Annotated in this window: 43 protein-coding genes, 1 tRNA gene and 2 pseudogenes (1 of these 46 running past the window's edge); 26 read left to right on the plus strand and 20 right to left on the minus strand. The window is 59.4% G+C overall.

What is annotated here, in order from left to right; genetic code table 11:
* Positions 1 to 111 precede the first annotated feature (111 nt).
* A pseudogene (locus tag KHO23_RS20580) lies at positions 112 to 582 on the plus strand (ATP-binding protein); the annotation flags it as partial.
* Positions 583 to 1,092: 510 nt separating this feature from the next.
* Here the strand turns inward: KHO23_RS20580 and KHO23_RS20585 are convergent.
* From KHO23_RS20585 to KHO23_RS20595, 3 genes are read right to left on the minus strand one after another with little or no spacing between them, the layout of a single operon-like run.
* The gene (locus tag KHO23_RS20585) at positions 1,093 to 2,127 is read right to left on the minus strand and encodes a T6SS immunity protein Tli4 family protein (RefSeq protein ID WP_211613090.1); all 1,035 of its coding nucleotides are present in this window, start codon (positions 2,125 to 2,127) and stop codon (positions 1,093 to 1,095) included.
* Positions 2,127 to 4,577 carry a phospholipase D-like domain-containing protein gene (locus tag KHO23_RS20590; RefSeq protein ID WP_211613091.1) on the minus strand — a complete coding sequence of 817 codons (2,451 nt, stop codon included), beginning with the start codon at positions 4,575 to 4,577 and terminating at the stop codon, positions 2,127 to 2,129. Before KHO23_RS20590 ends, KHO23_RS20585 begins: the two co-directional genes overlap by 1 nt.
* A complete protein-coding gene (locus tag KHO23_RS20595; RefSeq protein WP_211613092.1) occupies positions 4,577 to 7,528 on the minus strand; it encodes a type VI secretion system Vgr family protein in 2,952 nt (983 codons plus the stop codon). Before KHO23_RS20595 ends, KHO23_RS20590 begins: the two co-directional genes overlap by 1 nt.
* Positions 7,529 to 7,886: 358 nt before the next feature.
* On the opposite strand from KHO23_RS20595, the gene KHO23_RS20600 reads away from it, so the two are divergent.
* From KHO23_RS20600 to KHO23_RS20625, 6 genes are all read left to right on the plus strand, one after another.
* On the plus strand, positions 7,887 to 11,027 hold the full coding sequence (locus tag KHO23_RS20600; protein ID WP_211613093.1) for a type VI secretion system Vgr family protein: 3,141 nt from the start codon (positions 7,887 to 7,889) through the stop codon (positions 11,025 to 11,027).
* A gap of 42 nt (positions 11,028 to 11,069) precedes the next feature.
* A complete protein-coding gene (locus tag KHO23_RS20605) occupies positions 11,070 to 11,432 on the plus strand; it encodes a hypothetical protein (protein WP_211613094.1) in 363 nt (120 codons plus the stop codon).
* A gap of 7 nt (positions 11,433 to 11,439) precedes the next feature.
* Positions 11,440 to 11,976, plus strand: coding sequence for a hypothetical protein (locus KHO23_RS20610; protein ID WP_211613095.1), 537 nt, complete (start codon positions 11,440 to 11,442; stop codon positions 11,974 to 11,976).
* Positions 11,977 to 11,992: 16 nt separating this feature from the next.
* Positions 11,993 to 16,732 (plus strand): RHS repeat-associated core domain-containing protein, encoded by a 4,740-nt coding sequence (locus KHO23_RS20615; RefSeq protein WP_211613096.1) that lies wholly within the window; start codon positions 11,993 to 11,995, stop codon positions 16,730 to 16,732.
* Positions 16,733 to 16,773: 41 nt separating this feature from the next.
* Positions 16,774 to 17,184 (plus strand): hypothetical protein, encoded by a 411-nt coding sequence (locus KHO23_RS20620; protein WP_211613097.1) that lies wholly within the window; start codon positions 16,774 to 16,776, stop codon positions 17,182 to 17,184.
* An 81-nt stretch (positions 17,185 to 17,265) separates the two neighbouring features.
* Positions 17,266 to 17,553: a PAAR domain-containing protein gene (locus tag KHO23_RS20625; RefSeq protein WP_211613098.1), complete on the plus strand. Its 288-nt coding sequence runs from the start codon at positions 17,266 to 17,268 to the stop codon at positions 17,551 to 17,553.
* Between the two features lie 138 nt (positions 17,554 to 17,691).
* Here KHO23_RS20625 and KHO23_RS35445 read toward each other — a convergent pair whose 3' ends face one another.
* Positions 17,692 to 17,820: a hypothetical protein gene (locus KHO23_RS35445; RefSeq protein WP_268963901.1), complete on the minus strand. Its 129-nt coding sequence runs from the start codon at positions 17,818 to 17,820 to the stop codon at positions 17,692 to 17,694.
* 67 nt (positions 17,821 to 17,887) lie between these two features.
* Between KHO23_RS35445 and KHO23_RS20630 the strand changes: the two genes are divergently transcribed.
* The 5 genes from KHO23_RS20630 (at position 17,888) to KHO23_RS20650 (ending at position 23,831) form a co-directional block, all read left to right on the plus strand.
* Positions 17,888 to 18,118 carry a hypothetical protein gene (locus KHO23_RS20630; protein WP_211613099.1) on the plus strand — a complete coding sequence of 77 codons (231 nt, stop codon included), beginning with the start codon at positions 17,888 to 17,890 and terminating at the stop codon, positions 18,116 to 18,118.
* Positions 18,119 to 18,541 (plus strand): hypothetical protein, encoded by a 423-nt coding sequence (locus KHO23_RS20635; RefSeq protein WP_211613100.1) that lies wholly within the window; start codon positions 18,119 to 18,121, stop codon positions 18,539 to 18,541.
* A 385-nt stretch (positions 18,542 to 18,926) separates the two neighbouring features.
* Entirely contained in the window at positions 18,927 to 21,608 is a 2,682-nt protein-coding gene (locus KHO23_RS20640) for a type VI secretion system Vgr family protein (protein ID WP_211613101.1), read from the plus strand.
* A 2-nt stretch (positions 21,609 to 21,610) separates the two neighbouring features.
* Positions 21,611 to 23,023, plus strand: coding sequence for a hypothetical protein (locus KHO23_RS20645; RefSeq protein ID WP_211613102.1), 1,413 nt, complete (start codon positions 21,611 to 21,613; stop codon positions 23,021 to 23,023).
* A 46-nt stretch (positions 23,024 to 23,069) separates the two neighbouring features.
* Positions 23,070 to 23,831, plus strand: coding sequence for a hypothetical protein (locus tag KHO23_RS20650; RefSeq protein ID WP_236066933.1), 762 nt, complete (start codon positions 23,070 to 23,072; stop codon positions 23,829 to 23,831).
* 417 nt (positions 23,832 to 24,248) lie between these two features.
* On the opposite strand, the pseudogene KHO23_RS20655 reads toward KHO23_RS20650, so the two are convergent.
* The 3 genes and pseudogenes from KHO23_RS20655 to KHO23_RS20665 form a co-directional block, all read right to left on the minus strand.
* Positions 24,249 to 24,998, minus strand: a pseudogene (locus tag KHO23_RS20655) (DUF6396 domain-containing protein); the annotation flags it as partial.
* A 38-nt stretch (positions 24,999 to 25,036) separates the two neighbouring features.
* A complete protein-coding gene (locus tag KHO23_RS20660) occupies positions 25,037 to 26,716 on the minus strand; it encodes an ABC-F family ATP-binding cassette domain-containing protein (RefSeq protein ID WP_211613104.1) in 1,680 nt (559 codons plus the stop codon).
* 669 nt (positions 26,717 to 27,385) lie between these two features.
* Complete coding sequence (locus KHO23_RS20665; RefSeq protein ID WP_211613105.1) at positions 27,386 to 28,252, minus strand: AraC family transcriptional regulator; 867 nt, start codon at positions 28,250 to 28,252, stop codon at positions 27,386 to 27,388.
* A gap of 254 nt (positions 28,253 to 28,506) precedes the next feature.
* On the opposite strand from KHO23_RS20665, the gene eat reads away from it, so the two are divergent.
* Genes eat through eutC form a run of 3 tightly spaced genes read left to right on the plus strand, consistent with a single transcriptional unit; the run spans position 28,507 to position 32,135 of the window.
* Positions 28,507 to 29,910, plus strand: a complete 1,404-nt coding sequence (gene eat / locus KHO23_RS20670; RefSeq protein WP_211613106.1) for an ethanolamine permease — start codon at positions 28,507 to 28,509, stop codon at positions 29,908 to 29,910.
* A 48-nt stretch (positions 29,911 to 29,958) separates the two neighbouring features.
* Positions 29,959 to 31,353 carry an ethanolamine ammonia-lyase subunit EutB gene (locus tag KHO23_RS20675; protein ID WP_211613107.1) on the plus strand — a complete coding sequence of 465 codons (1,395 nt, stop codon included), beginning with the start codon at positions 29,959 to 29,961 and terminating at the stop codon, positions 31,351 to 31,353.
* Positions 31,350 to 32,135 (plus strand): ethanolamine ammonia-lyase subunit EutC, encoded by a 786-nt coding sequence (gene eutC / locus KHO23_RS20680; RefSeq protein ID WP_211613108.1) that lies wholly within the window; start codon positions 31,350 to 31,352, stop codon positions 32,133 to 32,135. Before KHO23_RS20675 ends, eutC begins: the two co-directional genes overlap by 4 nt.
* A 126-nt stretch (positions 32,136 to 32,261) precedes the next feature.
* On the opposite strand, the gene KHO23_RS20685 is transcribed toward eutC, so the two are convergent.
* Positions 32,262 to 32,657 (minus strand): DUF779 domain-containing protein, encoded by a 396-nt coding sequence (locus KHO23_RS20685; protein WP_211613109.1) that lies wholly within the window; start codon positions 32,655 to 32,657, stop codon positions 32,262 to 32,264.
* 64 nt (positions 32,658 to 32,721) lie between these two features.
* Positions 32,722 to 34,242, minus strand: coding sequence for an aldehyde dehydrogenase (gene adh, locus KHO23_RS20690; protein ID WP_211613110.1), 1,521 nt, complete (start codon positions 34,240 to 34,242; stop codon positions 32,722 to 32,724).
* 326 nt (positions 34,243 to 34,568) lie between these two features.
* Between adh and KHO23_RS20695 the strand changes: the two genes are divergently transcribed.
* Positions 34,569 to 35,612 carry a helix-turn-helix domain-containing protein gene (locus KHO23_RS20695; protein WP_211613111.1) on the plus strand — a complete coding sequence of 348 codons (1,044 nt, stop codon included), beginning with the start codon at positions 34,569 to 34,571 and terminating at the stop codon, positions 35,610 to 35,612.
* 2 nt (positions 35,613 to 35,614) lie between these two features.
* On the opposite strand, the gene KHO23_RS20700 is transcribed toward KHO23_RS20695, so the two are convergent.
* Positions 35,615 to 35,932 (minus strand): double zinc ribbon domain-containing protein, encoded by a 318-nt coding sequence (locus KHO23_RS20700; RefSeq protein WP_211613112.1) that lies wholly within the window; start codon positions 35,930 to 35,932, stop codon positions 35,615 to 35,617.
* 47 nt (positions 35,933 to 35,979) lie between these two features.
* Entirely contained in the window at positions 35,980 to 38,427 is a 2,448-nt protein-coding gene (locus KHO23_RS20705) for a heavy metal translocating P-type ATPase (protein WP_211613113.1), read from the minus strand.
* A gap of 80 nt (positions 38,428 to 38,507) precedes the next feature.
* On the opposite strand from KHO23_RS20705, the gene cadR reads away from it, so the two are divergent.
* From cadR to KHO23_RS20730, 5 genes are all read left to right on the plus strand, one after another.
* Positions 38,508 to 38,939 carry a Cd(II)/Pb(II)-responsive transcriptional regulator gene (gene cadR / locus KHO23_RS20710; RefSeq protein ID WP_211613114.1) on the plus strand — a complete coding sequence of 144 codons (432 nt, stop codon included), beginning with the start codon at positions 38,508 to 38,510 and terminating at the stop codon, positions 38,937 to 38,939.
* Positions 38,940 to 39,050: 111 nt separating this feature from the next.
* Positions 39,051 to 39,251: a hypothetical protein gene (locus KHO23_RS20715; protein ID WP_028197690.1), complete on the plus strand. Its 201-nt coding sequence runs from the start codon at positions 39,051 to 39,053 to the stop codon at positions 39,249 to 39,251.
* A gap of 44 nt (positions 39,252 to 39,295) precedes the next feature.
* Positions 39,296 to 40,699, plus strand: a complete 1,404-nt coding sequence (dbpA, locus tag KHO23_RS20720) for an ATP-dependent RNA helicase DbpA (protein WP_211613115.1) — start codon at positions 39,296 to 39,298, stop codon at positions 40,697 to 40,699.
* Positions 40,700 to 41,027: 328 nt separating this feature from the next.
* Complete coding sequence (locus KHO23_RS20725) at positions 41,028 to 42,182, plus strand: pyridoxal phosphate-dependent aminotransferase (RefSeq protein ID WP_211613116.1); 1,155 nt, start codon at positions 41,028 to 41,030, stop codon at positions 42,180 to 42,182.
* 25 nt (positions 42,183 to 42,207) lie between these two features.
* A complete protein-coding gene (locus tag KHO23_RS20730) occupies positions 42,208 to 43,002 on the plus strand; it encodes an ABC transporter substrate-binding protein (protein WP_211613117.1) in 795 nt (264 codons plus the stop codon).
* A 12-nt stretch (positions 43,003 to 43,014) separates the two neighbouring features.
* Here KHO23_RS20730 and KHO23_RS20735 read toward each other — a convergent pair whose 3' ends face one another.
* Both KHO23_RS20735 and KHO23_RS20740 read right to left on the minus strand, forming a co-directional pair.
* On the minus strand, positions 43,015 to 44,382 hold the full coding sequence (locus tag KHO23_RS20735; protein ID WP_211613118.1) for an FAD-dependent monooxygenase: 1,368 nt from the start codon (positions 44,380 to 44,382) through the stop codon (positions 43,015 to 43,017).
* Positions 44,379 to 45,038 (minus strand): PadR family transcriptional regulator, encoded by a 660-nt coding sequence (locus tag KHO23_RS20740; RefSeq protein WP_211613119.1) that lies wholly within the window; start codon positions 45,036 to 45,038, stop codon positions 44,379 to 44,381. Before KHO23_RS20740 ends, KHO23_RS20735 begins: the two co-directional genes overlap by 4 nt.
* Positions 45,039 to 45,250: 212 nt before the next feature.
* Between KHO23_RS20740 and KHO23_RS20745 the strand changes: the two genes are divergently transcribed.
* Positions 45,251 to 46,096: an AraC family transcriptional regulator gene (locus tag KHO23_RS20745; protein WP_236066935.1), complete on the plus strand. Its 846-nt coding sequence runs from the start codon at positions 45,251 to 45,253 to the stop codon at positions 46,094 to 46,096.
* Positions 46,097 to 46,124: 28 nt separating this feature from the next.
* Here the strand turns inward: KHO23_RS20745 and KHO23_RS20750 are convergent, their stop codons facing one another.
* From KHO23_RS20750 to KHO23_RS20760, 3 genes are all read right to left on the minus strand, one after another.
* Entirely contained in the window at positions 46,125 to 46,712 is a 588-nt protein-coding gene (locus tag KHO23_RS20750; RefSeq protein ID WP_211613121.1) for a LysE family translocator, read from the minus strand.
* Between the two features lie 86 nt (positions 46,713 to 46,798).
* Positions 46,799 to 47,545, minus strand: a complete 747-nt coding sequence (locus KHO23_RS20755; protein WP_211613122.1) for a UPF0149 family protein — start codon at positions 47,543 to 47,545, stop codon at positions 46,799 to 46,801.
* Between the two features lie 135 nt (positions 47,546 to 47,680).
* A tRNA-Lys gene (locus KHO23_RS20760) sits at positions 47,681 to 47,756 on the minus strand.
* Between the two features lie 201 nt (positions 47,757 to 47,957).
* Here KHO23_RS20760 and KHO23_RS20765 point away from each other — a divergent pair.
* Positions 47,958 to 48,362, plus strand: a complete 405-nt coding sequence (locus tag KHO23_RS20765) for a PaaI family thioesterase (RefSeq protein ID WP_211613123.1) — start codon at positions 47,958 to 47,960, stop codon at positions 48,360 to 48,362.
* Positions 48,363 to 48,408: 46 nt separating this feature from the next.
* Positions 48,409 to 49,284 carry a patatin-like phospholipase family protein gene (locus KHO23_RS20770; protein WP_211613124.1) on the plus strand — a complete coding sequence of 292 codons (876 nt, stop codon included), beginning with the start codon at positions 48,409 to 48,411 and terminating at the stop codon, positions 49,282 to 49,284.
* Positions 49,285 to 49,417: 133 nt separating this feature from the next.
* Here KHO23_RS20770 and KHO23_RS20775 read toward each other — a convergent pair whose 3' ends face one another.
* Complete coding sequence (locus KHO23_RS20775) at positions 49,418 to 50,431, minus strand: D-2-hydroxyacid dehydrogenase family protein (protein ID WP_211613125.1); 1,014 nt, start codon at positions 50,429 to 50,431, stop codon at positions 49,418 to 49,420.
* A 376-nt stretch (positions 50,432 to 50,807) separates the two neighbouring features.
* Here KHO23_RS20775 and KHO23_RS20780 point away from each other — a divergent pair, with 376 nt between their 5' ends.
* A complete protein-coding gene (locus KHO23_RS20780; protein ID WP_211613126.1) occupies positions 50,808 to 52,676 on the plus strand; it encodes a phosphoenolpyruvate carboxykinase (GTP) in 1,869 nt (622 codons plus the stop codon).
* A 342-nt stretch (positions 52,677 to 53,018) separates the two neighbouring features.
* A complete protein-coding gene (locus KHO23_RS20785; protein ID WP_211613127.1) occupies positions 53,019 to 54,119 on the plus strand; it encodes a LysR family transcriptional regulator in 1,101 nt (366 codons plus the stop codon).
* Between the two features lie 149 nt (positions 54,120 to 54,268).
* On the opposite strand, the gene KHO23_RS20790 is transcribed toward KHO23_RS20785, so the two are convergent.
* From KHO23_RS20790 to dprA, 3 genes are all read right to left on the minus strand, one after another.
* Positions 54,269 to 56,944, minus strand: coding sequence for a DNA topoisomerase III (locus KHO23_RS20790; protein ID WP_211613128.1), 2,676 nt, complete (start codon positions 56,942 to 56,944; stop codon positions 54,269 to 54,271).
* Positions 56,945 to 57,193: 249 nt separating this feature from the next.
* Entirely contained in the window at positions 57,194 to 57,571 is a 378-nt protein-coding gene (locus KHO23_RS20795) for a thioredoxin family protein (RefSeq protein WP_211613129.1), read from the minus strand.
* Positions 57,572 to 57,660: 89 nt separating this feature from the next.
* Positions 57,661 to 57,671, minus strand: the final stretch of a protein-coding gene (dprA, locus tag KHO23_RS20800; protein WP_211613130.1) for a DNA-processing protein DprA. It continues 1,246 nt past the right edge of the window; 11 of the gene's 1,257 nt are visible here — the last part of the coding sequence; its start codon lies beyond the right edge, outside the window; it ends in the stop codon at positions 57,661 to 57,663.

The following is a 57,671-nucleotide window of genomic DNA, read 5'->3' on the forward strand; positions in this document are numbered from 1 at the left end:
TTCAGTGACTCTGTCCATGATCTCCCTTTATGGACACAGTGACATTTGTGCCCAACGAAAGCATGGGGTGCGATGCGACCAGAATCTAGACGGTCAAGATCGGACGCTTACCATCTGGCGACCGCCATCGGCGTGTCCGGCATCATGCACCACGGCAAGAGGGTGCGCTTCTACTCGACCGTGGATCTGGCCAACGCACTGGAGCAGGAGAAGGCGCAGGGACGTGCCGGCAGGATCGCGGCGAGCCTGCTTCGCCTCGACCTGGTCATTCTGGACGAACTCGGATATCTGCCCTTCAGCCAGGTCGGCGGGGCGTTGCTGTTCCACCTGCTGAGCCGCCTGTACGAGCACACGAGCGTTGCGGTGACGACGAATCTGGACTTCGCCGAATGGTCCAGTGTGTTCGGCGACGCGAAGATGACCACGGCATTGCTGGACAGGCTGACGCATCACTGCCACATCGTGGAAACCGGCAACGAAAGCTACCGTTTCCGCCATAGCAGCGCCAGTGCAAAGAAGCGTATCCGCTCACGCGAAGCAGCGCGCAGAGCCGACGATGCGAGCGCGAACGAATCGGCCTGATCGTCGCTTGCCGCGCAGTGGAAGCCGCTACGGGCTACGCCCTTCGCAGCTTCCACTGCGCAATGCATCCTCATACGAAGGAGGACAACCACTCCGGAAACCCATACACTTATCCACAACCGGTCCTTCTTCAGGCCGGTCTCCACCCCGGCTCAAAGCTCGATCGGCGCGGTGGCTCAAAATTCATTCGGCGCGGACAAAATAATCTCCGCGGTACGCTGCCGATGATAGTAAACCCACCGTTATAGATGAATTTTGAATGCGGAGCAGTTTGGCCATCGCTGAACCGTATCGAATCCTTTACGTCGTCGCTCAAGCTGTCAGGGGTAGACAGGGCGACCTCTACATCCGCGGGTAGAGTGATCTTATATCTTCCTAAACATTCTTCCTTGGCCGGGGGCGTGCTGCCCTCAGAAAAAGCAGAAAGGGAAAAAAAATGCAAACCGAGCGCGAAGGACCCCTTTCCGAGTTTTAGCTTAGCGATGCTCATCAGGCGTTGTACGTGCATCGCTATTGAATTGGCCGACGCCGGATCGATGCCGCGATCCCTTTCGCTATCTGGTCGAGTTCGTCCGCAGATACGGGGGCATTCCCTTTCGCGTACTTGGCGTTTCTTTCAACCAGAAGAAGCAAATTGGGTGTGTCGACCGGCGCGCTGGAGTCGCCTTGTACCGTGGCAAGGTACCCGTAGTCCGTCGAGTCGTCGTCGCGCGTAATGGTTGCTGAAGTCGCGACACCCTCGCGGCCATCGAGCTTGACGGACCGATAAGGCATCGGACCATCAAGCTTGATGCGTTTGCCGATCCCGTATTCATAGCCCCATACGAACTCGCTCTTTTGCTTGGACGTTAGCTTAGGATCTGCGGCCAATGCCTTTTCGTCGAGGAAGAAAATCGTGACGTCCGGGTGGTTCTTCAAGCGAAAAGTTACACCAATCTGGCGTGCGGAGTCGTTCCCGCTATCGGCAATGAACATGTCCGGTAGGCATACGCCATCGCCTTTGGGGATATCGTTGGCGTGGCGGATTGCCAGCCCCTTTAGGACATCTTCGGTACGTTGCCTTGCAGAAGACGGGTCTGAGGACGACTCACGAAAGCTAATCGCTCGGCCATTCTCATAGATATAGAACCCGGCGGCGCGATGTCCAGCCCAAGCAAACGAGTCCGGGCGTCCCACCGGTATCGCTTCAAACCGGGTGTTCTCGTCCGTCGACGCTGTGCTTGAGGAAACTCGCGTCTTAATCCCGCCCAAGATTGAACCGAAGTCAGCACGCGACATCGTTCCGGTTATCCGGAAGGTGCCGTCATAGATAAAAACAGAGTGCGTTGCTGGCTGGTCATCTGAAAACCGGATTGGATTTTCCTGCGGCTTTGAGAACGCTGTGGGGATGGTCAGAGCGACGTCAACGTCACCAGGAATCGTCAGTTCATAACGACCGACACATTCTTGGCGTGCATCAGCCATAGCACGAGACGGTACAGACTGCATTGCACACGTCAGCGACGCGAGTGCGATCAATTTCCAGCGATGGGTGAACTGTCTCATCAGCTAAGTTCCCCGCTCTGGCTCTTGTCGGACGCAGATGCCTCTTGTTCATAAGCGTTAGCCGGCCTTGGGACCTGATAATTGTCCGCAACAAGTGACGTGGCAAAACCCAGATTGTTGTTCTCGCCCTTCGTCCACTCGATTGGCAGCGAAACGATGAAGCCGTTCAGCTGAGACAGGTTGGTTGCTGCTTGCTCGTGCTGCGGTTTCGCCCAGAAGGCGTCATCAAAAGGCATCTTCCCCTCGGTAGATTTCGCCGCTGGATTCCATGTTGGCCAAATAGATGCGAAGTCGCCTTGATCGTCTGGCGACGCTGACAGACCACGATTGCGAGGAATAAAGGCAAACGCTGCTTCATATAATTTCTGATTCGCATCTGCCACCTTCTGTATCGCCCTCCAGTTCGCCGGATTAGCGGGCTGATCAATCGCCCCCATCAATTGGTGCGCGGGCCGCACGTTACCTGTGATGCCGAACAGCTTCTTCCACACTTCCTGCCGTAGGTTTCGTGCAAATTTCCGGGTCACCTTGACGTGACCACTTCCATCGATATTGTGTTTTTCCATTGCACTATCCGCAACCAGAACGGCGATTTCAGAGTCCCGCGAGCCCAGCAGACTGCGGTCATTGATATTCGCGCTCCCAACCAGAGCAAACAGATCGTCCACAATCATCATCTTGGTGTGCACATAAATCTGCTCTGTCACATAACGCTCACCCAGCTTGGTCCAATTTCGCAGGTTCAGGAGCGTAACGTATTTGCGGCATTTTTCGATGTCGACGTCCTCATACCGAGTGTCGCGCGGGTCGCTTAGCACCTTGCTCCAGTCCTGAACTTTCCCATCACGCAATTCTTTGGCTTTAAGGAAGCGTCGGACGCGATTCAGCAGGCTAAAGGAGCCGAACACGAGTGACTGCATCGTCCAGTGGACCTGCGTCATGACGCTTGCGTTGTTCAACATGCCCTCGGGGTGCACCGGCAACGTGATGATGACGTGGAAATGTTCCTTCACCCCGGACATGATCGTCCGTCCGATTCGATGACCCAGCAGTTCACAGATGAAATTCTTAGGCGCTTCCTCCGGATGATCTGAACTTTGCCGGGTTGCCCACTCGCCAAACCCTTGCTTCTTCACCTGATCTGCCGGGCCGGATAGCGGCTGTTGAGACGTCACGTTGGCCGCGGTCGTATTGGGATCCGTATGCTCAGTGCCAAAGCCAGAAACAAAAAACTGATTCTCGATATAGATAAAAGAGGTGGCCTTGGTAATGAGATTACGCATCGCCAATGCGATTTCACATTGTTTGCCATCAGGTGCGGGTTGAGATTTCTGGTCGGCACTGCTCGAACCATTGAATTCAGCCTGGCGCATTGCGGCAGGCGCGCTCCTCAGCATCTGAACCTTGCACCCACCGGTCAGCGGGGCTGGCTCAGGCGGCAGATTCAAATGCGCCCGCTTACCTCCGCCTTCGCTATTCCAGCGCACAACAAAGTTACGCGCCACATCGTTCGCCGACGGTCCGTCAATACGAAAATGCACGTCCTGCCAAGGCATGCGGGGTTGCCTGCTGGCGTCGAGCGTCCCGTCGTTGGAGGGTAGGCCGGTTGGGTGGGTCGTAGCGGATACATAGGGTGTTTCATCCCCGTATGCAATCTGATAACCGCCTCCTTCAATCTTCTTCAGCGTGTCGCTATGATTGGACGGCACAAGCCCCCACAGTGTCGGACGGTTATCCACCATACCGGTCAGCAGGTCAGGATCGACGAGATTGTCCTTCGGGACATGTCCCAGATGAGGAATGCAGCCGTTGTAGCGATTCATCGCCTGCCGGTTTTCAGCGTCCGCCTTCAGATCATAGGTCGCGTCATCAAAACGTCCATAAGCCAGGTCCATGCCGCCAATGTAGGCCGTCTTTTCATCGATCACGATGAGTTTCTGATGATGGCTGAAGAAACTACGATCGTCGTCCGCCAGAGACGCTGCAAGCGTGACCCACACACACGTGCGCCCAGCAATCTCATTGATAGCTTCAAGGACAGATTTTGTTTGATTGTCATAGGTTTGCACGGGCGGCGAATGCATCCACGGCATGACATAAACCTTGAGCTGCGCATTGGCTTTTACGGCCTTCAGCAGAACATCGAAAAGACGCACGCCTTGCTCTAGTTCTGCGTCCCAATTCACTTGCCAGCCGGCAATGTAGATCACATGAGCGGCGGCCTGAATAGCGGAGGCAAGGTCGCTGAAGTAGGCCTTTCCCGTGGTAAATGCTTTTAGTGCATTCCCTGTCCGCGGCTGAGAAAACGGCTGTCCCACGCCCACCCACACGTTTTCCGTCGCAAATGCTTTGTACGGAGTTCCCGCATGATCAACAATTTGTTTGAGCGACAGAATATCGTCATCAAAGAGCTTGCCTGTGGGGTTTTCGCGAGCGACAACGTCGGCCATCAAGCTTCTCCTTTCAATTTGCCCAGCACAGCGTCTCCACTATGTGCCTGTAACTCTTGCCGCGCCCATTGAGCAAAGGATTGGTCAACGTCAGTTTGTTGAGCGGAAAACGTTTGGTCGCTATAGCCCATAGCGTCGATTGCTTCGTAAAACTTGTCGCTCTCAGTCCAGCTATCCGACTCTCGGTTCAGTGACAATGAGCGTACTTGTCCCGCGTAGACGAGCCACATCTGCCCCGGCGATTTGTTATATGCCTCGTGCAAGGTTTTCTCGTCGGCGTCCGAAAGGGCAAGTTTGCCGCTAGCATCGCTCTGACCAGTCAGAATCATGTCGGAGGACATGAGCGCGTCATCCGCCGTCGGTGCCGAGACCATGCGCCATGCTGTGTTGATATGGGGGTAGCCATCCGGGCCTGGCGTGTCTGTCAGAAGCATGTTGAATTTCACTGGCCCTTGTGTTTCTGGTTGCGGCCAATTAGGCAACGGATAGTTTTTGCGGACGGGCCCGTTAAACGAATGCTGACTGCCTTTGATATCGACCATTCCCGGCGCGTGAATCTCAATGTCGCCGCCTTTCATGCGGATGTATGCGCCACCGGAAGTCAGCAGGATTTCCTGCTTCGCAGCCGCTTCAATTCTTTCCGTTGCAGACAGCAGCTTTATCGTCTTCTGCGCCGTTAGCTCAATATTGTCAGCATGCGCTTGCATCTCGACCTTGCCTTTGGCCGCAAAGAGCTTCATCCCCGCGTTCTGAACGAACAGGCTGAGTTTCTCCGTAATACCGGCGATCAGTGATTTGCCCGTTGCAATATGCGTGTTCTGGCCGCTCACGAGGTTTGTCTGTGCATCGCTAGCGATGTGAATCGATTTCTGGGTAGACAGAGCAACGCCGGAAGGACTTGCAAACAGCATGACGGGTTCCTTGAATGCGCTGGCATTGCCCGTGCCGCCGCCGGCAGTGTTGCCACCCGACGCTGAACCTGCAACGCTGTTCTTCGTTGCATCGGTGAATAACTTCAGTGAGTCGTAGCCGTCCTTGAGGCTCTCCGCCTGGTGCGTGGTGCTGGTATCAGAGAGCGCTTCCATCGCGCTTTCGGAATTGCCAAGTTGTCCACTCGCTTCGCGAGCATCCAGCGGCTGGTTGCTTGCCGGGTGGGTCGTGACGTACAGGCCCTGACCGGCACGCACTGCGCCATACGCATCTGACTTCAAGTCGAAGCCGCTACCCAGATATGCCCCACGCGTGTTGTCAGTCTGTGCGATGAGATAGCCCAGGTGCAGATGCGCATTCGTGCTGCTGCTGCACAACTGCACACGGTTTTGGCCCGTCGCATCATCCATCACCATCTGGTTGTAGCCGCTGCCTTGATATTCCTTCGACTTGTATCCCGACAGGATGCCATTGGAATGCCAGTTCGGTTGCGTCGCACCGTTGTAGATGCGACCTGCTACCAGCGGCTTGTCACAATCGCCCCCGGCCCAGTCGATCAGAACCTCTTCACCGACTCTTGGCACATGGACACCACCGTATCCACCACCCGTATCGGACATGGCGACCCGCACCCAGCACGACGCTTTTTCGTCGCCATCATTGAGGCGGTCCCAGTGAAAATGCACCTTGATACGGTTGAGCTGGTCGGTGTACACCTCTTCGTTGGCCGGACCAACGACAATGGCCGACTGGAGATACATCGTTGGTTTGTGATGTTCAAGCGGGCTCCGAAACGGCACGACCTTGCGTTGTGTTTCGATTTCAACGAGGAAGAATCCTTCGCTGCCATCCACGTGCGCGACCGTCAGTGCATTTGCTGGAGGTGCATGATTTGCGCGGACCTCAGCCAGTTCACTTTTCAGACTGTGCGGGAAATCCGCAGTCTGGCTGGACACCGGCAGGTTGTTTTCAATGAACCAGGCGGCCTCGATAATTGCGAATTGCCGGTTCTGGGTGCTATCCGTAGCATGGGCAGGGTGATCGTCGAGCTCGAACCAATGGCCCGCATCGGCCTCTCTCACACCACCCGAGCCAAAGAAACGCTTTGCTCGCGACTCCCATTCCTCCATGCGGATCTTCGACAGATGGTCGCCCCTATCCTGGTCGCCGTAGGTGTAGGCGCCGGTGTATTCATATACTTCAGCCTGCTGCGGCAGGTTTCCCTGCGTAGTCAACGTCGGTATGTTTGTACCCTTCGGATTGGCCGATGAAGCCGGCGCTTTGTAATCGAAGGTGCGGGTGGTGAGCGTCGTGCTTTGCAATGTGCGCGTGCCTGACCACTGCAGCAGCGCATTGGTTTCGCTGTTGGTGCCTGCTCGATAGAACTCGACAGTCTGCGGCGAAAGTGGCTGGAACGTATCGAGACTATCTGTCACGACAAGCGTGTGCGACTTGCCGTCGCTGGCCTGCTCGAAGTAGCCAAAGAGCCCTTCGTTTTCCATCAGCCGATGGGCAAAATTCCAGTCATCCTCGTATTGAACGCAGAACGATCGCGAGGGGAGGGGTTTGCTCAATGCAAAGCGAAATGCCCCTTGTGCCTGCGGATGCATATTGAAGACATCGGTCAGTATTTCGTCGACGGCTTTATCCTGCCAGATTCGCGCATCCCTCCGAAAGCGCAGGAAATGCATCCATGACGCAAAGGCAATCTGATAACTCGTGAGTCCGCTATCTGATCCTAGACGTCGGGCCGTGTGCACGTAGCCGTGGTGAGACAGATAAGACTTATCGCTTTGCTGGGTCCATAACGTAACGGGCTGGGCAATGAGGGTTTTGAGCTCGATCGTATCCGAAGTGGAAACAACATCGGCCGTAAATTCGTAATGGCGGCCAATCCGAGAATAACCGACAATGCGCTGCGGAAGCAGGACATTGTTGCCCAGCGGACTATCCAGCTTCAGCAGGCGGTCGCTCTGAACAAGTCCGCCAGTCATTGCCCCAACTATGTCCTGAGCTCCCATACCGCCTCGTCTTTGTTGTCAATTGCGCCGCCGCGCTCTGCGGGATTCTACAAAAATTCAGAAAAATCAACCAGCTAACTTATATCAAGCACGAATAAAAACGATTTCGCTCGAAAATTCTGAATATGCGTCGGGCATATCATAGATGCAGCACCGTTGTGGACACCTTGTACAGCGGCAGGCACATAATTTTCGACCGATATACGTCAATCATACCGATGTCGAACCATCCACCTTGGATTCAGAAATTTATTCCGATTTAACATTTGTTTTCGGATGTGCGATTGCGATAGGCCCGTAATGTTTTGTATTATCGCGCGATAGCGCGGGGGCGCAATTTGCATAAAAGAGAGGCGGTATGGGCGCGCAGGACATTATTGCGGCGATAAAATGGGGGCTTGCGCAAAGCGATCGTCTGCTGAAACTCGATACGCCCCTGGGTGCGAATGTTCTTTTGCCGCAAAGACTGGTGGGGCATTCACGCCTTGGCCGCGACTACGAATTCACGCTGGACGCCGTTTCAACTAACGACAATATCAAACTTAAAACGCTGATCGCCCAGCCCGTCACGCTTTGGGTCCAGCAAACCGATCAGTCGTACGCCCCGCACCATGGTTACGTGCATACCGCCCGCCGTTTAGGCTCGGACAGCGCCATTACCAGCTATCAGATCGGGTTTGTCTCCTGGATGCATTTTCTGCGTTTCAGAAAAGATGCACGTATCTGGCAGGATAAACCGGCCGATGAAATCCTCACCGAAGTATTCAATATGCATCCCCAGGCGCAGGGTGCATTCCGTTTCTCATTGCGTAACCCATTACCGCAGCGTTCGTTTTGCGTCCAGTACGAGGACGACTGGAATTTCTGCCACCGGCTGATGGAAGCGGAAGGGCTGTTCGGTTATTTCGATCAGGCTACCGACGGCAAATCACACACGCTGGTTATCACGGACGATATCGCCAGCCCGCAACCGCTGTCGCCGCAAACCGTCGACTTCTATCGCTCGGGCACCAACAGCGAAACCGACGCGTTCGTACAGTGGAGCGGCACGCGTACGCTGCAAAGCACGACGCTTACTACCCGCACGTTCGACTACAAGGCACCGTCCTCAGCCGCGAACCCGAAGGGCACGACGATCCCGACCTTGGCGACACAGGGCGATCTGCCGCAGCAGGCCGAGGCGTACGAGTACACCGGCGCCTACACCTACGGCAAGCAGGACCGCGGCGATCACCTGTCAAAGGTGCGAATGGAAGAATGGGAGTCGCGCGCGAAGCGCTTCCACGGCGTAGGCGCGGTGCGCCGCATCGATACAGGCCGCTGGTTCGAACTGGTAGACCACCCAGATCACAGCGCGGGAAGCCAGCAAGACCGGCAGTTCGCGGTCATCGGCGTTCAATGGGTGATCGAGAACAACCTGCCGGTTTCGGGCGGCACGACGGACTTCCCGCACAGCCTGAACCAGACAATTGCCGCGGCCCGGGCAAAGCACGCAAGCGATCCCACCCTGCTCATCAAAGCGCCAGACGGCAGCGAAGGCTTCTTCATGGCCACCGTCGAAGCACAACGCAAGGCCATCCCGTTCCGCAGCGCGCTCGAGCATCACAAGCCCGAGATGCACATGCAGACCGCAACCGTCGTCGGCCCTGCGAACGAGGAAGTCTTCACGGACCAACTGAACCGCATCAAAGTGCAAATGCACTGGGACCGGCTCAACGCGGGAGATGAAAACGCGTCGTGCTGGATGCGGGTGGTTCAATCAGACACGGGTGGCAGCTATGGCGCGGTCCACGTGCCCCGTGTGGGGGAAGAGGTCATCGTGTCGTTCCTCGACGGTGACTGCGACAAGCCGATCGTCACCGGACGCGTCTACAACAGTGCGAAGACACCAGACTGGCATTCGAACGGCATCCTGTCCGGGTACAAGTCGAAGGAGTATCAGGGCAGCGGCTACAACCAGATGGTGATGGACGATGCCACCGGTCAGAACCGTGTGCAGATGTACAGCAGCAGCGCAAATTCGCAGCTTCATCTCGGCTACCTGATCGCGCAAACCGGCAACTCACGCGGTGCGTACCTCGGCAGCGGCTTCGATCTGAAGTCGGACGCGTATGGCGCGGTCCGGGCGGCGCAAGGTATGTACGTGTCGACGCATCCGTCGACGGGCGCATCGAGCCAACCTCTCGACGTTCGAAACGCGAGCAGTCAGCTAGTCAATTCCGAAAGTGTGATCGAGTCGCTAAGCCAGGCGAGCGAAACACATCAGGCGGAAAGCCTGAAAGACGGCTACGACTCGTTGAAGTCCTTCACTGACGCCACGCAGAACAGCATCTCTGGCGCCGCAAGCAGCGGCGGCAACACAGCCGGCGGCGGTACCGGTAGCGCAAACGTATTCAAAGAGCCGATCATGCTGTTTGCGACGCCCGCGGGCATCGCGATGTCGACGCAAAAATCAGCTCACATCGCGGCAACGGAGCACGTAAACCTGGTCAGCGGCCAGAGCACGCACATCGCAACCGGCAAATCGCTACTTGCAAGCGTTGGCGAGAAAATCAGCCTGTTCGTTCAGAACGCAGGCATGAAGCTCTTCGCGGCGAAAGGCAAAGTAGAGATCAAAGCGCAGTCAGACAACGTCGAATTCACCGCGCAGAAGACATTCAGGTTGCTGTCGGCAACCGAAAAAATCGAAGCGGCCGCCGATCAGGAAATCCTGTTGACGAGCGGCGGTGCGTACATCCGGATTAAAGGCGGAAACATTGACATCCATGCGCCGGGAATGGTCGATGTCAAAGGCGCGCAGCACAGCTTCAACGGTCCGACCAGTCAGGGCTATCCGTTGCCGGCCGCGCGTCCTGATCAACCGGGACAGCTTGAGCTGCTGCATCAATATGCGAATGGCGAGCCGGTCAAAGGTGGACAGTTCTCGGTGCTGGACGCCAACGGCGGACTTCTGCGGCAAGGCGCGCTCGATGCAAACGGTCGCATGACCGTAAGCGGCTTGCCTCCGGGCGTCGCGCAAGTGCAATTCGGCAATGATCCTCGTGATCCATCCCAGCCGGCTAACTATTTCAAAAGCATCAAGTGGCCGATCGAGCCGCTTAGCGCTTCGGGCGACACCGCTGCGGCTTCACAAATGGCTTCATTCCTGCCGGGTGCCGGTAATGCGTCGGGCGCAGCGAGTGCGGCCGGAACCGCCGGCGCAGCGAGCGCAGCAGGCACGATGGCGAGCGCGGCAACAGGTGCAATGAGCACGGCCGCAGGCGGGGCGTCGCAACTTGCGAGCCTCGCTAGCGTGGCCTCGCAAGGCACGAGCGGACTCGCATCAATGGCAAAAGGTCAGGCTACGGGGCTCGCCCAAAACGCGCTCACAAAGGCGCTGCCATCGGAAGCAAGCGCCGCGCTTTCGCAGGCAAGCCAGGCTGCCAGTGCCGCCAAGGAAATCAGCAGCATCGCACAATCGGCACGCAGCGCACTGCCGGCAATCAAGGGCATCGTCTGATTCGATGCCGACAATTTGACTTCAAATAAATACAGCCCTGTCATGAAAAAAACGGCCTTTCTCGCGCTCGCGTTCGTACTCACTTCGACGGCATTCGGCGCAACCGAACTGAAACTATCCGCAGCCGCGATGGCCTCGCAATACGCGAGCGACGCCGACGCTGCGTCAAAATACACCGACAAACCGCTCGCGCTAACCGGCAAGCTGCTATCCCTCGATTCGGGCCTGACCGACAACGTCATCGGCAAGCTCGGCGACGATTCTGACTCCGCCGTGCGCGTGACATTTGCCGATAAAGCAAGCGTCGACAAGATCCGCTCGCGCGTTGGTCAAAAGGTGACGCTGCATTGCGTTGGCGCGTTCTCGACCGGCTATCCGGCAGCGACTGACTGCAAGGTCAAGTAAGTCCGCGATGAAATTCGTTCAGACATTGATGAGTACGGCGTGCTGCGTTGCGATTGTCGCAAGCGCGCACGCCCAGTCGGCAACCGATCTGCAGACGATGGCCCGCTTCGTCGAGTGCAAGCTCGACGCACGCCAGATAGATAGCTTCATCGACCGTGTCGACAGCGGGGCCGTGCCGGGCCTCACGAGTCAGCCGTCGCAAGAAAAAGCGGTCGACCTGGCATGGAAAACGCAGAAACCGATTCAGGCATGGGGCACGTCGTCGAACCTTGTGTCGATCGTGTCGCCAAGGCAGATGCTGCTCGCCATTCCCACACCTGAAGGCGATGAAATTAGCGTTGCCAAGCAATGGGTCGCGCGTATCGGCGGCATGAGCGAAGGAGCCGGTACCATTTCACTACGCGAGAACGCTCAATGGCGGGGCGTCGACTATCGCAAGACGGTCGGCAAGAAGGAAATCAGATTGCTTGTCGATCAGCAGGAAAGCCCGGGATGGATTCTGCTCGGATGCCGTTACGACAAACTCTTTACTAATAGCAACTAAACCGACCTGACCCAGCATGAGCGAAGCCGCCGCCCAGACCACCGCCGTAGTCCGAACCGAAGTCGCCATCGCGCCGCTTGTCACCATCGCGAAGGAGGACGTCGGTTCCGCACTCGAGCAATTCGATGCGTGGCTCAAGAGCGTCAGCGATGGCTACATCACCCTCGATCGCGTCGAGCAACTGGCGAACTACATTCCCGTCGTCTCGAACATTCTGTCTGCGGTCGACGTCGTGATGGATATCAAGCGGCTGATCGAAGCAGAGTCGAAAGACTTCTTCGACTATCTGAACCTGGGCATCGACCTCATTGGCGTGATCCCGCTGCCGCCCGTGATGGGTGAATTCCGTATGGGCGCGCGGCCCTTGATGAAGCTCGCTCGCGAGGAGCTCGCGAAAAGCGCAAAGGCCGTTGCGGAAGGCGGAGCACAGATGATCGCCGATACGGTCATCTCGGTGCTTGTGGCGCACATCAGCGCGAAGTTTGCCGGCGACATCGAAAAATTTATTCAGGAAGTGCAGGCGAAGCTCGCGCAGATGCTCAACGACTGCGCGGATCATGCGAAGAAGCTGCTCGAAGGTCTTGCGCAGATTTTTGAAGGTGCGGCGTCGGGCAAGCTCTTCGACACGTCAGGCAACTATCGCGCAGCTGACAAGCATCTGGAGCAAGTCGGCGACGGCTTTGCCGCCCATGACGCGAGCAAGATTGCCGAGAACCTGTGGTCGTATCTGAAGGACGGCACCAAGGTACTGGTCAAGGACGCGGCGAATCTCGCCTCGCGCGCAGCGAATGAAATCTCGCCATCGACGAACCAGCGGCTCAAGCAAATGGCCGCGGAAGCACGCCACGCGATTCCGATGGTGACGGAAAAGATCAAGGGTTTGAATAGCGCGGATGTCGGTGGCCTGATCTGGATGCTCGACGCGCTGATGAAGGCCGTGGCTAAGTGGAAGGAAAAGCAGAAACACAAACAGACTGTCGGCATCAAGGCAGCCGGCAAGGTGGAAGCCGAGTTGAAGAAAACCGAAGGCGAACTGGAGACAATCGCCACGCAGGGGAAGGCGAAGCACCCAGGGGCGAGCGACTGCAAGAGCTGTGGTCTGGGACGCAGCGGCGGCTCGATCGGCTATGCACTCGGCGACGAGCGCTTCGATCACCAAGACTTTGTCTTGCCCGGCGCGATGCCGGTAGTGTGGCGACGTACTTACCGGTCATTTCTCTCTGAATATGACGAAAGCAATCTGGGTGCGCGCTGGATCACTCCCTACACCACGCGCTTCGATATCCACGCGGCGAAGCTTGTGTATCACGATCCGAGTGGACGCAGTCTTGAGTACCCACTGCTCAAGGCGGGCGAGACGCACGACGATCTCGCTGAGGACCTCACGCTCGCGCGACTCGATGACCAGTGGCTCACGCTCACGCGCGGGCATGAACTGCTCGAAGCGTATGAAAAACGCGGTGGCGCCTTCCGTCTCGCTTTCCTGAAGGATCGCAACGGCAGTCAGGTCACGCTGGACTACGACGACGCGCATCGGCTTACGCGGCTGATCACCGCGCAAAGCATCGTCGTATTTTCACACGATGCAGGCGGCCGTCTCGTCGAAGCGGTGGAGATCGACCAGGAAGGAGAACGGATCGGCACGCTGGTGCGTTACGCGTACGACCAGCATGGCGACCTCATTGCGGCAACCGACCGCCACGGCAATCGTCGCGAGTACGCCTACACGCATCACCTCGTGACCCGGTACACGGATCGCACCGGCCGTGGCATGAATCTGGAATGGGATGGCTCTGGACCCAAGGCGAAGTGCGTTCGCGAATACGCGGACGACGGGAGCTACGACACACGCCTCGCGTGGCATCCGGACATCCGTCTCGTCGATGTGAGTGACGCCCTCGGCAACGTGACCCGCTATTACTTCGATATCGACGGTTACACGTATCGAATCATTCATGCGGACGGCCTCAATGAATGGTTCTACCGCGACGCCCAACATAATCTGACGCAGCATATTTACCCGGACGGCAGCGTCGAGCGTTTCACCTACGATACGCGCGGCAACCTGATCGAGCAGGCCCGTCCGGATGGCAGCGTGGTACGCATGGAGTACGACGCAAAGGATCAGATGATTGTGATCGTCGATCCGCAAACATATCGCTGGACCCGCGAATACGACGACGCGGGCAATGTCACGACGCAGATTGATCCGCTGGGTCACAAAACCCAATACAGCTACAACGATCAGGGGCAGCCAACCGAAATCGTCGACGCGAAAGGTGGGGCAAAAGCACTCGCTTATGATGCTGCGGGACGCCTTGTCGGCTATACCGATTGCTCGGGAAAGACAACGCAGTGGACCTATGACGGAGAGGGCCGCCTGCTCGAGAGCAAGGACGCGGGTGGGCGGAGTGTTGTCTATCGTTATGGTGGCAACGGCCAACTGGCCAAAGTCCAATCCGCTGCGGGAATCGAGAAGCTGGAATACGACGCGGAGGGCCGGCTCCTGGTGCATACGGATCCGCTGAACCGCGTCACGCGCTATGGATACGACGCCGCCGGGCGGATCGCGAATCGACGCGATGCATCGGGCGAACTGCTGACCTATCGCTATGACCAGGTCGGACGCCTGAGCGCGCTCACTGATTCGAATCACGCGACCTACCAGTTCCATTACGATCCGGTCGGCCGACTCCTCGAGGAAATTGCCTTCGACGGGATGACGACCCGCTACGCCTACGACGCAGCGACTGGCCAGTTGCAAACCGTCGATGAAGCGGGACAAACGACTCAGCTCGAATACGACAGCGGTGGACGCCTCGCGCGGCGCGTCGCCGGCGCAAGTGACGAGCGTTTCATGTACGACGGAAGTGGTCGTCTGATCGACGCACAAAACGCAATCAGCCGGGTGCAGCATTTCTTCGACCCAGTCGGCAATCTGGTGCGCGAACATCACGCGCAGCAACTGTTCGATGAGCGTCGCAGCTACGTGTGGCGGCACGAATACGACGAGATCGGCACGCGTATCAAAACCGTGCGCCCGGATGGCCATTCGGTCGACTGGCTGGTTTATGGCACGGGCCATGTGCACGGGATGCAGCTCGACGGGCAGGAACTGATTCAGTTCGAGCGTGACGACCTGCATCGCGAAACTCAGCGCACGCTATCGAACCGGATCGCGCAGAACACGCGTTACGACCCGGTCGGGCGGATGGAATCTCAGGCACTTAAGCGTGCCGGCGCACCCGCCCCGATCGTGGCACGCCGGTATCAATACGATGCCGTGGGACAGCTCAAAGAGATCGACGACAGCCGGCAGGGCGTGACGCGTTATCAGTACGATCCCGTCGGCAGGCTGATTGAAGCGGTGAGTCCTTCTGCGACCGAACGTTTCGCATTTGATCCAGCCAGCAATATCGTCGATCCGGGCAGTCCGGCGCATGCACGCACTGGCGGCGGGCAACAATTGAGTACCTTGCCGGCGCAGACGCCGAGAGTGCTGGGCAATCTTTTAAAGGACTACGCCGGCAAACACTTTACCTACGATGCCCGCGGCAACCTGATTTCTAAACGCTCGGCGGGCGCCGAGCAGCGCTACGAGTGGGACGAATTCAACCGGATGACGGCGGCCAGTGTTGCTGAGCCGGCGCGCCATCATGAGGCACGTTACTTCTACGACGCGTTCGGGCGCCGTATCGGTAAAGAGGTCGACGGCACGCGCACGACGTTCGGCTGGGACGGCGATACGCTGGCATACGAGAGCGCCGATGAAGGTAGCACGCATTACGTGTATGAAGCGGGGTCGTTCGTGCCGCTGGCGCAGTTCGTCTCCGGCCCGATCTCCGGTATTGCTACGCCCGATTGGAAGCAGACCGATCGCTACGCGCCGGAAGACGATCCGCTGCTCAAGCCTGTACGTCCCCCCTCCGCCGTGCATGTCTTTTACTACCACTGCGATCAGCTCGGCACGCCGCAGATGCTTACCGACGAACTCGGTGAGGTCGTCTGGGAGGCAAAATACAAGGCGTGGGGCGAAGCTCGGGATGTGATAGCGCGAGTGTCGAAGGCGACGCTCAGCGCTCCGCGCAACCCGATCCGTTTCCAGGGGCAGCAACTCGACGAAGAGACCGGCCTCGCATATAACCGGCATCGCTACTATGATCCGGACACTGGACGGTTTACGGCCAAAGACCCGATTGGGCTGTTGGGTGGCGGGAACTTGTACCAGTACGCGCCGAATCCGACTGGCTGGGTCGATCCGCTGGGGCTCAAGAAGAAAGCGCAAACGCCGAATAAGGATTGCTGCCAGAAGGACCCTTGTGCCGGGAAAGATCCTGCTGCACAGGCAAAAACATGGCAAGGTTCGGCTCCGTACTATGGGGTCGACTCATACCAGAACACCGTACTAAAACGAGGCACCGTGCTTTATACGCTTTACCCGTATGCCGCTCCTGAAAAAATTGCGACCGCATTGCCCGGAAATTATTTTTCGGATGCTCGCACAGTTTTGGGTAGCAGTGGCTCAGCCCGGGAGTACAACGACTTGACTCAGGTTGCACATTCTGCGAATTGGCCGAGCGGTCGGGCGATGAGATCTCAATTGCGGGCCTTTGTGGTGACCAAAGACATCTGCGTCGCTAAAGGCAAGGCATCGGCGAATACAAACCTTGGTAAAGGCGGTGGTACTCAATACTTCGTTTCGGATCAGGATAAGGGTAGCCTTGTCGGCGGGAACATATTGAAATTCGGGAGTTAATGATGTCGGGCACCTTCAATTTTTCGACCGGTGAACTGGATGTGGGCACGGGGCTCGTACTCGCGCCGGGCCGCACGACCGTGCCGGACTTGATCGCAGCAGGATGGAAGGCGCTGGACGCTCGCAACGGGTGGGAGTCGTTCAGCGTCAACGAGATATTGATTTGGCGGCACTCGTTTGCAGTGTCGGCCCGCTTTCATGAAGGCAAGTTCGTCGCGATCGACAGCCTTTGGAATGACGGATGCATTCGCAAACAGGACTGGTCGGCGACAAATGACGACCTCGTTCGTGAAAAAAAGACGTTAGCGAAACTGATCATGACAGAAGCGCAAACAACGCGCGTCGCCACTTCGCAAGGCGTCGATTCGTTTGTATTCAACTGGGGGACGATATCGGTACGCGCCGATCCGCGGTCAATGATGGTCATGCTCACTATCGCCTATACCGAGTAGCCACGGAAACCGGATTGCGCGACCTAGCAGCCGTCCAACGCAGGTTAACCTCGAGTGAATACGTCAAGCCCCAGAGACATTATGAAACGATATCTGATTCTGAACGGCGACAAGACGACAGCTAACGGCGTCGTTCAGGCCGCCACCACCTCCATTCAATTGAGCGATAAAGACGTCGCCCACGAAGGGGATCCTGTCGCATGCCCGGCTTGTAACACAACGGGGAAGATCCAATGCGACGGACCGCGCCAGATCATGACTGCGCCGGACGGACGGCATGCCGCGTTAAGTGACGATCTGTGTATTTGCGGTTGCCATCCGCCACCTCGGTTGGTGGCTTCCCAACAGATGATGTCGACAGAGACGTAGAAGTAGCATGGGTTCATTCTGCCTGTGCCGTCTCGTTCGCATTTAAGCGAGTGACGGCCTCCCTGTGCACCCCAAATCAGCCGCCACTCCAATTCAAACGGTTTCAGATTGGAGCTCGGAGACGCTTCAATGAGTAACTCAGAAAAAGCCGAGGATCTGCGGATTGTCGAGCGCAACCCAGGGTACGACAAGGCAAACAACCCGCAGCGATTGAGCATTGCAGAGTTGATGCCAGTCGCCCGGGCTGACGTGGAACTCGGACTGCATTCAACACGCCATTCACAATCTGGCTGGCGTGAGTGGAAGACTGCTTGGAGACGCTAGCGGTATCGCCGTGGTCGAGGCCCCCTATGATCTGTCGGCCAATCGCGCCTATATCGTTGACGCAAACGGGGGACTCAGGGCGCAGATTCCAGCTCAAATGGGCTCCGAGCATGTCGTGTTCTACGATGTGATGGAGACTGAAGGTTTAGTGGCATTTCTGGCTGTGGCTTCTGGAAGGGATATCCAGATTGAAGTGCGCGAGGCAGGCGGTGTGGTTGTGCGGATCGCGGAAAGTCGATAGATGAAGATCGACACGACGAGCGGTGACCTGGCGATCTGCGGAGCGGTGATTCCAGCGAGCCTGACGCTGAGTGAAGCTCTTGTGAGCGCGATGTTCCAACGTCGTACGAAGGTCTTGGAAAACGGACCCTTCGTTTCCTATAAAGTTGAGTCGATATGCGGCAACTGTAAGTACATATCGACGTTGTATTTTCTGTCCGGCGCGCTTGAGTCAATTTCAGTTAATGTCGCTGATCCTGATTCGGCGAAAGGCTGGGAGAATTGGAGCCAAGCCGAAGAACAGAAGAAATTGCAATTTCTGGTTGACCAACTCATCCGGCAAGGAATTATCAATGGGCAACACTTCCCGTGGGGCAATGTGAATGCCTCTTACGATCAACGAGCAGGGGAATCCAGCATCACAATAAGATATTTGCGGCCGTAGTTCCTTAGCCACGGAACGATCCATTCGATTGGAAATACCGTGACTCGAGCGCTCAGTGCCGATCAAAAGTCTGGGTAATGAGCAAATCTATAAGGAGCTAGCCCGCTAAGTGTCGTCGCAGCATATGGTGCCTTCCGGCGGATGGTGGGTACGCTGCTGGCTGTTTTATGCTGGGACGCCCCCTCTCCGAAACGCCAGGGAGTATCTTTGCGCAGTATTTATGTGCCGAAACGTTGTTTTTACCGATTCCCAGGATGCATCAATAAAAAGCGAAACAAATTCCTATTTAACACTTGTTTCTGTTGAATCGATTGCAGTAAACGTCTGATCTTTTGTATTATCGCGCGATAGCGCGGGGGCGCGAATTGCATAAATAAGAGGCGGTATGGGAGCGCAGGACATAATCGCGGCAATCAAGGGGGGGCTGGCGCAAAGCGATCGCCTGCTGAAACTCGATACGCCACTGGGCGCTAATGTCCTTCTGCCACAAAGGCTGGTGGGGCATTCCAGGCTCGGCCGGGACTACGAATTCACGCTGGACGCCGTTTCCACGAATGACAACGTCGAACTCAAAACACTGATCGCTCAGCCCGTCACGCTTTGGACGCAGCAAACCGACCAGTCCTACGCCCCGCATCACGGTTATGTCCACACCGCCCGTCGGTTGGGCTCGGACAGCGCAATAACCAGCTATCAGATCGGTTTTGTCTCCTGGATGCACTTTCTGCGCTTCAGAAAAGATGCGCGCATCTGGCAGGATAAAGCGGTAGATGAAATTCTCACCGACGTATTCAATATGCATCCCCAGGCGCAGGGTGCATTCCGTTTCTCATTGCGCAATACGTTGCCGCAGCGTTCGTTCTGCGTCCAATGCGAAGACGACTGGAATTTCTGTCATCGACTGATGGAAACGGAAGGGCTCTTCGGCTATTTCGAACAGGCCGCCGATGGCAAATCGCACACGCTGGTGATCACCGACGATATCGGCAGCCTGCAACCGCTTTCGCCACAAACCGTCGACTTCTACCGTTCGGGCACGAACAGCGAAACCGATGCCTTCGTGCAGTGGAGCGGCACGCGCACGCTGCAAAGCACTACGCTCACCACGCGGACATTCGACTATAAGTCGCCGGCGTCGTCTGCCAATCCCAAGGGCACGACGATCCCGACAATGACCACGCAGGGCAACCTGCCGCAGCAGGCCGAAGTGTATGAGTACACGGGCGCGTATACGTACGGACAGCAGGACCGCGGCGACCATCTCTCGAAGGTGAGGATGGAAGAGTGGGAGTCGCGGGCGAAGCGTTTCCACGGCGTAGGCGCGGTCCGTCGCATCGACGCAGGCCGCTGGTTCGAGCTGCAAAACCACCCGGAGCACGACGCTGGCAGTCAGCAGGACCGGCAGTTTGCTGTGATCGACGTCGAATGGGTCGTCGAGAACAACCTGCCTGTCTCGGGTGGCACAACAGATTTCCCGCATAGTCTCAAGCAGACGATTACCACGGCGCGGGCTCAGCATGGAGCCGACCGGACGCTCGTCGTTAAAGGTAGCGACGGCAGTGAAGGCTTCTTCATGGCGACGGTCGAAGCGCAGCGCAAGGCCATCCCGTTCCGGAGTCCACTTGAGCATCAGAAGCCCGAGATGCACATGCAGACGGCGACCGTGGTGGGTCCGGCGAACGAGGAAGTCTTCACGGATTCGCTGAACCGCGTCAAGGTGCAGATGCACTGGGATCGCCTGAACCCCGGCGATGAGAACGCGTCGTGCTGGATGCGCGTTGCGCAATCGCATGCTGGTGGCGGGCATGGCGGCGTACACGTACCGCGCATCGGCGAAGAAGTCATTGTGTCGTTCCTCGACGGCGACTGCGACAAGCCGCTCGTCACCGGCCGCGTCTATAACGGTGCGAAGACTCCCGACTGGCATTCGAATGGGATCCTGTCGGGATATAAGTCGAAGGAATACCAGGGCCGCGGCTACAACCAGATGGTGATGGACGATGCCACCGGCCAGAACCGGGTGCAGCTCTACAGCACGAGCGCAGACTCCCAACTGCATCTTGGATATCTGATCGCGCAAGCAGGCAACTCGCGCGGCGCCTATCTCGGCAGCGGCTTCGATCTGAAGTCCGATGCGTATGGTGCGGTCCGGGCGGGGCAAGGCTTGTATGTGTCGACGCATCCAACGACCGGGACATCAAGCCAGCCTCTCGACGTCCGTGACGCGAGTAATCAGTTGGTCAATTCGGAAAGCGTGATCGAAGCGCTAAGCCAGGCAAGCGAAACCCATCAGGCAGAAAGCCTGAAAGACGGTCACGACTCGCTCAAAACTTTTACCGATGCGACACAGAGCAGCGTAGCGGGCGCAACAGGTAGCGGTGGCAATACCGCAGGCGGCGGCACTGGCAATGCCAACGGCTTCAAGGAGCCGATCATGCTGTTCGCGACGCCATCGGGCATCGGGATGTCGACACAACGGTCAGCACACGTCGCCGCGACTGAGCATGTCAACTTCGTCAGCGGCCAGAGCACGCACATTGCGACAGGCAAGTCGCTGCTCGTGAGCGTTGCCGAAAAGATCAGCCTGTTCGCACAGAACGCGGGTATGAAGCTTTTCGCCGCGAAAGGAAAAGTCGAAATCCAGGCGCAAGGCGACAACCTTGAAATCACGGCTCAGAAGACGCTGAAGTTGCTCTCCGCGACGGAGAGGATCGATGCGGCTGCCAAGCAGGAAATCCTTCTCACGGCAGGTGGCGCGTACGTGCGCATATCCGGCGGCAACATCGAGATTCATGCGCCGGGAAAGATCGATATCAAAGGCAGCCAACACTCCTTTGCCGGCCCAACGAGCCTTGATCGAACCTACAACGCGGAAGGCAAGAAAGCCGACATGCGAATCCGCTACATGGACGCGGAGGGCAATGTGCCCGAAGGTGAGCCGATCAAGCTCGCATCGGAGGATGGCGCGTTGCATAACGTCGTTCTCGATGGCGAGGGCAAGGGTGAACTGAAGGGCATCGATTTCGGCAAATTCGTTGCAGACCAAGTCAAGCGAAGCGGAGAATAATAATGGGCGACCGTCCCCTGATCCAACATACCGTATGCATCGATTTACCGGGTGAGCCGGTCGAATGCTGGGCCGAGACTGATATTACGGTTCTGCTCCGCAAGCACCGCGACGTGATATTCGATATTCAGGTGAAGAAAGGCGCAACCTACACCGTCGAAGCAACCGAGGACTGGATCTACGACGTGGCCAAGAAGAAGCGCGTCAAGCAGGGGCAGTTCCAGGACGGCCAGCGCTACCACCTCTGGATCAGCAGAAATTTCAAAGGGCATCTGATACTCAAGCAGGACGGCAAGGTGTACCAGAACTATTCGATGCAGATGTTCGGTTTGACGAATACCGACTCATCGCCGAAAGCGAAGCCTGAGCCGATCATCATCGCGATCGGTACGAATCACGCCTCGCATCCACCAACCGCTTCTGCATCATCGAAGCCGACTGACGTAGCGCCGCTAATCACGTACCCGCAACCGCCGATCCCCGAGTATCTGCGCGCTGCACCGCCGTTTGATCCGCTGCGCGCGGACCAACTCTGGTCGTGTCCATTGCCGATCAAGTTGTCGCCTGGCACCACAGTTGAACCGATGCAGGAAGCGCATGTCTTCGAAGTCGACCAGAACTCGATTCCCAAGGAAGTCGTGGACACACTGGCTGCGGGCGGCGCCGAAGAAACGGCCATCGACCCTTACAAGATTGCGACACGTAACTGGCTAATAGGACAACTGGCTGGTGGGACGGCGTTTCTGAACGACAACAAGCAGTGGATTAATGAGCTTTGGGGAGAGAAGTTCAGATTGATGAAGATCGTTCACAAGAACGCTGGAGAAAAGACTTATGTTGTTTTCACCGGCAACCCGAGACTTCGCAAGTTGGTGACAGCCGCACGGTACGGTGTGAAGAACGAAAAGGTACTGACAATTGCCGGAGGAGCAGGCACGGCCGGGTCGGGCACGGCTGCTGCTTGGGAGGGGGCCAAAGGAGCATTCAAGAAAGCTGGCTTGATCGCTTTGATTTTTACCATCACGCTTGATACGGCTGAATGGCTGCGTGATTACCAGGAAATCGGCCCGGACGGAAAGAGAAAGAAGGATATCGCCGACCTGCTGGGCAAGATTGGGATCGACCTTGCGAAGGCGGGACTGAGTGCTGCGATTGCGTCCATGGCGGTCGGCGCGGCCGTGGCGCTATTCGCGGGATCCGTTGCACTGCCAGTAGCGGCAATCGTCTTGGGAACCATCGTTGTGGCGGTCGCGGTAGGCTATGGACTCGACTGGCTCGACAAGAAAACCCACACCACCGAGCATGTGACGTCATGGTTTCGATCGATCGGGGAGTCGATGAAGCACGCGGCCGAATATCTGGAAAAGTCGATGCCCAAAGACTATGATCAGTACCCCATGATGTATGTGCCGTGAGACGGCATCCACTGGAAAGCGAACCGAGATGCCACGATCGCAATTGATGACGAAACCCGAGACCGAACCGAAAGACGCAGTTTGGGAGATGACGAAGAAAGCCACGCCGGTGAACTTCATATTTCCCATACTGGGCGCTGGCGTGTCCTACGCGGCATATGCAGATGATCTTGCAGTATCCGGATGGCCATGGAAAATCGGACTACTTGTTACGTTGGTTTGCCTCTTTGTACCGCTTGCTGTCTCGATGATGTACCGCCGTTCGAACCTGCTGTGGGTATGCGGACTGATACTATCGATTGCGACATTTGCCACGTATTTCTTCTTCGGCATATTTGCCTACTTCTACTATTTCGTGTTTGCCCCTATGTCATCCGTTCTGCGTTGGCCGGGGCTACTGGGTGGGATCGTGTTGACGCTGTACTGGGTGATCATGTCGAGGCAAACGGTAATGTATACGATCACGAAAACCTCTTTCGTCAAACGGGCCTTTGAAGAGAGCGCATCTGACTTTCGTTATCGAAACCAAGCCGGAATGGCACTGTTCGAGCGGCTCAATAAAGAGCGCTCGCCGTTTCCAAAAATCTATTCTTATATCGTCTTCGGTATCGCGCCGTTCTATCTGATACTGGGTCGACTACTGTCGTCAAACTTCGGGGCGAACGGTGTGTTGTTCGCCCTGGCGGTGTTGGGCATGCCAGTGTCTCTCTGGTTTGTTGGCCTGCTCGTCCGTATCTATCTCGTGATGGTCAGCTTACCTAGAAAGCTGGAGAGAGAGCATCGCAAGCCTGTGTTGGTGGCCGATTAGGAGAACGGGGCATTCTACGCAAGGCGATGTCGCATTCATATCTTGGGACCAGGGGCTTTTGCCGAGCGTCATGGAAACTGAAGGTAGAAAACGACCTGCGAACCTTCAAAGTTAGACTTCGATAGAAGTCGAACCCTGAGAGTCGACCAGTCTCGGTGGCGGATTGCACTGACAGATGCAGAGATCGTCGCCCAGTGCTACCCGTCAATCGTCCAGTCCAGTCATCGCGAGGTGCGGCCTGTCGCACGGGATTTTTCAGGTCGAATGACGGCCTGAGCATGAGACGTCGTCGCCGTGCGCAATTGGCGCCCCTGCAATTCGAGTGCGGTTGATCAAGCGATGACAGTCCCGTTCGAAGTAGCGTTGCCACCGATCAGAATCAGAAATCGCTTCGTGCTGGGGTCTGTTCTTTGCCGGTCAGGCCTGGTCGCTGTAGGAGATCAACTGCCATTCAACCTGCGCGGTATGCTGTCGGGTTCCGATCCAGCGGTCTAGCAATACAACCTTTCGCGGCTCATGCACGACAACCGAGGGTAGCGTGTCTCCCTTCAGGAAGCGCCTCTGTGCGTCGTCAGTCTGACCCGCTTCGAGTTTCGCGCACCAGACGCCGTCTTCCGGACATTGCTCACCTGTGCGCGCGACAGTACCAAGTGGCACCTTTGCGGCGACATTTACCGGCTGCCCGTTCTGCGATGTCTTGCTCGAGGCTCCGGCCAGCGGCAGTCCCGTAGCCGGATCGAGATTCTTCTCCTTGCTCAGCTTGTCGATGAGTTCATCTGACGGCTTCTGCGGCGGTACGGCCGCCGCCCGCTCTTTCGCCCACTGGAATGTGCCATCCCAAGGCGGCAGTTTTGCTGGTGGCAGAGGCACGATCTTGTCGATGTCTGGGACCTTCGGATTTGGACCGTCGTTATCATTGATGAATTTGCCTATTTGCTCGTAGCGGCGCGTGCGTTCGGGGTCGTTTGGCAAGCCGACAAAATACAGCCGATCTGATGACGGCGGTCCTTTGAATCCGTTCTCCAAAAACGATGTTGACTGTGCATCTCCGCTCTCTACACCTTTCTGGAATACTTTTACGGAATCAGCCTCAAGCGCCCGATTTTTGAGGTTGATACCAAGTGTGCCTGCAGCTTCTCCGTTACCCTGATCGACCGCACATTGACGCCCTGGCAGTTTCCAAACTGGAACTGCCGGGGGTTAACTCAGGCGATGACCTTCTGCTCCCCGGCAGCCTGCTCGCGCATGCGACGGGCTTCGTCGCGCAGGAACTGCTGGTAATCGTCCAGATCGCCGTCGAAGGGCTCGACGCCACCCTTGGTGACAAGCCAGAACTCGTCACATACCGCGCGCAGCAGCGACCGGTCGTGACTGACCAGCATCACGGTGCCTTCGAATTCGTTGAGTGCCATGCCTAGCGCTTCGCGTGTGGCCAGGTCGAGGTGGTTGGTAGGCTCGTCGAGCAGCAGCAGGTTGGGGCGCTGCCACACGATCATGCACAACACGAGCCGCGCCTTTTCGCCGCCGCTCATCGTTCTGACCGCCTGGTGGACCATGTCGCCACTGAAGTTGAAGGTCCCGAGGAAGGTGCGAAGCGATTGTTCCGTGCCACTCTGGCCCGGGGCACGCATGCTCGCCGGCGTGTCCTTGGCAAGACGGATCATGTGTTCCATCGGCGTGTCGAGAGGACGCAGCACGTCGAGTTCCTGCTGTGCGAAGTAGCCGATGTTCAGGCCCTTGCCTTCGCTGATTTCGCCGGCAATCGGCGCCAGTTCGTGCGCCACCGTCTTCACCAGCGTGGATTTGCCTTGGCCGTTGGCACCGAGAATGCCTATGCGCTGCCCAGCCAGCACGGATCGGTTGATGCCCCGCACGATGACTGTGGGCGGCGTGTCCAGCGGTGCGTCGGCCGGTGCCGGGTAGCCGAAGCTCGCGTCCAGCATCGACAGCAGCGGGTTCGGGATGTTGAGCGGCTCCTTGAACTCGAAGGTGAACTCCGCGTCGGCAAGCACCGGTGCGATCTTCTCCATGCGTTCGAGCGCCTTGACCCGGCTCTGCGCCTGCTTCGCCTTCGAGGCCTTGGCCTTGAAGCGGTCGATGAACTTCTGGAGGTGGGCAATCTTGTCCGCCTGCCTCGCCACCGCGGCCTGCTGCAACAGGAGTTGCTCGGCGCGCATGTCTTCGAACTTGCTGTAGTTGCCGCCATAACGCACCAGCTTGGCGTTGTCGACGTGCACGGTCACCTGCGTCACTGCGTCGAGGAATTCGCGGTCGTGGCTGATAACGACCATGGTTCCTTCGTAGCGCTTGAGCCACGCTTCCAGCCAGACCAGCGCGTCGAGGTCGAGGTGATTGGTCGGTTCGTCGAGCAACAGCAAGTCGGACGGACACATGAGCGCGCGCGCCAACTGCAGTCGCATGCGCCAGCCGCCGGAGAAACTGTTGACCGGCTGGTTAAGCTGCGCTGTACTGAAGCCCAGGCCCTGGATCAGCGCCTGGGCACGTGCGGGGGCATCATGTGCACCGGCGTCGTGCAGGGCCATGTAGGCGTGCGCCATGCGCATGCCGTCGTCGCTGGCCTCTGCGGCGGTTACTTCGGCCTGCGCGGCCAGCAGTATGGTGTCACCCTCGACTACGAAGTCGGTCGCGCCCTGCTCGGTCTCCGGCATATCCTGCGCGACCTGGCCCATCTTCCATGCAGCGGGAATCGAGAACTCGCCGCCGTCTTCGTGCAGTGTGCCGTTGAGAAGGCCAAAAAAGGACGACTTGCCGGCGCCATTGCGGCCGACAAGGCCAATCTTTTCACCGGGGGCGAAGGTGACGGACGCGCCGTCGAGTACGACATTGACGCCGCGGCGCAGGGTGACATTACGGACGGAAATCATAAGAAGCTACTTCGGAGAGGATACGCATGATAGCCGACCGGACGTACAGGGCTGTCCCTTTTCCGGCCGCACGAGTGAAGAGCCGCTTGTGCTTTGCGGCGCCCAACGGCCGCAAAGCGAGGCGGGCACTGGCGCGCCGGGCGTTCCGGCTGCGGGCCAGCGAACAGACGGTGAGTGACGGCTCCTGGCCGGACAGAGACTGATGCAACACGGTTGCGATACGCCATTCGACCTGCCGCGATCCTCACCAGGCCCGGCACGACGAGCGTCACAGCGACACGCACAAACATTCACTTGTCGCCGGTTACAACAGGCTACCAAACGACCCGTAAAGAGCCGCCCACTTATCCACAGCCCCCTCTGGACAACTTTTGTAAAAACCACCTGACACGTTGTGGGCGAAACTTTGATAAACCCACGACCGCTCCTGGTCAGTCAAAAGTTTTCCCTGGCTCCTCCTCCCTGTCCGCCTACGCTCCGCAGGGTTATCGATTCCGCAGTCCCTTGATCCGTAAACGAAGATTCAAGTTATCCACAGCCAGGTGCGGTGCTTGTTAACTATTACTACGTATACATATACAAAGACTATAAAAACCAGAGAGGTGTTCGCAAACCACGCCGCGTAATCATGCACAAAGCAGGCAGAACAACCAGAACCAATCCAAACCCTCAAACCAACGGCAAACAAATCTCCGTCAGCAGCTCAGCAGGCGCAGTCTCCTTCGGGCTATTCAGATACTCCTCGAACACCGGCGCATCCGCAGCCTCACGCCCCGACTGTACGAGCCACGTCCCATACAACCACTCATACGCCGCCCGCATATCGCTATACGGTCCCTTGTGCCGCAGCACCGCATATTCACCGCCTTTCACATGCGCCACCGAAACCGGCGGACTCACCGTCACCGAAGCCTGAACAGGATGCGGCAACAGCACCCCAGCCTTCGACCGCAATTCATTCTCCGCAACAACACCCGGATCGTCGTAGTAAATCCCGATCATGCGCATCTGCGCCGCCAGCAAATTGTGTTTCGCCAACCAGCCGAACAACCCATCGAACGCCTTGCCGATCTGCATATACGGCCCAACGTGATCCATCGATAAAACTTCAATCGGCTCCACGTGACGAATCACCACTTCACGCATCGTCATTTGATCGTCTCCTGAAAGTGCCGGACGAAACCGGCTATGTGTACCTTGCTTGCGATACTGCGCCGGCGGAACGCCAAACGCAGCGCGGAAGGTGCGAGAGAAAGACTGCAAACTGCTATAACCCGAGCGCTCGGCAATCTCCGCGATCGGCATCGACCCATTCGCCAGATATCCCGCCGCGCGATGCAGCCGTAAGCGGCGCACGGTCGTTGCGACCGTCTCGCCATACATCGCCTGATAGATACGATGCCAGTGATACGGCGACATGCAGGCAATATCCGCTAAACGATCAATATCCAGCGGATCGTCGAGATGATCGTAAATATGGTCCAGTACGCGGCCGAGCCGAGATTCGTAGCGCGCCCGATTGTCCGATTGGTTCATGATTAAGGTGCCGACGCGGAGAAGAATGCCGAATGGATGCGAATCAAAGTATCACGTCCCCATTTACCAAATCCTGCGAATTTCGCATTTCGCACGCAATCGGAGTTAAGCGCCCACTGACACAAACGCCCCCGAACTTTGCCGAATTTCGATAACACCTCGAATAATGGCTCACTACCATCGACTGAAGCCTGTCCGCCCATGCACCGCAAAGCCTTGCGGCGTCGAGCAAGCGGCAACATCAGGAGCGCCCGATGAAATCAGAATCCAAAAGTCAGCACGTCGGTAAAGTCACGCATCACGAGTTGAAGCAGACCCTTGGCACGTGGCAACTGTGGGGGATCGCGGTCGGTCTGGTCATTTCCGGCGAGTATTTCGGCTGGAGCTATGGCTGGGCGAGCGCCGGCACGCTCGGCTTCGTCATCACGGCGGTTTTTATCGCGGCGATGTACACCACGTTCATTTTTAGTTTCACTGAACTCACCACGTCGATTCCGCATGCGGGCGGCCCGTTCGCCTACGCGCGCCACGCTTTTGGCCCGACCGGCGGCTATCTGGCGGGCGCGGCGACCTTAGTCGAATTCGTGTTTGCGCCGCCCGCCATTGCACTCGCGATCGGCGCCTATCTGCACGTGCAGTTTCCAGGTCTCGAGCCTAAACACGCGGCGATGGGCGCATATCTCGTCTTTATGGCGCTGAATATCGTCGGCGTGCAGATCGCCGCGGCCTTCGAGTTGTGCGTGACGCTGCTCGCGATCTTCGAATTGCTGGTGTTCATGGGTGTCGTATCGCCCGGCTTCCAGTGGTCGAATTTCACAAAAGGTGGCTGGTCCGGCGCGGATACCTTCAGCATGGGCTCGTTCCACGGCATGTTCGCCGCCATTCCGTTCGCCATCTGGTTTTTCCTCGCGATCGAAGGTGTGGCGATGGCCGCCGAAGAAGCGAAGAATCCGAAGCGTTCGATTCCGATCGCCTATGTCGCCGGCATTCTGACCTTGGTTGTGCTCGCCATCGGCGTGATGGTGTTCGCAGGCGCCGCCGGCGACTGGACCAAGCTGTCGAACATCAACGATCCGTTGCCGCAGGCCATGAAATTTATCGTCGGCGAACATAGCGGCTGGATGCATATGCTGGTGTGGCTCGGCCTGTTTGGGCTCGTCGCGTCGTTTCACGGCATCATCCTCGGCTATTCGCGGCAGATCTTCGCGCTGGCTCGCGCGGGTTATCTGCCGGAGTGGCTCTCCAAGGTGCATCCGCGCTTCAAGACGCCGCATCGCGCGATCATTGCGGGTGGCGTGGTCGGCATCGCCGCGATCTATAGCGACGAGCTGATCCAGTTCGGCGGTCAGACGCTGACGGCGAACATCGTGACGATGTCCGTATTTGGCGCTATCGTGATGTATATCATCAGCATGTTGTCGCTGTTCAAGCTGCGCCGCTCGGACCCGAACATGGAGCGCCCGTTCCGCGCGCCGCTGTTCCCGTTCTTTCCGGCGTTCGCGCTGGTGGCCGCGGTGATTTGTCTGGCTACGATGGTCTACTTCAATTTCCTGGTGGCTATCGTGTTCGCGATCTTCCTCGCGCTCGGCTACGTCTACTTCCTGTTGACACGCCATCAACGCGAAGCAGCGCCGTCGGACGCCTTGCTCGAAGAGTGACGTGACGGATCGAGCCGCTGCGCAAGCAGCGGCGATGGAGTCGTAAAGATGAGCTACACCGAGACAATCGGCAGCCGCACTTACCGTTTCGCCGACCTGAAAACGTTGATGGCGAAAGCCAGTCCGCAGCGTTCTGGCGACCAGCTCGCGGGCGTCGCGGCAGCGAGCGAGGAAGAGCGCGTCGCGGCCAAGATGGCGCTCGCGCAAGTGCCACTGCGCACGTTTCTCAACGAAGCGTTGATCCCGTACGAAAGCGACGAGGTTACGCGCCTTGTAATCGACGACCACTCGCCGCAAGCGTTCGCTGAGATCTCGCACCTCACGGTCGGTGATTTCCGCAACTGGTTGTTGAGCAACACGACCGATGCGGATGCACTCACGCGTATCACCGCCGGCCTCACGCCGGAGATGGTGGCGGCAGTCTCGAAGTTGATGCGCAATCAGGATCTGATCGCGGCGGCGCGCAAACGTCCGGTGATTACGCGCTTTCGCAATACGGTCGGTCTGCCCGGCCACATGTCGGTGCGTCTGCAACCGAATCATCCGACCGACGACGTAAAAGGCATCGCCGCATCCATGCTCGACGGCCTGATGTACGGCTGCGGCGACGCGATGATCGGCATCAATCCCGCCAGCGACAATCTCGCCGCAATCACCAAGCTGTTGCTGATGATCGACGAGTTCCGCCAACGCTATCAGGTGCCCACGCAATCGTGCGTGCTGACCCACGTCACCAACACAATCGCCGCGATCGAAAAAGGCGCGCCGGTCGATCTGGTGTTTCAGTCGATCGCAGGAACGGAGAAAGCGAATGCGGGTTTCGGTATTTCGCTTGCGCTATTGCAGGAAGCGTATGAAGCAGGGTTGTCGTTGAAACGCGGTACCGTCGGCAATAACCTGATGTATTTCGAAACCGGGCAGGGCAGTGCCTTGTCGGCCGACGCGCATTTCGGCGTCGATCAGCAGACCTGCGAAGTGCGCGCCTACGCAGTCGCGCGCAAGTTCAATCCGTTTCTGGTGAACACGGTGGTTGGTTTCATCGGGCCGGAGTATCTATACGACGGCAAGCAGATCACGCGCGCAGGTCTTGAAGATCATTTCTGCGGCAAGTTGCTTGGCGTGCCGATGGGCTGCGACATCTGCTATACGAATCACGCCGAAGCCGATCAGGACGACATGGATAACCTGCTCACGCTACTCGGCGTGGCGGGCATCAACTTCATCATGGGCATTCCCGGCGCAGACGATGTGATGCTCAACTATCAAAGCACGTCCTTCCACGACGCCCTTTACGTGCGCGACGTGCTCGGCCTGCGTCGAGCACCGGAATTCGAAGAATGGCTGGAGTCGATGCAGATCACCGACGCGCGTGGCGCGTTGCTGAGCGCGTCGACACAACAACCGCTGCTGGAAGGCGCGCGCGACTGGATGGGTATCGCATGAGCGACTTCCTCGAAAAGAATCCATGGAACGCGCTGCGGCAATTCACCAATGCGCGTATCGCGTTGGGGCGTGCGGGAAATAGTTTGCCGACGGCACCATTGCTGGCGTTCAACCTCTCGCACGCGCAGGCGCGCGACGCGGTACATCATCCGCTCGATGTGGACGTGCTGCACGAACAGTTGCGTGCGCAAAGTTTCAGTACGCTGGATGTGCATAGTGCCGCGCCTGATCGCGAGCATTATTTGCGGCGCCCTGATCTCGGCAGGCGTTTGAGCGATGAGAGCCGCGAAGCGCTCGGGCAACTCAAGGTCGACGCACCCGAGGTGGTTTTCGTCATCGCCGATGGCCTTTCCGCATTCGCTGCGTCGAAACAATCGATCCCGCTGCTGCAAGCCGTTTGCACAAAACTCACAGACTGGAAGATCGGCCCCGTAGTAGTAGCGCGCCAGGCTCGCGTCGCGCTCGGTGACGAGATCGGCGAACTGCTCAACGCCAAACTGGTGGTGATGCTGATCGGCGAGCGTCCAGGTTTGAGTTCGCCCGATAGCCTCGGGATCTATCTGACGTACGCGCCGAAAGTCGGCTGCAGCGATGCGCAACGCAACTGTATTTCGAACGTGCGTCCTGAAGGTCTGGACTATCCGGCGGCCGCGCACAAATTGCATTACCTGCTGACGCATGCAAGGCGCCTCGGTCTCACCGGTGTCGGCCTGAAGGACGATAGCGATGCCCTGCTGGCGAGTACGCCGATAATGCCGGCAGTCGGCGACGATTCAAATTAGACGCGCGCGGCTGGCGAGAAGGTGAGGGTAATGCCAGCAGCCGGCAGCGATTCAAGTTAGCGGTGCGCTGCTAATGAGCACGCCTACGGCCGGCGACAATCCAAAATCAGGCGTGACACAAAAGCGCTAAGCATCCGCCCGCTCCACCGGATGCGTTTCCAGCCACGCGTTCTCGTCGTCCTCGAACAGTCGCGAGCGCGTCAAGAACCGCAGCCCACTCGGCCGTTCCAGAGAAAACATCCCGCCATTTCCCGGCACCACGTCAATAATCAACTGCGTGTGCTGCCAGTATTCGAATTGCGATTCGCTCATGTAGAACGGCACGCCGGCAATCGCGCCAAGTTTCACATCGGACGAGCCGACCATGAACTCGCTCTGAGGGAACATCATCGGTGCGCTGCCGTCGCAGCATCCACCGGATTGGTGAAACAACACGGCCCCGTGTTCGGCGCGTAGTTTATCGATCAAATCGACCGCAGCAGGCGTGGCGATCACGCGGGCCACTTCCTTCTTATCAGCCATCACATGCCCTCGTTGAAAAAGAGCGAGCCGCGCAATGCGGCCCGCTCGGACAGGGTCGTTACGCTCAGAAGAAACCGAGCGGCTTATCGCTGTAGCTGACAAGCAGGTTCTTGGTTTGCTGATAATGGTCGAGCATCATCTTGTGATTTTCCCGGCCGATACCCGATTGCTTGTAGCCACCGAACGCAGCATGTGCCGGATACGCGTGATAGCAGTTGGTCCACACGCGGCCCGCCTGGATTTCCCGGCCGAAGCGATAGGCGCGCGTACCGTCGCGCGTCCATACACCTGCACCCAGACCGTAGAGCGTATCGTTAGCGATCTCGAGCGCTTCGTCTTCGTTCTTGAAGGTCGTCACCGAAACGACCGGTCCGAAGATTTCTTCCTGGAAGATCCGCATCTTGTTGTGGCCGCGGAATACGGTCGGCTTCACGTAGTAGCCTTTGCTCAGTTCGCCGCCGAGCGTATTGCGTTCACCGCCGATGAGACACTCAGCGCCTTCCTGTTTGCCGAGATCGACGTACGAGAGGATTTTTTCCAGTTGTTCCTGGGAGGCTTGTGCGCCGATCATCGTCTTCGTGTCGAGCGGATGGCCTTGCGTGATCGCGGCCACGCGCTTCAATGCGCGTTCCATGAAGCGGTCGTAAATCTTTTCGTCGATCAGCACACGCGACGGACACGTGCACACCTCGCCCTGATTCAGCGCGAACATCGTGAAGCCTTCGAGCGCCTTGTCGAAATAGCTGTCGTCCTCGTTCATCACGTCGGCGAAGAAAATGTTCGGGCTCTTGCCGCCGAGTTCGAGCGTCACCGGAATGATGTTCTGGCTCGCGTACTGCATGATCAGGCGGCCCGTCGTCGTCTCGCCGGTGAAAGCGATCTTGGCGATGCGCTTGCTCGACGCGAGCGGTTTGCCGGCTTCGAGGCCGAAACCGTTCACCACGTTCAGCACGCCCGGCGGCAGCAAATCATGGATCAGTTCGAGCAGCACGAGAATCGAAGCAGGCGTTTGCTCGGCCGGCTTCAACACGACGCAATTGCCGGCGGCCAGTGCAGGCGCGAGCTTCCACACCGCCATCAGGATCGGGAAATTCCACGGAATGATCTGGCCGACCACGCCGAGCGGCTCGTGAAAGTGATACGCGACGGTGTCGTGGTCGATCTCGGAGACCGAGCCTTCCTGCGCACGCACGGCGCCGGCGAAATAGCGGAAATGATCGATGGCTAGCGGGATATCCGCAGCCATGGTTTCGCGCAACGGCTTGCCGTTGTCGATCGTTTCAGCCACGGCGATGCGTTGCAGATTCGCTTCCATCCGGTCGGCGATACGGTTCAGGATATTCGCGCGATCGGTGGTCGAGGTTTTGCCCCACGCTGCCTTTGCACGATGCGCGGCGTCGAGCGCGAGTTCGATATCGGCTTCGCGTGAGCGCGGAATCGATGTGAACGCCTCACCGGTGATCGGCGAGACGTTGTCGAAGTACTCGCCGCCCACGGGCTTCACCCATTCGCCGCCGATAAAATTCGCATACTGCTTTTTGTACGGGAATTCGGTGGTCAGAAACTGCATCTCTGCGTGATTCATCTGTGTGCTCCTCACATGTTTGAATGGGCTATATTCGGCGCGATATTTCGCTTGGCCGCGAGAGGCTAGAGCCAGAACTGTGCCAGTGCACCGCGCTGGTGAACCGTGCACGCGCAGCAGGCACTCTCGCAAAGCATGCTGTGGGGGAGTGTTCACCTTGCCAGGGGATGAACGTCTAGTTTCTGAGCAGTGTGCGCAGCGCTGTTCACGAATTGAACAGTGCGCGAGCCCATGCCGCCGCAATCAAGGCAATGTATACGGCGAAGTCGTTCGGCATGAGAATTGCCTTCCGTTTCTCCTCAACACTCCGATTTCGTAGATCCGGTATGACGATTGAATTCCGAAGCGACAGCCTGACAGCACCGGCGCACGCGCAACAGCCGAGCTTTTGCGTGCAGACCTGCGTCGCCTACGATGCCGACGAGCAGGCGCGTAACCTCCACGGCTGGAACCAGACCTACGACCAACTGACCGCGGGTCGTTTTGTCGGCGGCCTGACGGAGTTGTGCCTCGACCACATGCAGGTATTCGTCGAAACGACCAGTCACACGCTGCGGCAAACCTGCGAAGTGCAGGAGGACGCCTACTGGTTCGGCATTCCGACTTGCCCCGAGGGTTCCGGCCGCATCGACTCACAGGTGATCGCGGCCGATGCGCTCGCATTTCGTCCGGGCGGGATCGAGTTCGAATTGCTGACCTCGGCGGGCTACGAGATTTTCGGTGTGGTGGTGAAGGGGGAGGTGCTGCGCCGATACGCCGCGGAAGTAGAGCGCGTTGGTCTGGCCGACCATTTGCCGAACAAGGAAGTCGTGTCGATCGGCACGGATCGTAAGGAGCGGCTGTGCGCCTCGCTGCGGCAGCTTCTCGACGACGGCGCGGCGAGCGGCAGGCCGCTGTCCTCGTTCGCACGCAACAATTTGCAGGCGTCGGTGCTGGCTTCGTTGTTCGACGTCGGCGCGTTACCGGCCGATGGACAGGTTGAAATGCCCACACGTGGGCGGCGTCAGTCGATCGTGTCGGAAGCGCGCGAGTATGTGCTGGCCCATCGCGACCGCGCGATCAGCGTGCCGGAGTTGTGCGAGCGCTTGCATGTGAGCCGTCGCACGTTGCAATACTGCTTTCAGGATGTGCTCGGCATGGCGCCCGCCACCTATCTGCGGGCGATTCGCCTGAACGGCGCGCGACGCGATCTCTGCAATGCGTCGCGCGAAGCGCGTTCGGTTCAGGATGTGGCCGCGGCGTGGGGCTTTTGGCATCTGAGCCAGTTCGCGACCGATTACCGGAAGCTGTTTGGCATGCGGCCTTCCGATACGTTAAAGGCCGCGCTTGGCGCTCATCAAGTAACGGGCGACCGTTCGTTCGCTCACTAGCGCTACGCAGCCGTTCCGCATTGCTGGCAAAAACGCGCGCCAGCCGGCAGCAAGGCTTGACACCCTTTGCATGCGGCAGGCGCCAGTGACGTGCCGCATTGCTGACAGAAGCGGGCACCTGACGCGTTGACGGCCGGGCAGCCCGGGCAGGCTACGCCGCTCGCCGCTGTCGATGCGGGCGGCGGTCTGCGACCGTTACCGTTGTCCCACGAGCCGTGGCCGCCTCCGCGCCCCCAGCCACCATATCCGCCACTGCGCTGCCCGCTACCATGGTGACCGTTGCCGTGATGCCCGCTGAACATCTTTTCCCAGAATCCCATGTCGATCTCCGTTGTCCAGCATTTGAAGCGGACCGGCTGCTGCGCGCTTATTTGCGCAGTAGCCGCAAGCCGTTCGCCACCACCAGCAGACTTGCACCGACATCGGCGAACACCGCCATCCACATCGTGCCCAGACCGATTACCGTCAGCACGAGGAAGACGCTCTTGATGCCCAGCGCTAGCGTGATGTTCTGCACCAGCACCGAATGCGTCGCCTTCGACAGGCGGATGAACTGCGGAATCTTGCGCAAATCGTCGTCCATCAAGGCGACGTCGGCGGTTTCGATCGCGGTGTCGGTGCCCATCGCACCCATCGCGAAGCCGATATCGGCGCGCGCCAGCGCAGGGGCGTCGTTGATGCCGTCGCCGACCATGCCGACCGTCGCACCGTCGTTCGACCAGCCGTCCACTGCGTTCAACTTATCTTCAGGCAACTGATTGCCGCGCGCTTCGACGATGCCGACTTGCTGCGCGATCGCGGCAGCGGTGTGCGGGTTGTCGCCGGTGAGCATGGCGGCGCGCACGCCGAGGCGCTGCAAATCGGCGATGGCGGCGCGGCTCGTGTCCTTCACCGTATCCGCGACGGCGAACAGCGCCAGCACGCGTTCGGCATCCACCAGCATCACGACGGTTTTGCCTTGCCCCTCGAGCACATCCAGCCGCGCTTCGAGCGAAGCCGAGCAGCGTCCGAGCTCTTCGACCATCCGATGATTGCCGAGCCAATATGGCAAGCCGTCGATTTCGCCGCGTACGCCGCGTCCCGGCAAGGCCTCGAATACATCGACCGTGACACCAGCGATGCTTTCACTTTTCGCCGCTGCCGCAATCGCCATCGACACCGGATGATCCGAGCGGCCCGCAAGGCTCGCAGCGAGTGTCCTGCAACGAACGACGTCGACGTCGGCCAGCGTCTCGAGCTCGGTTTGCACGGGCTTGCCGTGCGTGATCGTGCCGGTTTTGTCGAGCGCGAGCCAGCTCAGCTTGCGACCCTGTTCAAGGTAGGCGCCGCCCTTGATCAGGATGCCCTTGCGGGCGGCAGCAGCGAGACCGCTGACGATCGTCACCGGCGTCGAGATCACCAGCGCGCACGGACAGGCGATCACCAGCATCACCAGCGCCTTGTAGACCCATTCGTGCCACTGTCCGCCGAACAGCAGCGGCGGCAACACCGCCACTGCGAGTGCGGCGGCAAAGACGATCGGCGTATAGACCCGCGCAAACTGATCGACGAAACGCTGGGTCGGCGCTTTGGTGCCTTGCGCTTCTTCGACCGCGTGGATGATGCGCGCGAGCGTCGTATTGCTAGCTGCGGCCGTGACGCGATAGTCGAATGAACCGGCCTGGTTGATCGTGCCGGCGAACACCGCGTCGCCCACGGTCTTGTCGACCGGCAGGCTTTCGCCGGTGATCGGCGCCTGATCCACGCTCGAGCGGCCTGAGACGATTTCGCCGTCGAGCGCGATTCGTTCACCCGGCTTTACGCGCACTACCGCGCCGAGCGTGATTGCCTTGAGGTCCATGAGTTGCCAACTTCCGTCCGCTTGCTGCACGCTCGCCTGTTCGGGCGTGAGTTGCATCAAGCCCTGAATGGCATTGCGGGCGCGGTCGAGCGACTTTGCTTCGATCAGTTCGGCAATCGTGAAGAGCACCATCACCATGGCCGCTTCCGGCCACTGCTGCAGGACCAGCGCGCCGGTGACTGCAATGCTCATCAGCGCGTTGATGTTGAGATTGCCGTTGCGGATCGCGAGCCAGCCCTTTCTGTAGGTTGTGAGGCCGCAGGCGGCGATCGCGAGGATCGCCAGACCCGCTGCCAGCCAAATGGGAGCGCCAAGCCAGCCAGCGGCCTCTGAGCCCACCGCAGCAATGCCTGCGAGCGCCAGCGGCCACCACGGCTTGGGCGGCACGCTGGGTGTGCTCGCGGACGTGGCGCCGTTGCCGGCGTCTGCCAGTTCCGGCGTGAAGTCGAGCGAACGGATCGCGGCGAGGATCGGGTCGAGGGCATCTGGCGCGTGCACGACGGTCAACACGCGCTGCATCAGATTGAAGTCCATGCTTCGCACGTACGGCATGCGGCTGAATTTCTTGCGGATCAGCGCTTCTTCGGTCGGGCAATCCATCTGCATGATTCGGATCGCGGTCCGCACGTCGCTACCGACGGCTTCCGATTGCGGGAGCTTGATCGGCGCCGCTGCAGCGTGCGCCGTTCCGCAACAGCCTGCCTCGGCGTGGCCGTGGGCAGGGGCATGGCTATGGGCACGGCTGTGGGTGTGGCCGTGATCGTGGTCGTGCGCTTCGTGCCCATGGCTGCAGCTTTCACCGTGCCCATGAGCGCCTTCCTGAACACGCGGCTGGTGCCCATGACCGCAGCTTTCGCCATGCCCATGAAGGTCCGCGTCATTGTCGGCATGCTTGTGGGCATGCCCTTCATGCCCATGGGTACAGGCTTTGGCCTGTTCCGGGCGGTCCGCTTCGGCGAGATTGGCGTGAGGCATGGGTGGCTTCCTGGTTCGATTTGTGGTCTAGTAAACACCTTGAAGCCACTACAAGGTCAAGGCCGCAATCCGGAGGGTCCATGAAAATTGGCGAACTGGCGAAAATCGCCCATTGCACGACCGAAACCATCCGTTTCTACGAAAAAGAGGGCCTGTTGCCCGAAGCGGAGCGCACCGAGGCCAATTACCGCAGCTATTCGGCGAGGCACGTCGAACGCCTGCGCTTCATCCGCAACTGCCGCGCGCTCGATATGACCCACGACGAAATCCGTGCGTTGCTGCGTCTGACAGACGCACCGGCGGACGGCTGCGGCGGCATCAATGACCTGATCGACGAGCACATTGCGCACGTCGACACGCGCATCGACGAATTGAAGCAACTGAAAGTGCAATTGACCACGCTGCGCGAGCAGTGTCACGGCGAGCAGGCCGTTGAAGACTGCGGCATCGTCCAGGGCCTCACCGAAATGGACGTGAGCGCAGCGCGTGCGCGACATACGCATCTGGGTTGACGCGTTCCGCCCCCATTGAAGGCGGCGCCGATCGCGGTAGTGATGGCATTTACGGCTGCGCCGCGCCAATGGCGCACCCAATCAACAATCGAATCCAGTTGGAGAATCAACGTGTTTACCTGTAGAAACCAGCCCTGCGGCGAGCAGTGGGAAATGTCGGACGTCGTCATCAAGAATGAAGGGCAGGGGCTCCTGTTCCGTTGCCCGATGTGCGGCGCGCGCAATTACGTCGAACGTTTCGACGGGGAAGATGGCTCAGTGCTGTATGAGCAGATCGAAGGCCGCCCCGCCACCGGCCCCATGGCCGAATAGTCCCTGGCCTTCAGCCTCTTCAGTCGACAGCGAGCTACCACCCTATGAACACCCCCACTCAAGCCGGCGCGCCGTTTAGCCAGCTACCGCTACCGCCCGCTACGCTCGCCAACCTGACGCAGCTCGGTTATGTCGAGATGACGCCGATTCAGGCCGCGAGCCTGCCTATCGCGCTGGCCGGCAACGATCTGATCGCCCAGGCGAAAACCGGCAGCGGCAAGACCGCGGCGTTTTCGCTGGCGCTGCTCAACCGCCTCGACGTGCGCAACTTCGCCGTGCAGGCGATGGTGCTGTGCCCGACGCGCGAACTCGCCGACCAGGTCACGCAGGAAATTCGCCGTCTGGCGCGCGCCGAAGAGAACATCAAGGTGCTGACGCTGTGCGGCGGCACGCCGATGCGTCCGCAAACGGCCAGCCTCGAACACGGTGCGCATATCGTGGTCGGCACGCCGGGCCGGATCATGGATCACCTCGAGCGCGGCAGCCTGCCGTTGCAGTCGCTCAACACGCTGGTGCTCGACGAAGCCGACCGCATGCTCGACATGGGTTTCTTCGACGATATCGCGACCGTTGTGAAGCAATGCCCGAAAGAGCGGCAAACGTTGCTGTTTTCCGCGACGTACCCCGAAGGCATCGCCAAACTCAGCCAGCAATTCCTGCGTAATCCGAAGGAAGTGAAGCTTGCCGAGCGGCACGACGACACCAAGATCCGTCAGCGTTTCTATGAAGTCACCGAAGACCAGCGTCTGCACGCTGTCGGTCTGCTGCTGAATCACTATCGTCCGGTGAGCACGCTGGCGTTTTGCAACACCAAGCAACAATGCCGGGATCTGCTCGACGTGCTGCGCGCGCAGGGTTTTCATGCGCTCGCGCTGCACGGCGAACTCGATCAGCGCGAACGCGATCAGGTGCTGATCCAGTTTGCGAACCGCAGTTGCTCGGTGCTGGTTGCCACCGACGTTGCCTCGCGCGGTCTGGATATCGCCGAGCTCGAAGCGGTGATCAACGTCGACGTGACGCCGGACCCGGAAGTGCACGTGCACCGCATCGGCCGCACGGGTCGCGCCGATCAGGAAGGCTGGGCGCTCAGTCTCGCCAGCATGAACGAGATGGGTCGCGTGGGCAGTCTCGAACAGGCGCAAAAGCGTGAAGTCGAGTGGCACAAGCTCGCCGATCTCAAGCCGGCGAGCAACGAGCGGCTGCTGCCGCCAATGGAAACGCTGCAGATTCTCGGCGGCCGCAAGGAAAAGATCCGCCCCGGCGATGTGCTCGGTGCGCTGACCGGCGAAGCAGGTTTCGCCGGTTCGCAGATCGGCAAGATCAACGTGACCGAAATGTCGACCTATGTGGCGGTGGAGCGCAGCGTCGCGCGCGACGCATTGCGCAAGCTCAGCGCCGGCAAGGTGAAGGGCAAGAAGGTCAAGGTCCGCATGATGGACGACGCGTGATCGTCGATTAGTTTGCTCTTGACGGCTGCGACCGCCTGGTCGCAGCCGGGTTGGTCTGCAGCACCGCCGCGCATCACATTACGTCATACCTCCACTGTTTTACGCGCTCTCCGCGCGGCTGCATTTCTCCTGTTAAACCCCCGATTTCATTGCCTTCGCCCGCCCCAGCACGGCATTGCACGAGCCATGACATAAACGCATGCCGTGCATGACAAAGTTTCGATTGTGACCGTTCTTTGGCTGATGCCTAATCATCGAACCGGATGGGGCTGCCGCGCAATGGGCGGTCCGCGAATCCACTGCCGGATGGAGAAAGGGAGATAGCCTTATGCAGAGCGCCACGCAAGCCCGCTCGAAACTGCCTGACGTAGGCACGACGATTTTTACCGTGATCGGCCAGCTGGCCGCCCAACACGATGCGCTGAACCTGTCGCAAGGCGCGCCGAATTTCGCGCCCGACGCGAAACTGATCGACGGTGTCGCGCAAGCCATGCGCGCAGGTCATAACCAGTACGCGCCGATGGCCGGTATCGCCGCCCTGCGCGAAGCGCTCGCCAACAAGGTCGAGACGCTGTATGGCGTGCGCTACGACCCGTCGAGCGAAGTCACCGTGATCGCCAGCGCCAGTGAAGGCCTGTATTCGACGATCAGCGCGTTGGTGCATCCCGGCGATGAAGTAATTTACTTCGAGCCGTCATTCGACAGCTATGGCCCGATCGTCCGCCTGCAAGGCGCAACGCCGATTCCGATCAAACTGTCGCTGACCGACTTCCGCGTGAACTGGGACGAGGTCGCCGCCGCGATCACGCCAAAGACGCGCATGATCATCATCAACACGCCGCACAACCCGACCGCGACCGTGTTCAGCGAGGCCGACATCGCGCGACTGAAAGCCGTGACGCGCAACACCGATATCGTGATTCTTTCCGACGAAGTCTACGAACACGTGGTGTTCGACGGCGCCAAACATCAGAGCATGGCCTGCGACACCGAACTCGCGGAGCGCAGCGTGATCGTGTCGTCGTTCGGCAAGTCGTATCACGTCACGGGTTGGCGCGTCGGCTATTGCCTCGCGCCGGCCGCGCTCATGGACGAGATTCGCAAAGTCCATCAGTTCATGGTGTTTTCTGCCGATACGCCGATGCAGTACGCGTTTGCCGATGCACTGGCCAATCGCGAGAGCTATCTCGGCCTGTCCGCGTTCTATCAGAAGAAACGGGATTTGCTCGCCCATGCGCTGCGCGAGTCGCGCTTCGAATTGTTGCCGAGCGAAGGCAGCTTCTTCATGCTCGCGCGGTTTCGCGGCTTCTCCGAGGAAAGCGATAGCGATTTCGTGCTGCGCCTGATTCGCGATGCGCGTGTCGCGACGATTCCGCTGTCGGCGTTCTATACCGACGGCACGGATTCCGGCTTGATCCGGTTGAGCTTTTCGAAGGACGACGCGACCTTGATTGAAGGCGCGCGACGTTTGTGCGAAATTTGATTATCGAAGGAAAAGGGGACACGTTATGAAATTGCTCAAACCTCTATTGGCGCTGGCCTGCGCACTCGCGTCGATTGCTGCGTCGTCTGGCGCGATCGCCGCCGACACATCCACGCTGCGTTTCGGACTCGAGGCGCAGTATCCGCCGTTCGAATCGAAAGGTCCGAACGGTGAGTTGCAAGGTCTCGACGTCGACGTCGGCAATGCCGTCTGCGTCGCCGCGCATATGACGTGCAAATGGGTCGAGACCTCGTTCGATGGTTTGATCCCCGCGCTGCAAGGCCGCAAGTTCGACGCGATCAATTCGGCGATGAACGCCACCGAGCAGCGTCGTCAGGCGATCGATTTCACCACCGTCGTGTATCGCGTGCCGACGCAACTGATCGCGAAGCGCGACAGCGGTTTGCTGCCGACGCCCGCATCGTTGAAGGGAAAACGCGTCGGCGTGTTGCAGGCGTCGATTCAGGAAACCTTCGCGAAGACCCACTGGGAACCGGTTGGCGTGACCGTCGTGCCGTATCAGGATCAGAACCAGGTGTATACGGATCTCGTGGCGGGCCGGCTCGATGCGACGCTCGTCCTTGCACCGGCTGGACAGACGGGTTTTCTGTCGAGACCTAACGGCAAGGATTACGCGTTCGTCGGTCAGCCGGTGCGCGATGACAAGATTCTCGGCAGCGGCATCGCCTACGGGATTCGCAAGGGCGACACCGCGCTGCGTGATCAGTTGAACGCAGCGATTGCGAAGGTCCAGGCCGACGGCACGGTGAAGACGCTAGCGGCGAAGTATCTCGGCAATATCGATGTGACGGCGAAGTAACTTATTGACAACTTATTGGCCGTGCCCGGCGGGTGCCGCGTTGCGATCGGCGCCGCGAAATTCGTTTTCGGCGTTGACCATGCGGCGCTTGAGCATCGGCACGTTGTTCACCACGCGCAAGCTGGTGCGCATCGCGCTCAACGCCATCCGTCCAACCACCGGCCGATGCAGCGCGCCGCTCGCGTCGAACTGCTTGCGCGATTCCGCGACCGCGTGAAAGCCGTAGCGGCGCATCTCCTCCTCGTAACCCGCGACGGCGTCGTGACCCGACAGTTTGCCCTGCTGTGCATCGGCGAGACGCGCGGCAAGCAGCGCGGCATCGCGTAAGGCGGTGTTCGCACCCACGCCGCGGCCCGGCGTCATCAGATGCACCGCGTCACCGAGGACCGTGACGTTGGTGGTCGGCCATGCGTCGACAGGAACCGACGTGCGCACATCGACGCTAAAGGCGGTGGACGGATCCGATGCGCGAATCAGGGCCCGTAGATTCGGATGCCAGCCATCGGTGATCTGCGTCGCGAGCGCGAGCAACGCGGCCTGTCCGAGCGATTTGGGATCGGCCGGCAAGTTGTGCAATGCGCCCCAGACGGCCCACATCAGATAGTCGCGCGTGTTGTCGTAGAGCAATCCCGGCCAACGCGAGAGCAGCTCGGCGTCGTTATTGCCGATGCCGTCCTTCATTCCGTTGCCGTCCGCGCGCCACGGAAATTCCATCACATGCACGATGCCGCCATAACCCTTCGGCGCGTTAATCAGCGTAATGCCGTCGAGTACCTTGGGCGGCAGCAACGCGCGTGACGTTTCGTCCATGGGCACCTTTGCGCCGACGCTCACGATGCCGGTGTTTTCCAGCCGCGCGTCGGGCAGCAACTGGCGGCGCACCTTCGAGCGCGGGCCGTCCGCGCCGATCAGCAGATCCGCGGTGACGTGCGTGCCGTCCGCGAAATGCGCGGTAACGCTGCCGTTAGCGTGCTGTTCGTACGACGTAAAAGTCTTGTCGAAATGGACGTTCGCTTCGAGACCCGTGAGCAGCACTTGCCTGAGCGTCATCCGGCTGACGGATTTGCCGCCGCTCATCGATTCGTCTTCGAGCGGCACCGTGAGCAATTCGGTCATTCGCTCGGTCAGGATGTTGAAGTGACCGGGTGTGCGCGCACACGTTGCGAGAAAGGTCGCATAGAGTTCGGGCGGAAGGCACGCTTCCAGCGACGCGAGCCCGTGCGGATTGATACCGACACGATAGCCCTGCAAACCGTCCGCGCGCGTGCGGTCGCGTTCGTAGACATTCACGTTGATGCCGGCGCGCTTCAACCCGTGCGCCAGGCAAAGGCCGCCGGTGCCGGCGCCGATCACGATCACATCCATGGGTTCACGGTTCATGATTTCGCCTCCTTTTTTGCGACGGGTTGAGCCAGCCTGTACTTGTATTCGCCGGCCGGCAGCGTGAAACGTTGAGCAATTTCGTCGATCCATTCCTGGCTCCAGGTGAGCGTGCCGGCCTTCAGATCGGTCACCACGCTGCGCACCCAGTCCAGTTCGACAACCAGACGAGCGCGCACCAATTCACCTTCGAGCAGGAAAAGCCGCGGCACCTGCATCTCGGTCGCTTCGTTCGTGCCTTCGTCGAACCGGATCAATTCCTGCTCGAGCGCGCCGATGCGCGTCTCGAGCTGGCGGCACACGTCGTCAGGCGAGAGCAGCGGCAGGAAGGAAAGGGCGGCCGGAAAGGCCGGAAATTCCCGGGCGGGTTGCGCGAGCTGTTCGCGCAGCCACAGACGGCCGGTATCGCGGCCGGCTTCGGTGATTTCATAGACCGTGCGTTCGGGGAACGCGCCGTCGCGTTCCGTTTCGCGGATGGCGATCAGATCGCCGCGCAATAGCCGATCGATGGTCTGGTAGAGGCTGTTGCGCTGACCGACGTTGATCACCTCGTCTTTGCCACGTGCCTTGATGAGCTGCTGCATTCGGTACGGGTGCATCGGCGATTCAGTCAGCATGGAGAGGACGGCGAGGGCGAGCGGAGAGTGGCGGACCATAGTGAAAGTGGCTGCAGGCTAGTCATTGTTTGGCTAGTCATAATATAACTATGTATTTTGGGATTGGCAAGAACGGAATGTCGGGGTTTCCTGCGGACGTAACGTTTCCCATGCTGGTCCGCGACGGATTCCACCGTTAGGATGGGGATTGCGCCGACGTGCGCAGGCGACGAAGTCGCGATGGGATAAAGCGCATGACCGAGGAGCACGCGATGAGCGGGACGAATGACCGGAGTGAATCAGTAGTGATGGCTGCGGCGCCGAAGTTCTGGCGCGATGAAGCATTGCCGTTCATCGAGGCGCGTTCTATCGAAGATGGCCGCGAGGTCTGCTATGCCAAACACTCGCACGAGACGTTTTCGATCGGCGCTGTCACCGGTGGGCATAGCGTGTATGTGAATCGGCACGCGAGTGAATGGATCGGCGCCGGTGCGGTCGTGATGATGAATCCGGACGACGCGCACGCGTGTAATCCGGTTGCCGACGAGCGCTGGTCGTATCGGATGCTGCATATCGATGTGGATTGGCTCATGGGGCTGCAGCACGATCTCGGTTTCAGCCACAACCACGCGTTTCGCGCGTTCTCGCAGACCATGACGACGGACCCGGCGTTGTTCGACGGTTTGAACCGTCTATACGCGATCCTCGTCGACGACGAAAGCGAGCCCATGCGCAAGGAAAGCGCCGCGTTGACGTTCTTCTCGGAGGCACAACAGAAGCTGAATCCGGCACCCTTGCCGGATGACGATGCGAGTGGCCAAGTCGCGCGAGCCGCCGAGTTCATCGCCGAAAACTGCACGCGCGCGCTGAGGCTGGAGGATGTCTGCAAGGCGGCGGAGCTTTCCGCCTCGCACCTGATCCGGGCGTTCAAGCAGCGTTACGGCATGACGCCGCACGCGTATCTGATCAATCGGCGTATCCAGTACAGCCGCGCGCAACTCCGGCGCGGCCACCCGATAGCCGACGTGGCGCTCGACGCGGGCTTTGCCGATCAGGCGCATTTGCAGCGGACCTTCAAGCGGCTGGTCGCGGCGACGCCCGGGCAGTATCGTAGTTAAATTGCGGACGCGTGTTTCGCAGTCCGTGTCACGCTACCAGCAGATACAACGCGCTTGCCGCAAGCAAAGCCGCCATTGCACGATTAAATAGCCGCACACGCTTCGGCTCCTGCAAATATCGACGCAGGAACGTGCCGGCATACGCCCAGCTGGCAATCGACAAATAGCAAACCACGAAGTACACGACGGTGAATTGCCAGACGAGCCGGCCGTCGCCATTGGCCGCATAGGCGCCCATGCCGGCTAGTGAAGCGAGCCAGGCCTTCGGATTGAGCCATTGCATGGCCGCGCCGTAGGCGAATGATGGCCCTCGCGTGGGTTTGTCCGCGCCGAGCTTGCCGTCATCGACGGCGAGTTTGTAGGCCATATAGAGCAGGAACCCAACGCCGGCCCATTTGACGATGTCGATCAGATTGGGGAAATGCGCGAGCAACGCATGCAGGCCCAGGCCGATGAGCAGCAATAGCAGCGTGAACCCGACGGTCGCGCCAGTCACATGCCGCATGCTAGCGGCGAATCCATGCTGGGCGCCGGCGCTGAGTGCGACGACATTGACCGGGCCGGGAGAAATCGACGAGGCCAACGCGAAGGCGGCCATTGAGAGTAAGACGGTCATCTGATGCCTCGATACGTGAGTGCGCAGGATTTGCGACGCTCAACGGTATCGGGCAGTGGGGCGGGGTGTATTGAAGGAAATTGCTTTCAGTGAAGCGTTGACGCAGCGCCGCAGCATTTCTTGAATTTCTTGCCGCTGCCGCAAGGACACGGGTCGTTGCGGCCGACCTTGGGTTCGGTGCGCTGAATCGTAGCGGCTAGCGTTCGCTCTTGAATGGCCTGGCGATAGGGAAGCCAGAAACGATAGATCGCGGCGACGCTAGCGGGGATCTGTTTGGTGAGGGCTTCATCCTGTTGCGGCGTGCCGATCAAGCTCTCCTCTTCCCGCGTGAGATCCAGTGCGCCCATCAGACGGATCGGACCAAGCGATTCCCGGCCTTGCTCGCTATCGAACAGCACTTGCCAATCCGCCCGCACGAGCGCGAGACCTTGCATGAAGCCGACTGCCCACGCTTCGCCGTCGATGTATTCGCGCTCACTGTCGTCAACGCGAGAGAAGCCAAACACCGGTTCGAAGCCATCGGGGTCATTTTCCAGGCTCGCAATGATGCCGTTCATATTCCGCAAGATCAGTCCGAGAATGTGCTGAGCCTGATCCATCGTTTCGAATGCAGGCGCGTCATTCTCGCTGGGGCCCCAGACACCCGGCAGCCAGTAACTGGGCGGTACGGTATTCGGCCCGATGGCCATCGCGGTCAGATAACCGTCGAGCCCCTCGATCGTCAGTGTCTCTTCCGAGGTCAGGTCGGAAATCAGAAACTCATCGAGTTCGTCGAACTCTTTTTCGGAGAGCGGGGTGGCCAGATCGGCGGGGTCGAGTTTTGATTTGGACATAGTGAGGCTCCGGCGCTTCGAATCGTGGGTCCCGATGGCATGTCGGGAGAATGCGGAGTCGGCTTCCTCGCACAGCACAGTGAGCCGCAAAGCAAAAAGCCCAGTCGCAAGGACCGGGCTTTTTGTTGAATTCTTTGGTGGGGCGTGACAGATTCGAACTGTCGACCTACGGATTAAGAGTCCGCTGCTCTACCAGCTGAGCTAACGCCCCCAACAGAAGCGAAATTATGCAGTAACTTTCCGAGATTGCCAAGTCCCTTTAGCAGATTTCTTATAAAAATCCTGACCGGGTGCCCCAGCGCGTGCGCAATCTGCCGTCAGGCACCGGAAAGGCGCATGGTTCGCTGTCCCGGTATCATGTCGCGGACATCTGCCGCACGAACCGTCGCGCGGCTTTCGACCGGGAACCGCCATGGATGACAAAGAGATTATCGCGCTGCTCGACCGCATCCTCGCGCCTTGGGTCCGCGCGCTCGCGCTAACCCCGGTCAAGGTCGACGAAGAAAGTGCGACTTTGCGCCTGCCGTTTTCCGGCGGGCTGCGCCATTCCGGTGGTGTGATCTCCGGGCAGGTCTTTATGGCGGCCGCCGACACGGCAATGATTGTCGCCATTTCGGCCGCGCTCGGCGGCTTCAAGCCGATGAGCACCGTCTCGCTCAACATCAGTTTCATGCGCGCGGTTCGCAACGGTGACGTGATGATCACCGCGCGCGTCCTGCGCATGGGCCGCAATCTTGTATTCGGCGAAGTCGAGTTATTCGACGAAGCGGGCAACATGGCCGTCCATGCCACCACCACCTATGCGCTGCTCGATTGAAAAACTGAAAACGGGCCCGCAAGCCGTATTAGAGGAAAAAGCCAAGATGTTCGATCAGGTCGTATTCGCCGGGGGCGGCAATCGCTGCTGGTGGCAGGCGGGATTCTGGGACGTGGTGCAGCCGGAGCTGGATATCCGTCCGCGCGTCATCACCAGCATTTCGGCCGGCGCCGCGACTGCGTGCATGCTTTACACGCGCGATTCCGACTGGGTCATGCGCTATTACGAAGACGCGCTGCGCCACAACACCCGCAACGCGTACTGGGGCAACCTGCTGCGTGGCGAATCGGTGTTTCCGCATTACCGGATCTACCGGCAGGCACTGCTCGACATCTACCGCGATAAATTCTCGACGCTTGCCGACGCGCCGGAAATCCGCATCGGTGTGTCTCACCTGCCGCGCTGGCTCGGCGCGCGAAGCGCGGTCGCCGCGGGCATGATCGCGTACAACATCGAGAAATACGTGCGCAAAACGCTGCATCCGACGCTGGGTCAGACGCTCGGCTTTCATCCGGAATTCGTGCGCGCGCAGGATTGTGCGACGGTCGAGGATCTCGCCGATCTGATTCTGCAATCGTCGAGTACGCCGCCGTTCACGCCTGTTTTGCGGCGCAATGGCCGGCCGGTGCTGGACGGCGGAATGGTCGACAACGTGCCGGTCGGCGCGCTCGACGCGGATGCGCCCGGCAATGTACTGGTGATGGTCACGCGTCTTTATCCGCGGCCGCAAATGTTCGTCGTGCCGCATGGCGTGCAGCAACGGCTTTATGTGCAGCCGTCGCGCAAGGTGCCGATTTCGAGTTGGGATTACACGAGCCCGTCGCAGATGGTGCACGCATATAACCTCGGCCGCGTCGACGGCGAGGCCTTTCTGGAGCGCATGCCCGATCTGCTGGAAGCCGGCGCGAACGAAGCGCGCTGAGGTGGGTGGCCGCGGCGGGCGCGGTTCCTGAGCGCTTTGCATGATGCGTCAAGCTACGCGCCAACGAGATTGGCGCGTAGCTTGAAGCCAGAAGGTGCCATGAGGGACAAGCGCCGGGGATAAGCGCCGGAGATTAACGCCGCCGCCCGCCCTGCAACGCTTCCGGATTCGCCACGCTGGCCGTGTCGCCGGCGTCGAAGGCGAGAATGTTCTGGAACGCCGCGGTGAAATACAACTCGTAGCTCTCGCGCTCCACGTAACCGATGTGCGGCGTGCAGATCACATTTTCCATGCGCAGCAGGCTGTAGCCCTGCAGAATCGGCTCGCTTTCGTAGACGTCGATCGCGACCATCCCCGGACGGTTGTGCGACAGCGCGTTCACCAGCGCATTTTCATCGAGCAGTTCGGCCCGGCTTGTGTTCACGAGCAATGCGGTCGGCTTCATCCGCATCAGGTCTTCCTGCTTGACGATGCCGCGCGTGTCGTCATGCAGACGCAGGTGCAACGACAGCACGTCACTCTGCTCGAACAGCGCCTCGCGGCTTTCGGCCACGCTATATCCGTCCGTACGCGCCGCTTCGCGCGAATGCTCGCGGCCCCAGATCAGCACATTCATGCCAAAAGCCTTGCCGTATCCGGCAAGCAGCCGGCCGATCTTGCCGTAACCCCAAATCCCCAGCGTCTGACCGTGCAACACCTGGCCCAAACCAAAGTTCGGCGGCAGTGCCGATGTCTTCAAACCGGATTGCTGCCAGGCTCCTTGCTTAAGGTTTGCTACGTATTGCGGAATCCGCCGCTGAGCGGCCATGATGAGGGCCCACGTCAGTTCGGCCGGTGCGATCGGTGAGCCGCTGCCTTCCAGCACGGCGATGCCGCGCTCGGTACAGGCTGCCAGATCGATATGGCTGGAGACCTTGCCGGTTTGGCTGATCATGCGCAAACGCGGCAACTTGTCGAGCAGTTGCGAGCTGATGCGGGTACGTTCGCGAATCAGGACCAGAGCGTCGACTTCGGAGAGACGGCTCGCGAGCTGACCGAGACCGCGAACGGTGTTGTTGAAAACTTTGACCTCATGGTCGGCCAGCAGTTGAAAGCAGTCGAGCTTGCGGACGGCGTCCTGGTAATCGTCGAGGATTGCAATCTTCATGGTATGTGTCTTGCGGCGCACCATAGCGGTGCGGAACGGAGTGTTATGCTGACTGTCCCACCATGTGACCCAGGTCACATGCCGGTCTGGCTGAATGCCTTACCGTAGAAGTTGCCGCGAAGAACGGCAACGCCACGGCAAGGCCGATTGACATCGTTTTTAACAGTTTGTTGCGTGTTGAGGCAAGTCGCTTTACAGACGGTTGCAGACCACCGTCTACTGGCGCCTCCGCCAGCAAGCTGTGTGGCCCACGATGACCTGCACAATTGCGCGTCGGCTTGCAAAAAAAGTCGATGCCACGAATTGAATGCCTCTCGCATGCAGCATCGCTGGGCTTGTACCGTTTTTCTATTGCTTTCAAAACGGAGACAAGTCGATGAATCATCCCTCATTCGAAGGAAAACCCACCGTCGAGGCGTCGGCAGGGGCGCCCGGGTGGGTCAAGCACCGAAAATTGATCGAATGGGTCCAGCGCGTTGCCGCGTTGACCAAGCCCGATCGAATCGTCTGGTGCGACGGCTCGCAAGAGGAGTACGACCGCTTATGTGCCCAGATGGTCGAAGCCGGCACCCTCAAGAAACTCAATCCCGCCAAACGTCCCAATTCCTACCTTGCATGGTCCGATCCGTCGGACGTCGCACGCGTCGAAGACCGCACCTTCATCTGCTCAAAGCGCCGGGAAGACGCCGGGCCAACCAACAACTGGATCGAACCGGCTGAGATGCGCTCGACGCTCGACGGCCTGTTCGATGGCGCCATGCGCGGCCGCACCCTGTACGTGGTGCCGTTCTCGATGGGGCCGCTCGGTTCGCCGATCGCGCACATCGGCGTCGAATTGAGTGACAGCCCCTACGTGGCCACCAACATGCGCATCATGACGCGTATGGGCCGCAATGTGTACGAGGTGCTGGGTGAAGACGGCGCGTTCGTGCCGTGCGTGCATTCGGTCGGCGCGCCGCTCGCGGCGGGCGCGAAAGATGTGCCGTGGCCGTGCAACGACACCAAATACATCGTCCATTTCCCAGAATCGCGCGAAATCTGGAGCTATGGTTCGGGCTACGGCGGCAATGCGCTGCTGGGCAAGAAGTGCTTCGCGCTGCGCATCGCGTCCACCATGGGACGGGACGAAGGCTGGCTCGCGGAACACATGCTGGTGCTCGGCGTGACGTCGCCGGAAGGGCGCAAGCATCACGTCGCGGCGGCGTTTCCGTCGGCGTGCGGCAAGACCAACTTCGCCATGCTGATTCCGCCCGAAGGCCTCAACGGCTGGAAAATCTCCACTATCGGCGACGATATTGCATGGATCAAGCCGGGTAAGGACGGCCGTCTGTACGCGATCAACCCAGAGGCCGGCTATTTCGGCGTCGCACCGGGCACGAGCGAAAAGACCAACTTCAACGCGATGGCCACGCTGAAGGAAAACGTCATCTTCACGAACGTCGCGCTGACTGACGACGGCGACGTCTGGTGGGAAGGCATGACCGACGAACTGCCTGCGCATCTGATCGACTGGCAGGGCAAGGACTGGACGCCGGCGAGCGCGAAGGAGAGCGGGCGCAAGGCCGCGCACCCGAACGCACGCTTTACGGCGCCGGCCTCGCAATGTCCGTCGATCGACGCCGACTGGGAGAACCCGGCGGGCGTTGCTATCGACGCGTTCATTTTCGGCGGCCGCCGTTCGACGACCGTGCCGCTCGTCACCGAAGCGCGCAACTGGGTCGAAGGCGTCTACATGGCGGCGACCATGGGCTCGGAAACAACCGCGGCGGCGGCGGGGCAGCAAGGTGTGGTGCGCCGCGACCCGTTCGCGATGCTGCCGTTCTGCGGCTACAACATGAGCGACTACTTCGGGCACTGGCTGAAAACCGGCGAGCGTCTTGAGAAACTGAACGCGAAGCTGCCGAAGATCTTCTGCGTCAACTGGTTCCGCAAGGGCGCGGACGGCAAGTTCGTCTGGCCGGGCTTCGGCGAGAACATGCGCGTGCTGAGCTGGATGGTCGGACGCATCGAGGGCAAGGCGCAAGGTGAAGAACACGCGTTCGGCGTGTCGCCGCACTATGAAGATATCGACTGGAACGGCCTCGATTTCAGCCGCGAGCAATTCCAACAGGTGATCTCGGTCGACGACGCGGCCTGGCGCGACGAACTCGCGCTGCATGCGGCCCTGTTTGACACGTTGCAACAAGGCCTGCCGCCGGCTTTGATAGAGGCAAAACGCATGCTTGAGGGAAAACTCGCTGCCTGATTAGGTGAGTATTCACTTCGCATGAAAGCCGCCTTCGGGCGGCTTTTTCTTTTCCACTCAGACCCCGAATTGCGATTTTTTCTGATTTCACAATGCCTGGGCGCCTTTGCATCTGGTCGAACAAAAAAGACAGTGCAAGCTGCGGTGCAGCAGATTGTTGCTCCTCATGGAACAATCGAGGCTCATATCCCACACTGGGGAGCGCAGTGGCACAAATCTCGACAATATTTCCGCTTTGGCGGGCAACTTCTGCACGATTTCAAGAGTCGTAGGAGAATTCCAAGTTCGCTTCACTGGTTTTCACTAATTGTCAGGACGCTGTAACACGGCAGGAGTTGTCCTATGGATCATTTGCAGTCGATGCGAGTTTTCGTCAAAGTGGCGGATCTCGGCAGTTTTGCCCGCGCTGCGAGCGCGATGGATATTTCCAACGCAGTTGCCACCCGTCACGTTGCCGATCTCGAAGGCCGTCTTGGTACGCGGCTGCTCAATCGCACAACCCGCAGCCTGTCTCTGACCGAATCCGGCCAGGTTTATCTCGAGCGTGCGCGCCAGATTCTCGACGAACTGGAAGATGTCGAGCAGATGGTGGTCGCGCGCAATCACGAGCCCGTTGGCACGTTGCGGATAGTCGCACCGGTCGTGTTCGGGTTGCATAACCTCGCGCCCGTGCTGCAGACGTACGCGGAGCGCTATCCGAAAGTCATTCCCGATGTCACGCTGGTCGACCGTCAAGTCGATCTGGTCGAGGAAGGTTTCGACGTGGGGATCGTGGTCACGCGCCAGATGCGCAGCGCGAGCATTGTCACGCGACGTTTGACCACCGGCTGTATGACGGTGTGCGCGACGCCCGCGTATCTGGAAAAGCACGGTGTACCCACACGTCCCGAGCATCTGCTCGAGCACCCGTGCCTGAGCTTGCCGTCCGAGTATTGGGGCGACGAGCGGGTGTTCACGGGTTCGGAAGGCGAAGTGCGGGTGCGGCCGTCCAACGTCATCGTGGCGAACAACACGGAAATGCTGCGGCAGTTCGCGTTGCTCGGCATGGGCATCGCGATTCTGCCGAGCTATCTGATCGGCCGCGACATGACGCGCGGCAGGCTCGTGCGTTTGCTCGGCGATTTCCGTTTGCCGCAGGTCGAGATCAACATCGCGTATCCGAGCCGCCGTCACTTGCCGGCGAAGGTGCGGACGTTCATCGATCATCTGGTCGAGCATTTCAGCCAGACGCCGAACAGTCTGCTTGGTGAGCAGTGGATCAAGGACGGGCTTGGCAGGCCCGCCACGTCCGCCGCGCTCGATTCCGCGGATCCCATGCCGCCGGAAGCGTTCGATGGCGCTGAGCCGCTGTCACGGCTGTTGGACAGCGAGTTATCGCCGCTGCCGAAGACTTTGGCGAAGACGACGAATCGTCCCCGCCCCACTGCTCTGTCGCCGCTGTAACGATTCGGCGATGGTGCCGGCAGCGCTTGAGGGAAGCGCCGTCTGACCGACCCAATAAAAAGGCGCAGTCACGTACGTGACTGCGCCTTTTTTATCGGAAAGTTCGCGAAGCTGGCCGGAAGCTGAATACCCTCCAGCCCCCGCCCGAATTACGAGCCCGTCTTGCGCACTGCCGCTTTCTTGGCCGGCGCCTTCTTGGCAGGGGCGGTCTTCGATGCCGCAGTCTTCGTGGCCGGCGCTTTCTTCGCCGCAGCCTTCTTCGCGGGCGCCACCTTCACTGCGACCGATGCGTCTTCGTCATCCGACTCCGGTGCTGCCTTGGCTGCAGCCTTGGCCGCCGCGGTCTTTGCTGCTGTCTTGGCCGACGGCTCTTTCTTCTCGAATTCGAAGCCGATCTTGCCGTCGTTCTGCTTGACGAGGAACGCCTTGAAGTTGCGGCCGGTACGCGACGATTTGAAGTTCGTCAGCAGGTCGGTGCGTCCTTCTTCGAGCAATTTCGCCATCTGCTCGCGCGCGATTTCCTGCTGCAGAATCACCTTGCCCGAGCGGAAGTCGCACGTTTTCGGATTCGCAACCGAGTTCTCGCAGACATAGCTCATGCCGTGTTCGAACACGCGGCCCTTGCACTTCGGGCACGCGCCGACCGGGTGCTGGTCGGAAAAGTCAGGCGGTTCGCCGTCTTCACCGCCCGAATCCTGACCGAAGTCGAACTCGAGCTTGTAGTTCTTGATCTCGTCATCCAGCGAGAGCTTCAGGATCGCGGAGAACGGGCGGCCCATCTTGCTGCGAAAACCCGACAGCGGTCCGATCGTCTTGTTCTGCAACAGCTCTTCAACTTCCGGAATTTCGAACTGACGTCCGCCCGGAATCTTCGAGATCGAGAACTCGCACTTCGAACACGCGAAGCGCCGGTAGTTTTCCTTCACCTGACCGCCGCAATTCGGGCACGGCGTCTGCAACGTCGCGTAATCGCCCGGGATCGTGTCGGAATCGTACTCTTTCGCGCGCTTGACGATGGTCTGCGTCATGCGGGCGATTTCCTGCATGAACGCGTCGCGCGGCAGATTGCCACGCTCCATCTGCGAGAGCTTGTATTCCCACTCGCCGGTCAATTCCGGTGCGGTCAATTCCTTCACGCCGAGGCCGCGCAGCAGCGTCATCAGCTGGAATGCCTTGGCGGTCGGAATCAGATCGCGGCCTTCGCGGATCAGATACTTTTCACCGAGCAGGCCTTCGATGATGGCGGCGCGCGTGGCCGGCGTGCCGAGCCCCTTGGCCGCCATGGCTTCGCGCAACTCGTCGTCTTCCACCAGCTTGCCCGCGCCTTCCATGGCCGACAGCAAGGTCGCTTCGTTGTAGCGTGCGGGCGGTTTCGTCACCAGTTGCTGGGCGGCGATCTTGTCCGTCTTGACCTTCTCGTCCTTCTGCACCGGCACGAGGTTCGCGTCTTCGCCGCTGATTTCGCGGCCATAGACCTGCAACCAGCCCGGTTCGACCAGCACCTTGCCTTCAGTCTTGAAGTGATGACCGACCACTTCCGTGATCCGCGTCGTCACCCGATATTCGGCGGCCGGGAAGAATACGGACAGGAAGCGCTTCACCACCAGGTCGTAGAGCTTCTGTTCCGGCTCGGACAAGTTCTTCGGCGCTTGCGCCGTCGGGATAATTGCGAAGTGGTCGCTGATCTTCGAGTTGTCGAAGATGCGCTTGTTCGGCTTCACCCAGCCCTTGTCGAGCACCTGCTTGGCGTACGGGAGATAGTTGTTGCTCTCCTTGAGCATGCCGAGCGTTTCCTTGACCGTATCCATATAGTCTTCCGGCAACGCGCGTGCGTCGGTCCGGGGATAGGTCAGCACCTTGTGCTTTTCGTACAGCGCCTGCGCGAGGCCAAGTGTGTTCTTGGCCGAGAAGCCGAAGCGTCCGTTGGCTTCACGCTGCAAGCTGGTCAGGTCGAATAGCGCCGGCGACAGTTGCGTGGACGGCTTCGATTCTTCCGTCACCGTGCCGATCTGGCCACGGCAGGCCGCGACGATCGTCTCAGCCGCGGGCAGTGCCCACAGACGCGAATCGCGCTTTTCTGGATCGAACTCGTCACGCTTGAATTTCGGATCGAACCAGCGGCCCTCGTAGAAGCCGCCTGCGCAGACGAAGTCCGCCTTCACTTCCCAGTAATCGCGCGGTACGAAGCGGCGAATCTTTTCTTCGCGCTCGACGACGATCGACAGCGTCGGCGTCTGCACCCGGCCGACCGTGGTCAGGAAGAAGCCGCCGCCCTTGCTGTTGAATGCGGTCATGGCACGCGTGCCGTTGATGCCGACCAGCCAGTCCGCTTCCGAGCGGCAGCGCGCCGCATCGGCGAGCGGCTGCATTTCTTCGTCGCTACGCAGACGGGCGAAACCGTCGCGGATCGAACCGGCTGTCATCGACTGCAGCCACAGGCGCTGTACCGGTTGCTTGGCTTTCGCGTGCTGCGCGATCAGGCGGAAAATCAGCTCGCCCTCGCGCCCCGCGTCACATGCGTTAATCAGGCGGTCGATGTCTTTACGCTTGAGCAACTTGGTCAGCACCTTCAGGCGCGACTCGCTCTTGGCGATCGGATTCAGATCGAAATGCGGCGGAATGACGGGCAAGTTGGCGAAACTCCACTTGCCGCGTTTGACTTCATAGTCTTCGGGCGCGGCGATTTCCAGCAAGTGGCCGACTGCCGAGGAAAGGACGTAGTCGTCGCTTTCGTAGTATTCGTCATGCTTGGTAAAACCGCCCAAAGCGCGCGCGATGTCGTTCGCGACGGAAGGCTTTTCGGCGATGATCAGTGCTTTGGACATGACTCGATGTGAGGTTGGTAGATCCGGGTTGATGGCCTTGAGTGCGCTTTTGCCAGCGCGACCCTCGTTTGCGACCTTTGCGACCCAATAACGACCGCTTTATAGCACACGGCGCGAGAGCGGCGTGTCAAGTGCCATTAAAAGCGCGCCATGATAATTCTGTGCTCACTAACTGGGCAAGCTATGGAAAACGCGCCGTGTACCGCCCGCAACGCCCGTGCCGCAAGGATCAGCGGCTGGTAGCCACCTTCACGCGACGGCCAGTGCGGGCCGCAGTTTGGGTGCGCCGCTGACGCCGGGCACGGCCGTCAGGTCGGACAACATCCGCTCCACAATCGCCGCCTGCGGCAAAACCGTGCCAAAAAAACGGGTCGTTACTGAGTCTTCGATCAGGACGGTCGGAAAATTCTCGACATCCAGGTCGTCGAAGCGGTCCGCATGGGTTTCGATGTCGATCCAGGCGAAACAGATCTCCGGATGCTTATCCGCTAGCCGGTCGAACGCATCGCGATACTCGCGGCAGGTCCCGCACCACTCCGCGCACAGGCAGGCAACGAACAGCGTGTCGGGTTGATTGACGCGCTCGGCGATCCGGTCTTGGTCGGTGTCGAGATTCAGCGCGGGCATGGTCGTTCCTTGCGTACTTTTATCGGGTGCTTTGGCGCGAATGTAGCATGGTCGATCCCGAATCGCGGTCAACCACGGTCAATGCGGGGTCAGCTATGGG

The sequence above is a fragment of the Paraburkholderia haematera genome, assembly GCF_905220975.1.
Lineage (GTDB): Bacteria > Pseudomonadota > Gammaproteobacteria > Burkholderiales > Burkholderiaceae > Paraburkholderia > Paraburkholderia haematera.

Bases quoted from the DNA above. Each gene is read 5' to 3' on its own strand.
- KHO23_RS20675 (WP_211613107.1), top strand. From the start codon at position 29,959: ATGAGCTACACCGAGACAATCGGCAGCCGCACTTACCGTTTCGCCGAC.
- KHO23_RS20730 (WP_211613117.1), top strand. From the start codon at position 42,208: ATGAAATTGCTCAAACCTCTATTGGCGCTGGCCTGCGCACTCGCGTCG.
- KHO23_RS20770 (WP_211613124.1), top strand. From the start codon at position 48,409: ATGTTCGATCAGGTCGTATTCGCCGGGGGCGGCAATCGCTGCTGGTGG.
- KHO23_RS20755 (WP_211613122.1), bottom strand. From the start codon at position 47,545: ATGTCCAAATCAAAACTCGACCCCGCCGATCTGGCCACCCCGCTCTCC.
- KHO23_RS20750 (WP_211613121.1), bottom strand. From the start codon at position 46,712: ATGACCGTCTTACTCTCAATGGCCGCCTTCGCGTTGGCCTCGTCGATT.
- KHO23_RS20590 (WP_211613091.1), bottom strand. From the start codon at position 4,577: ATGGCCGACGTTGTCGCTCGCGAAAACCCCACAGGCAAGCTCTTTGAT.
- KHO23_RS20660 (WP_211613104.1), bottom strand. From the start codon at position 26,716: ATGATTTCCGTCCGTAATGTCACCCTGCGCCGCGGCGTCAATGTCGTA.
- KHO23_RS20585 (WP_211613090.1), bottom strand. From the start codon at position 2,127: ATGAGACAGTTCACCCATCGCTGGAAATTGATCGCACTCGCGTCGCTG.
- KHO23_RS20595 (WP_211613092.1), bottom strand. From the start codon at position 7,528: ATGGGAGCTCAGGACATAGTTGGGGCAATGACTGGCGGACTTGTTCAG.
- KHO23_RS20635 (WP_211613100.1), top strand. From the start codon at position 18,119: ATGAAGATCGACACGACGAGCGGTGACCTGGCGATCTGCGGAGCGGTG.
- KHO23_RS20705 (WP_211613113.1), bottom strand. From the start codon at position 38,427: ATGCCTCACGCCAATCTCGCCGAAGCGGACCGCCCGGAACAGGCCAAA.
- KHO23_RS20785 (WP_211613127.1), top strand. From the start codon at position 53,019: ATGGATCATTTGCAGTCGATGCGAGTTTTCGTCAAAGTGGCGGATCTC.
- KHO23_RS20700 (WP_211613112.1), bottom strand. From the start codon at position 35,932: ATGGGATTCTGGGAAAAGATGTTCAGCGGGCATCACGGCAACGGTCAC.
- eat (WP_211613106.1), top strand. From the start codon at position 28,507: ATGAAATCAGAATCCAAAAGTCAGCACGTCGGTAAAGTCACGCATCAC.
- KHO23_RS20610 (WP_211613095.1), top strand. From the start codon at position 11,440: ATGAAATTCGTTCAGACATTGATGAGTACGGCGTGCTGCGTTGCGATT.
- KHO23_RS20735 (WP_211613118.1), bottom strand. From the start codon at position 44,382: ATGAACCGTGAACCCATGGATGTGATCGTGATCGGCGCCGGCACCGGC.
- KHO23_RS20615 (WP_211613096.1), top strand. From the start codon at position 11,993: ATGAGCGAAGCCGCCGCCCAGACCACCGCCGTAGTCCGAACCGAAGTC.
- KHO23_RS20685 (WP_211613109.1), bottom strand. From the start codon at position 32,657: ATGGCTGATAAGAAGGAAGTGGCCCGCGTGATCGCCACGCCTGCTGCG.
- KHO23_RS20625 (WP_211613098.1), top strand. From the start codon at position 17,266: ATGAAACGATATCTGATTCTGAACGGCGACAAGACGACAGCTAACGGC.
- KHO23_RS20640 (WP_211613101.1), top strand. From the start codon at position 18,927: ATGGGAGCGCAGGACATAATCGCGGCAATCAAGGGGGGGCTGGCGCAA.
- KHO23_RS20765 (WP_211613123.1), top strand. From the start codon at position 47,958: ATGGATGACAAAGAGATTATCGCGCTGCTCGACCGCATCCTCGCGCCT.
- eutC (WP_211613108.1), top strand. From the start codon at position 31,350: ATGAGCGACTTCCTCGAAAAGAATCCATGGAACGCGCTGCGGCAATTC.
- KHO23_RS20795 (WP_211613129.1), bottom strand. From the start codon at position 57,571: ATGCCCGCGCTGAATCTCGACACCGACCAAGACCGGATCGCCGAGCGC.
- KHO23_RS35445 (WP_268963901.1), bottom strand. From the start codon at position 17,820: ATGCAGTCCGAGTTCCACGTCAGCCCGGGCGACTGGCATCAACTCTGC.
- KHO23_RS20775 (WP_211613125.1), bottom strand. From the start codon at position 50,431: ATGAAGATTGCAATCCTCGACGATTACCAGGACGCCGTCCGCAAGCTC.
- adh (WP_211613110.1), bottom strand. From the start codon at position 34,242: ATGAATCACGCAGAGATGCAGTTTCTGACCACCGAATTCCCGTACAAA.
- KHO23_RS20645 (WP_211613102.1), top strand. From the start codon at position 21,611: ATGGGCGACCGTCCCCTGATCCAACATACCGTATGCATCGATTTACCG.
- KHO23_RS20605 (WP_211613094.1), top strand. From the start codon at position 11,070: ATGAAAAAAACGGCCTTTCTCGCGCTCGCGTTCGTACTCACTTCGACG.
- KHO23_RS20790 (WP_211613128.1), bottom strand. From the start codon at position 56,944: ATGTCCAAAGCACTGATCATCGCCGAAAAGCCTTCCGTCGCGAACGAC.
- KHO23_RS20695 (WP_211613111.1), top strand. From the start codon at position 34,569: ATGACGATTGAATTCCGAAGCGACAGCCTGACAGCACCGGCGCACGCG.
- cadR (WP_211613114.1), top strand. From the start codon at position 38,508: ATGAAAATTGGCGAACTGGCGAAAATCGCCCATTGCACGACCGAAACC.
- KHO23_RS20780 (WP_211613126.1), top strand. From the start codon at position 50,808: ATGAATCATCCCTCATTCGAAGGAAAACCCACCGTCGAGGCGTCGGCA.
- KHO23_RS20740 (WP_211613119.1), bottom strand. From the start codon at position 45,038: ATGGTCCGCCACTCTCCGCTCGCCCTCGCCGTCCTCTCCATGCTGACT.
- KHO23_RS20665 (WP_211613105.1), bottom strand. From the start codon at position 28,252: ATGAACCAATCGGACAATCGGGCGCGCTACGAATCTCGGCTCGGCCGC.
- KHO23_RS20650 (WP_236066933.1), top strand. From the start codon at position 23,070: ATGACGAAACCCGAGACCGAACCGAAAGACGCAGTTTGGGAGATGACG.
- dbpA (WP_211613115.1), top strand. From the start codon at position 39,296: ATGAACACCCCCACTCAAGCCGGCGCGCCGTTTAGCCAGCTACCGCTA.
- KHO23_RS20745 (WP_236066935.1), top strand. From the start codon at position 45,251: ATGAGCGGGACGAATGACCGGAGTGAATCAGTAGTGATGGCTGCGGCG.
- KHO23_RS20600 (WP_211613093.1), top strand. From the start codon at position 7,887: ATGGGCGCGCAGGACATTATTGCGGCGATAAAATGGGGGCTTGCGCAA.
- KHO23_RS20725 (WP_211613116.1), top strand. From the start codon at position 41,028: ATGCAGAGCGCCACGCAAGCCCGCTCGAAACTGCCTGACGTAGGCACG.